The organism is Roseobacter sp. CCS2 (assembly GCF_000169435.1).
In the GTDB taxonomy this organism is placed as follows: Bacteria; Pseudomonadota; Alphaproteobacteria; order Rhodobacterales; family Rhodobacteraceae; genus Yoonia.
Map to the genome: position 1 here is coordinate 55421 of NZ_AAYB01000004.1, position 55827 is coordinate 111247.

General features: G+C 55.8%; 61 protein-coding genes, 1 tRNA gene and 1 pseudogene (1 of these 63 running past the window's edge). 27 read left to right on the forward strand and 36 right to left on the reverse strand.

Annotation, left to right across the window (positions count from 1 at the left end; genetic code table 11):
- Together RCCS2_RS13510 and RCCS2_RS13515 are read left to right on the forward strand one after the other, a co-directional pair.
- Nucleotides 1–282, forward strand: partial view of a phosphoglycerate kinase gene (locus tag RCCS2_RS13510; RefSeq protein WP_008235156.1) — the end only. It extends 897 nt beyond the left edge of the window; only the last 282 of its 1179 coding nucleotides appear in the window; its start codon lies off the left edge, out of view; its stop codon occupies nt 280–282.
- Nucleotides 283–468: 186 nt separating this feature from the next.
- Nucleotides 469–1398 (forward strand): class I fructose-bisphosphate aldolase, encoded by a 930-nt coding sequence (locus RCCS2_RS13515; RefSeq protein ID WP_008235157.1) that lies wholly within the window; start codon nt 469–471, stop codon nt 1396–1398.
- A 26-nt stretch (nt 1399–1424) separates the two neighbouring features.
- Here the strand turns inward: RCCS2_RS13515 and RCCS2_RS13520 are convergent, their stop codons facing one another.
- Nucleotides 1425–1718, reverse strand: a complete 294-nt coding sequence (locus RCCS2_RS13520) for a hypothetical protein (RefSeq protein WP_008235158.1) — start codon at nt 1716–1718, stop codon at nt 1425–1427.
- Between the two features lie 167 nt (nt 1719–1885).
- On the opposite strand from RCCS2_RS13520, the gene RCCS2_RS13525 reads away from it, so the two are divergent.
- From RCCS2_RS13525 to RCCS2_RS13540, 4 genes are all read left to right on the forward strand, one after another.
- Entirely contained in the window at nt 1886–2185 is a 300-nt protein-coding gene (locus RCCS2_RS13525) for an FtsB family cell division protein (protein WP_008235159.1), read from the forward strand.
- Between the two features lie 144 nt (nt 2186–2329).
- A complete protein-coding gene (gene pdhA, locus RCCS2_RS13530; protein WP_008235160.1) occupies nt 2330–3340 on the forward strand; it encodes a pyruvate dehydrogenase (acetyl-transferring) E1 component subunit alpha in 1011 nt (336 codons plus the stop codon).
- A gap of 3 nt (nt 3341–3343) precedes the next feature.
- Nucleotides 3344–4726 (forward strand): pyruvate dehydrogenase complex E1 component subunit beta, encoded by a 1383-nt coding sequence (locus RCCS2_RS13535; RefSeq protein ID WP_008235161.1) that lies wholly within the window; start codon nt 3344–3346, stop codon nt 4724–4726.
- Nucleotides 4727–4738: 12 nt separating this feature from the next.
- Nucleotides 4739–6064 carry a pyruvate dehydrogenase complex dihydrolipoamide acetyltransferase gene (locus tag RCCS2_RS13540; RefSeq protein ID WP_008235162.1) on the forward strand — a complete coding sequence of 442 codons (1326 nt, stop codon included), beginning with the start codon at nt 4739–4741 and terminating at the stop codon, nt 6062–6064.
- 52 nt (nt 6065–6116) lie between these two features.
- On the opposite strand, the gene cysE is transcribed toward RCCS2_RS13540, so the two are convergent.
- From cysE to fabF, 21 genes are all read right to left on the reverse strand, one after another.
- Nucleotides 6117–6926, reverse strand: a complete 810-nt coding sequence (cysE, locus tag RCCS2_RS13545; protein WP_008235164.1) for a serine O-acetyltransferase — start codon at nt 6924–6926, stop codon at nt 6117–6119.
- Between the two features lie 82 nt (nt 6927–7008).
- Nucleotides 7009–7302, reverse strand: a complete 294-nt coding sequence (locus tag RCCS2_RS17980; RefSeq protein WP_008235166.1) for a DUF7742 family protein — start codon at nt 7300–7302, stop codon at nt 7009–7011.
- Complete coding sequence (locus RCCS2_RS13555) at nt 7299–11186, reverse strand: baseplate multidomain protein megatron (protein ID WP_008235168.1); 3888 nt, start codon at nt 11184–11186, stop codon at nt 7299–7301. Before RCCS2_RS13555 ends, RCCS2_RS17980 begins: the two co-directional genes overlap by 4 nt.
- A 5-nt stretch (nt 11187–11191) precedes the next feature.
- Nucleotides 11192–11623, reverse strand: coding sequence for a peptidase (locus tag RCCS2_RS13560; protein ID WP_008235170.1), 432 nt, complete (start codon nt 11621–11623; stop codon nt 11192–11194).
- The gene (locus RCCS2_RS13565) at nt 11620–12501 is read right to left on the reverse strand and encodes a DUF2163 domain-containing protein (protein WP_008235172.1); all 882 of its coding nucleotides are present in this window, start codon (nt 12499–12501) and stop codon (nt 11620–11622) included. The genes RCCS2_RS13560 and RCCS2_RS13565 overlap by 4 nt, the downstream gene beginning before the upstream one ends.
- On the reverse strand, nt 12498–13130 hold the full coding sequence (locus tag RCCS2_RS13570; RefSeq protein ID WP_008235174.1) for a DUF2460 domain-containing protein: 633 nt from the start codon (nt 13128–13130) through the stop codon (nt 12498–12500). Before RCCS2_RS13570 ends, RCCS2_RS13565 begins: the two co-directional genes overlap by 4 nt.
- A gap of 8 nt (nt 13131–13138) precedes the next feature.
- On the reverse strand, nt 13139–13798 hold the full coding sequence (locus RCCS2_RS13575; protein ID WP_037294218.1) for a phage tail tape measure protein: 660 nt from the start codon (nt 13796–13798) through the stop codon (nt 13139–13141).
- On the reverse strand, nt 13791–13985 hold the full coding sequence (locus RCCS2_RS13580; RefSeq protein ID WP_008235176.1) for a rcc01693 family protein: 195 nt from the start codon (nt 13983–13985) through the stop codon (nt 13791–13793). Before RCCS2_RS13580 ends, RCCS2_RS13575 begins: the two co-directional genes overlap by 8 nt.
- Nucleotides 13986–13988: 3 nt before the next feature.
- Nucleotides 13989–14303 (reverse strand): gene transfer agent family protein, encoded by a 315-nt coding sequence (locus tag RCCS2_RS13585; RefSeq protein ID WP_008235177.1) that lies wholly within the window; start codon nt 14301–14303, stop codon nt 13989–13991.
- Nucleotides 14303–14719 (reverse strand): phage major tail protein, TP901-1 family, encoded by a 417-nt coding sequence (locus RCCS2_RS13590; protein ID WP_008235178.1) that lies wholly within the window; start codon nt 14717–14719, stop codon nt 14303–14305. Before RCCS2_RS13590 ends, RCCS2_RS13585 begins: the two co-directional genes overlap by 1 nt.
- A 28-nt stretch (nt 14720–14747) precedes the next feature.
- Nucleotides 14748–15161 (reverse strand): DUF3168 domain-containing protein, encoded by a 414-nt coding sequence (locus tag RCCS2_RS13595; RefSeq protein WP_008235179.1) that lies wholly within the window; start codon nt 15159–15161, stop codon nt 14748–14750.
- Nucleotides 15158–15496 (reverse strand): head-tail adaptor protein, encoded by a 339-nt coding sequence (locus tag RCCS2_RS13600; RefSeq protein WP_008235187.1) that lies wholly within the window; start codon nt 15494–15496, stop codon nt 15158–15160. The genes RCCS2_RS13595 and RCCS2_RS13600 overlap by 4 nt, the downstream gene beginning before the upstream one ends.
- Complete coding sequence (locus tag RCCS2_RS13605; RefSeq protein ID WP_008235188.1) at nt 15493–16092, reverse strand: head-tail connector protein; 600 nt, start codon at nt 16090–16092, stop codon at nt 15493–15495. Before RCCS2_RS13605 ends, RCCS2_RS13600 begins: the two co-directional genes overlap by 4 nt.
- Nucleotides 16093–16263: 171 nt before the next feature.
- Nucleotides 16264–17445 (reverse strand): phage major capsid protein, encoded by a 1182-nt coding sequence (locus tag RCCS2_RS13610; RefSeq protein ID WP_037294220.1) that lies wholly within the window; start codon nt 17443–17445, stop codon nt 16264–16266.
- A 32-nt stretch (nt 17446–17477) separates the two neighbouring features.
- Nucleotides 17478–18008: an HK97 family phage prohead protease gene (locus RCCS2_RS13615; protein ID WP_037294245.1), complete on the reverse strand. Its 531-nt coding sequence runs from the start codon at nt 18006–18008 to the stop codon at nt 17478–17480.
- A 2-nt stretch (nt 18009–18010) separates the two neighbouring features.
- A complete protein-coding gene (locus RCCS2_RS13620) occupies nt 18011–18217 on the reverse strand; it encodes a hypothetical protein (protein ID WP_008235193.1) in 207 nt (68 codons plus the stop codon).
- Entirely contained in the window at nt 18207–19388 is a 1182-nt protein-coding gene (locus tag RCCS2_RS13625) for a phage portal protein (RefSeq protein WP_008235194.1), read from the reverse strand. The genes RCCS2_RS13620 and RCCS2_RS13625 overlap by 11 nt, the downstream gene beginning before the upstream one ends.
- Nucleotides 19389–19500: 112 nt before the next feature.
- Nucleotides 19501–20781 carry a DNA-packaging protein gene (locus tag RCCS2_RS13630; protein ID WP_037294221.1) on the reverse strand — a complete coding sequence of 427 codons (1281 nt, stop codon included), beginning with the start codon at nt 20779–20781 and terminating at the stop codon, nt 19501–19503.
- Nucleotides 20699–21118, reverse strand: coding sequence for a hypothetical protein (locus tag RCCS2_RS18705; RefSeq protein ID WP_008235196.1), 420 nt, complete (start codon nt 21116–21118; stop codon nt 20699–20701). Before RCCS2_RS18705 ends, RCCS2_RS13630 begins: the two co-directional genes overlap by 83 nt.
- 173 nt (nt 21119–21291) lie before the next feature.
- A complete protein-coding gene (gene mltG, locus RCCS2_RS13640) occupies nt 21292–22449 on the reverse strand; it encodes an endolytic transglycosylase MltG (protein ID WP_008235197.1) in 1158 nt (385 codons plus the stop codon).
- Nucleotides 22449–23708 carry a beta-ketoacyl-ACP synthase II gene (gene fabF, locus RCCS2_RS13645; protein WP_008235198.1) on the reverse strand — a complete coding sequence of 420 codons (1260 nt, stop codon included), beginning with the start codon at nt 23706–23708 and terminating at the stop codon, nt 22449–22451. The genes mltG and fabF overlap by 1 nt, the downstream gene beginning before the upstream one ends.
- A gap of 163 nt (nt 23709–23871) precedes the next feature.
- Between fabF and RCCS2_RS13650 the strand changes: the two genes are divergently transcribed.
- The gene (locus RCCS2_RS13650) at nt 23872–24804 is read left to right on the forward strand and encodes a hypothetical protein (RefSeq protein WP_008235199.1); all 933 of its coding nucleotides are present in this window, start codon (nt 23872–23874) and stop codon (nt 24802–24804) included.
- Between the two features lie 17 nt (nt 24805–24821).
- Here RCCS2_RS13650 and RCCS2_RS13655 read toward each other — a convergent pair whose 3' ends face one another.
- The 3 genes from RCCS2_RS13655 to fabD all read right to left on the reverse strand — a co-directional run bounded on the left by RCCS2_RS13655 (nt 24822) and on the right by fabD (nt 26955).
- Nucleotides 24822–25055, reverse strand: coding sequence for an acyl carrier protein (locus RCCS2_RS13655; protein WP_008235200.1), 234 nt, complete (start codon nt 25053–25055; stop codon nt 24822–24824).
- 204 nt (nt 25056–25259) lie between these two features.
- On the reverse strand, nt 25260–25997 hold the full coding sequence (gene fabG / locus RCCS2_RS13660) for a 3-oxoacyl-[acyl-carrier-protein] reductase (protein WP_008235202.1): 738 nt from the start codon (nt 25995–25997) through the stop codon (nt 25260–25262).
- A 19-nt stretch (nt 25998–26016) separates the two neighbouring features.
- Nucleotides 26017–26955: an ACP S-malonyltransferase gene (gene fabD, locus RCCS2_RS13665; RefSeq protein ID WP_008235204.1), complete on the reverse strand. Its 939-nt coding sequence runs from the start codon at nt 26953–26955 to the stop codon at nt 26017–26019.
- Nucleotides 26956–27104: 149 nt separating this feature from the next.
- Between fabD and RCCS2_RS13670 the strand changes: the two genes are divergently transcribed.
- Entirely contained in the window at nt 27105–28292 is a 1188-nt protein-coding gene (locus RCCS2_RS13670; protein WP_037294247.1) for a cytochrome b/b6 domain-containing protein, read from the forward strand.
- A gap of 63 nt (nt 28293–28355) precedes the next feature.
- On the opposite strand, the gene RCCS2_RS13675 is transcribed toward RCCS2_RS13670, so the two are convergent.
- Together RCCS2_RS13675 and RCCS2_RS13680 are read right to left on the reverse strand one after the other, a co-directional pair.
- Nucleotides 28356–28934, reverse strand: coding sequence for a YceI family protein (locus RCCS2_RS13675; RefSeq protein ID WP_008235208.1), 579 nt, complete (start codon nt 28932–28934; stop codon nt 28356–28358).
- A 126-nt stretch (nt 28935–29060) separates the two neighbouring features.
- Nucleotides 29061–29651, reverse strand: coding sequence for a hypothetical protein (locus tag RCCS2_RS13680; RefSeq protein WP_008235210.1), 591 nt, complete (start codon nt 29649–29651; stop codon nt 29061–29063).
- 268 nt (nt 29652–29919) lie between these two features.
- Here RCCS2_RS13680 and rpsF point away from each other — a divergent pair, with 268 nt between their 5' ends.
- The 5 genes from rpsF to RCCS2_RS13705 all read left to right on the forward strand — a co-directional run bounded on the left by rpsF (nt 29920) and on the right by RCCS2_RS13705 (nt 34021).
- Entirely contained in the window at nt 29920–30273 is a 354-nt protein-coding gene (gene rpsF / locus RCCS2_RS13685; RefSeq protein WP_008235214.1) for a 30S ribosomal protein S6, read from the forward strand.
- Between the two features lie 23 nt (nt 30274–30296).
- Nucleotides 30297–30524, forward strand: a complete 228-nt coding sequence (gene rpsR / locus RCCS2_RS13690) for a 30S ribosomal protein S18 (protein ID WP_008235217.1) — start codon at nt 30297–30299, stop codon at nt 30522–30524.
- A 12-nt stretch (nt 30525–30536) separates the two neighbouring features.
- Nucleotides 30537–31175: a 50S ribosomal protein L9 gene (rplI, locus tag RCCS2_RS13695; protein ID WP_008235219.1), complete on the forward strand. Its 639-nt coding sequence runs from the start codon at nt 30537–30539 to the stop codon at nt 31173–31175.
- A gap of 135 nt (nt 31176–31310) precedes the next feature.
- On the forward strand, nt 31311–31946 hold the full coding sequence (locus RCCS2_RS13700) for a pyridoxamine 5'-phosphate oxidase family protein (protein WP_008235220.1): 636 nt from the start codon (nt 31311–31313) through the stop codon (nt 31944–31946).
- 116 nt (nt 31947–32062) lie between these two features.
- Complete coding sequence (locus RCCS2_RS13705; RefSeq protein WP_037294223.1) at nt 32063–34021, forward strand: bifunctional 2',3'-cyclic-nucleotide 2'-phosphodiesterase/3'-nucleotidase; 1959 nt, start codon at nt 32063–32065, stop codon at nt 34019–34021.
- Between the two features lie 72 nt (nt 34022–34093).
- Here RCCS2_RS13705 and tig read toward each other — a convergent pair whose 3' ends face one another.
- The 3 genes from tig to RCCS2_RS13720 all read right to left on the reverse strand — a co-directional run bounded on the left by tig (nt 34094) and on the right by RCCS2_RS13720 (nt 37240).
- Entirely contained in the window at nt 34094–35425 is a 1332-nt protein-coding gene (gene tig, locus RCCS2_RS13710) for a trigger factor (RefSeq protein WP_008235223.1), read from the reverse strand.
- Nucleotides 35426–35449: 24 nt separating this feature from the next.
- Nucleotides 35450–35534, reverse strand: a tRNA-Leu gene (locus RCCS2_RS13715).
- Nucleotides 35535–35620: 86 nt separating this feature from the next.
- Entirely contained in the window at nt 35621–37240 is a 1620-nt protein-coding gene (locus RCCS2_RS13720; RefSeq protein WP_037294249.1) for a bifunctional ADP-dependent NAD(P)H-hydrate dehydratase/NAD(P)H-hydrate epimerase, read from the reverse strand.
- A gap of 172 nt (nt 37241–37412) precedes the next feature.
- Here RCCS2_RS13720 and RCCS2_RS13725 point away from each other — a divergent pair, with 172 nt between their 5' ends.
- The 6 genes and pseudogenes from RCCS2_RS13725 (at nt 37413) to RCCS2_RS13755 (ending at nt 44705) form a co-directional block, all read left to right on the forward strand.
- On the forward strand, nt 37413–37751 hold the full coding sequence (locus RCCS2_RS13725; protein WP_008235227.1) for a P-II family nitrogen regulator: 339 nt from the start codon (nt 37413–37415) through the stop codon (nt 37749–37751).
- Between the two features lie 30 nt (nt 37752–37781).
- Nucleotides 37782–39188: a type I glutamate--ammonia ligase gene (glnA, locus tag RCCS2_RS13730; protein WP_008235228.1), complete on the forward strand. Its 1407-nt coding sequence runs from the start codon at nt 37782–37784 to the stop codon at nt 39186–39188.
- Between the two features lie 125 nt (nt 39189–39313).
- Nucleotides 39314–40627, forward strand: a complete 1314-nt coding sequence (locus RCCS2_RS17985; RefSeq protein WP_008235231.1) for a YadA-like family protein — start codon at nt 39314–39316, stop codon at nt 40625–40627.
- Nucleotides 40628–40789: 162 nt separating this feature from the next.
- Complete coding sequence (locus RCCS2_RS13745; protein WP_008235233.1) at nt 40790–42640, forward strand: extracellular solute-binding protein; 1851 nt, start codon at nt 40790–40792, stop codon at nt 42638–42640.
- Between the two features lie 91 nt (nt 42641–42731).
- A pseudogene (gene dddP / locus RCCS2_RS13750) lies at nt 42732–44071 on the forward strand (dimethylsulfonioproprionate lyase DddP).
- A 52-nt stretch (nt 44072–44123) separates the two neighbouring features.
- A complete protein-coding gene (locus tag RCCS2_RS13755; protein WP_156788558.1) occupies nt 44124–44705 on the forward strand; it encodes a hypothetical protein in 582 nt (193 codons plus the stop codon).
- 92 nt (nt 44706–44797) lie between these two features.
- Here RCCS2_RS13755 and RCCS2_RS13760 read toward each other — a convergent pair whose 3' ends face one another.
- Nucleotides 44798–45661, reverse strand: coding sequence for an endonuclease/exonuclease/phosphatase family protein (locus RCCS2_RS13760; RefSeq protein WP_008235239.1), 864 nt, complete (start codon nt 45659–45661; stop codon nt 44798–44800).
- A gap of 114 nt (nt 45662–45775) precedes the next feature.
- On the opposite strand from RCCS2_RS13760, the gene RCCS2_RS13765 reads away from it, so the two are divergent.
- Complete coding sequence (locus RCCS2_RS13765; RefSeq protein ID WP_008235240.1) at nt 45776–46981, forward strand: bifunctional alpha/beta hydrolase/OsmC family protein; 1206 nt, start codon at nt 45776–45778, stop codon at nt 46979–46981.
- 51 nt (nt 46982–47032) lie between these two features.
- On the opposite strand, the gene RCCS2_RS13770 is transcribed toward RCCS2_RS13765, so the two are convergent.
- Both RCCS2_RS13770 and RCCS2_RS13775 read right to left on the reverse strand, forming a co-directional pair.
- Nucleotides 47033–47644 carry a biotin transporter BioY gene (locus tag RCCS2_RS13770; RefSeq protein WP_008235241.1) on the reverse strand — a complete coding sequence of 204 codons (612 nt, stop codon included), beginning with the start codon at nt 47642–47644 and terminating at the stop codon, nt 47033–47035.
- A gap of 75 nt (nt 47645–47719) precedes the next feature.
- Nucleotides 47720–48136, reverse strand: a complete 417-nt coding sequence (locus RCCS2_RS13775) for a DUF6314 family protein (RefSeq protein WP_008235242.1) — start codon at nt 48134–48136, stop codon at nt 47720–47722.
- A gap of 112 nt (nt 48137–48248) precedes the next feature.
- Here RCCS2_RS13775 and purB point away from each other — a divergent pair, with 112 nt between their 5' ends.
- A complete protein-coding gene (gene purB, locus RCCS2_RS13780) occupies nt 48249–49556 on the forward strand; it encodes an adenylosuccinate lyase (protein ID WP_008235247.1) in 1308 nt (435 codons plus the stop codon).
- A gap of 56 nt (nt 49557–49612) precedes the next feature.
- Here purB and RCCS2_RS13785 read toward each other — a convergent pair whose 3' ends face one another.
- Nucleotides 49613–50287, reverse strand: coding sequence for an acyl-homoserine-lactone synthase (locus RCCS2_RS13785; RefSeq protein WP_008235248.1), 675 nt, complete (start codon nt 50285–50287; stop codon nt 49613–49615).
- Between the two features lie 124 nt (nt 50288–50411).
- A complete protein-coding gene (locus RCCS2_RS13790) occupies nt 50412–51020 on the reverse strand; it encodes an autoinducer binding domain-containing protein (RefSeq protein ID WP_008235250.1) in 609 nt (202 codons plus the stop codon).
- A gap of 141 nt (nt 51021–51161) precedes the next feature.
- Here RCCS2_RS13790 and RCCS2_RS13795 point away from each other — a divergent pair, with 141 nt between their 5' ends.
- From RCCS2_RS13795 to RCCS2_RS13820, 6 genes are read left to right on the forward strand one after another with little or no spacing between them, the layout of a single operon-like run.
- Nucleotides 51162–51650, forward strand: a complete 489-nt coding sequence (locus RCCS2_RS13795; RefSeq protein WP_008235255.1) for an autoinducer binding domain-containing protein — start codon at nt 51162–51164, stop codon at nt 51648–51650.
- 49 nt (nt 51651–51699) lie between these two features.
- Nucleotides 51700–52761 (forward strand): FliG C-terminal domain-containing protein, encoded by a 1062-nt coding sequence (locus RCCS2_RS13800; RefSeq protein ID WP_008235256.1) that lies wholly within the window; start codon nt 51700–51702, stop codon nt 52759–52761.
- A gap of 39 nt (nt 52762–52800) precedes the next feature.
- Nucleotides 52801–53148, forward strand: coding sequence for an SH3-like domain-containing protein (locus tag RCCS2_RS18790; RefSeq protein WP_008235257.1), 348 nt, complete (start codon nt 52801–52803; stop codon nt 53146–53148).
- 10 nt (nt 53149–53158) lie between these two features.
- Complete coding sequence (locus RCCS2_RS18795) at nt 53159–53428, forward strand: SH3-like domain-containing protein (RefSeq protein ID WP_008235266.1); 270 nt, start codon at nt 53159–53161, stop codon at nt 53426–53428.
- Complete coding sequence (nthA, locus tag RCCS2_RS13815) at nt 53418–54062, forward strand: nitrile hydratase subunit alpha (protein ID WP_008235268.1); 645 nt, start codon at nt 53418–53420, stop codon at nt 54060–54062. The genes RCCS2_RS18795 and nthA overlap by 11 nt, the downstream gene beginning before the upstream one ends.
- Nucleotides 54059–54931 carry a lysophospholipid acyltransferase family protein gene (locus RCCS2_RS13820; protein ID WP_008235270.1) on the forward strand — a complete coding sequence of 291 codons (873 nt, stop codon included), beginning with the start codon at nt 54059–54061 and terminating at the stop codon, nt 54929–54931. The genes nthA and RCCS2_RS13820 overlap by 4 nt, the downstream gene beginning before the upstream one ends.
- Nucleotide 54932: 1 nt before the next feature.
- Here RCCS2_RS13820 and RCCS2_RS13825 read toward each other — a convergent pair whose 3' ends face one another.
- Entirely contained in the window at nt 54933–55625 is a 693-nt protein-coding gene (locus RCCS2_RS13825; RefSeq protein ID WP_008235272.1) for a DUF1223 domain-containing protein, read from the reverse strand.
- Between the last annotated feature and the right edge of the window lie 202 nt (nt 55626–55827).

Genomic DNA, 55827 nt, shown 5'->3' on the forward strand with positions numbered 1-55827 from the left:
AGCGGTGTTCTGGACAACGCGGAAACGCTGGTATGGAACGGCCCATTGGGTGCATTTGAAATTGCGCCTTTTGATGCCGCGACAAATGCTGCCGCCGCGAAGGCCGCTGCGCTGTCAACGGCAGGCAAGCTTATCTCGGTCGCCGGTGGCGGTGATACGGTTGCGGCCCTAAATCAGGCGGGCGCGGCGGATGACTTTACCTATATCTCGACCGCCGGTGGCGCGTTTCTGGAGTGGATGGAAGGCAAGGAATTGCCAGGCGTTGCGGCCCTGTCCCGGTAACACCGCTTGTTGGGGCGCTGCCCCCGTCCCTGCGGTCCTCCCCCGAGGTATTTTTGAACATGAGAAGTGTATTGGCGGCATGCAAAACACGGTGTTTGCGATAACATCCCGTCCGATTGCGCTAACACATTTGCAACCCTGCGCAGGCCCGCCTATCGCTGCTGTAACAACATAAAGGGGCCTGCCATGAAAACGACCAGAATTGTTCAGAAAATCCTTGCCAACTATGAGGGTGAGACCCCCGGAGTAAAGGCCAAACTGGCCGGTATCCTGATGAACGGGAAACTGGGTGGCACCGGCAAGATGATCATCCTGCCGGTCGATCAGGGGTTTGAACATGGACCGGCCCGGTCCTTTGCGCCCAACGCCCCCGGCTATGACCCGCACTACCATTATCAGTTGGCGATTGACGCCGGGTTGAACGCCTATGCGGCCCCATTGGGTATGCTTGAGGCCGGCGCAGACACATTCGCAGGGCAGATCCCCACGATCCTGAAAGTAAACTCGGCCAATTCTTTGATCCCGAATGAAGCACCCAAAACGCAGGCGATCACGGCCTCTGTTGATGATGCGCTGCGCCTTGGTTGTTCTGCAATCGGCTTTACGGTTTATCCCGGGTCATCGGCTGCGCTGAACATGTTCGGCGACATTGCCGAGATGCGCAAAGAAGCCGCCGCCAAAGGCATCGCGACGGTGATCTGGTCCTACCCCCGCGGTGAAGCGCTGGACAAAGACGGCGAGACAGCAATTGATATTGGCGCTTATGCGGCACAGATTGCGGCCCTGCTGGGCGCGCATATCATCAAGATCAAACTAAGCACCGATCATCTGAGCTTGCCCGAGGCAAAGAAGGTTTACGAGGCCGAAGGGATCGATATCGCCACCCAAGCGGCCCGCGTGCGCCACTGCGTGCAAAGCGCCTTTGACGGACGCCGGTTGATGGTCTTCTCAGGCGGTGCGGCCAAGGGAACTGACGCCGTTTACGACGACGCGCGCGCCATCCGTGACGGCGGCGGCAATGGGTCGATCATCGGGCGGAATTCATTCCAGCGTGACCGCGATGATGCGCTGGCGATGCTGGGGAAACTGGTCGAGATTTATCGCGGAAAAGCGTAATTCCGGGGTGTCGTGAAGTTTGAGGGTTAAGGGTTACATGGAATTTGCCAGTATATGCGATACCCATCCTTGCGTTCAATAATCATACACATCTGCTTATCACGATTGGCGGCGTCCATTTCTTCGCATGTGACCTGCACATGTTCTATCACGTCATCAACACCCATGTTGAGAAAGCACTTTCGCGGCATTTCTTTTTCAAAATCGGGATAGGTATCATCGTCGGGCAACCACTGACCGTCATCATGCGCAGATAAACTGCCGGGGATGATAAGCCCGCCCAACAGAGCGCAGAATAGCGGCGCGACAAAAACACACATACATCGCTGTCTGACCTGATCGCGCAAATCACTTATTCCCCTGCGTTTCAGCGCAACTTACCTCGCATGTTTATTGGCGGTCCACACATTTAGGGATTCCCTTTTCCAGCGTGATATGCGAATCGTTGTTTCAGTCACCCATCAGAGGTGACGTTAGAGGCAGACCTATGACACGACGCAGCCGTCCACAACTTGGCGCTTTGTTCTATTTCCTTGGCATGATCATGCTGGGGCTTTATTTCACGTTCGCTGCAGTGCAAGGCGATTATGGGCTGTTTAAACGGATTGAAGTGAAAGCCGAAGGTGATGCGTTGGCTGTTGAGCTTGCTGCGTTGCAGACCGAGGTCGCGCGGATGGAAAACCTGACCACCCGTCTGTCTGATAACTTCCTTGATCTGGACCTTCTTGATCAACAGGCGCGCGATGTGCTTGGCATGATCCGCGCGGATGAGATCGTTATCCGCTGATCCAATACAGTTAGTCACTTTGTGCAACGCGGCTATTCCAGCGGCACTTGACGATAGGTCACTTTGACTCTCGCATTTTTTCCACGCATGGTTTAGAAGATAGTTTAATACTAAACTATATACGAACACGCTGGAGGATAGCCCATGCCGCCCAAAAAGGCCGCCGCGAAACCCAACGTCTCAGCCGAGGAACTGCTGGGACATTACCGTGAAATGCTGTTGATCCGGCGATTTGAGGAAAAAGCGGGTCAGTTATACGGCATGGGCCTGATTGGTGGGTTTTGCCATCTTTACATCGGACAAGAAGCCGTTGTTGTGGGGCTTGAGGCCGCAGCGGATGAAGGCGACAAGCGCGTCACATCCTACCGTGACCACGGCCATATGTTGGCCTGCGGCATGGACCCCAAAGGCATCATGGCAGAGCTGACAGGCCGCGAAGGTGGCTTTTCCAAAGGTAAAGGCGGTTCCATGCATATGTTCTCGAAAGAGAAGCATTTCTATGGGGGGCACGGTATTGTTGCCGCTCAGGTGCCGCTGGGTGCAGGGCTGGCGTTTTCTGATAAATACAAAGGCAATGACCGTGTGACTTTCACCTATTTCGGTGATGGTGCCGCGAACCAAGGTCAGGTTTACGAAACCTATAACATGGCCGAACTTTGGGACCTGCCCGTCGTTTTTGTGATTGAGAACAACCAATATGCGATGGGGACATCGGTACAACGTTCGACCAAATCACCATCCCTTTGGGAACGCGGGGCCGCTTATGGTATTCCCGGCGAAGAAGTGGACGGCATGTCCGTTCTGGCTGTGAAAGAGGCTGGCGAACGCGCCGTCGCCCACTGCCGCGCAGGCAAGGGCCCCTATATTCTGGAAGTGAAAACATACCGTTATCGTGGTCACTCCATGTCCGACCCGGCCAAATATCGCACCCGCGAAGAAGTGCAGAAAATGCGCGATGAGCGTGACCCAATTGAACAGATCCGCGACATGCTGCTAACCGGCAAACACGCCAGCGATGATGACCTCAAAGCCATCGACAAGGAAATCAAAGCCATTGTGAATGAGGCCGCAGAGTTTTCAAAAGAAAGCCCGGAGCCTGCTTTGGAAGAGCTTTGGACAGATATCTACGCAACCGAAATTCCGCAGGAGGCTTAAGGAATGGCAACTGAAATTTTGATGCCCGCCCTCTCGCCCACTATGGAAGAAGGCACATTGGCCAAATGGCATGTCAAAGAGGGTGACACCGTTTCATCCGGCGACATCATGGCCGAGATTGAAACCGACAAGGCCACGATGGAATTTGAAGCCGTTGATGAAGGCATTATCGGCAAGATCGTCATCGCGGAAGGCACCGAAAGCGTGAAAGTGAACGACGTCATCGCGATCCTTGTGGAAGAAGGCGAAGACGTGGACAGCGCAGAGGTTGATACATCACAATCACAGCAACCTGTTGCAGCGGATAAAGAGCAAAGCTCTGAAACCGCCCCAGCTGCGGCAATGTCGCATCCTGATCCGGCCCCAACCCCTGACGCGACCCCCGATTGGGACGAAGATGTTGAGGTCAAGCAGACCACAGTGCGTGAAGCGTTGCGCGATGCGATGGCCGAAGAAATGCGCCGCGATGAGGATGTGTTCCTTATGGGCGAGGAGGTCGCCGAATACCAAGGCGCCTACAAAATCTCTCAAGGTTTGCTGGATGAATTTGGCGCAAAACGCGTGATTGATACGCCAATAACCGAGCATGGGTTTGCCGGGATCGGTGTGGGTGCCGCCTTTGGTGGCCTCAAGCCTATCGTCGAATTCATGACGTTCAACTTCGCCATGCAAGCCATTGATCACATTATCAACTCAGCAGCCAAGACGCTTTATATGTCTGGCGGTCAGATGGGTGCGCCCATGGTGTTCCGTGGCCCCAATGGTGCGGCGGCGCGCGTCGGTGCGCAGCACAGCCAGGATTATGCCGCGTGGTATATGCAGATCCCCGGCCTGAAGGTCGTGATGCCGTACTCTGCGGCGGATGCGAAGGGTCTGATGAAGACCGCGATCCGCGATCCCAATCCGGTGATCTTTCTTGAGAATGAAATCCTTTATGGCAAGTCGTTCGATGTGCCCGTGATGGATGACTTCACCATTCCATTTGGCAAGGCCAAGATCGAACGCGCAGGCGATGATGTCACAATCGTCAGCTTTGGCATCGGCATGACATACGCCTTGGCCGCGGCTGAAAAGCTGGCCGAAGATGGGATCAACGCCGAGGTGATCAATCTGCGATCCTTGCGTCCGATGGATACGGAGACCATTCTGGCCTCTGTCCGCAAGACAAACCGCTGCGTAACCGTCGAAGAAGGCTGGCCGCAAGGCAGCGTCGGTGGCTATATTAGCGGTGTGATCATGCAAGAGGCGTTTGATTATCTGGACGCCCCGGTCATTACCTGCACAGGCAAGGACGTGCCAATGCCCTACGCCGCGAACCTTGAAAAACACGCTTTGCTGACCGCCGACGAAGTCGTCGAGGCCTGCAAAAAAGTAACCTACCGGTAAGGAGACAGCGCAATGCCAACAGAAATCCTGATGCCCGCCCTGTCACCGACGATGGAGGAAGGCACGCTTGCCAAATGGCACGTTAAAGAGGGCGATACTGTATCGTCCGGTGACATTATGGCCGAGATTGAAACCGACAAAGCCACAATGGAATTTGAAGCCGTCGACGAAGGTGTGATGGGCAAAATCGTCGTGGCCGAGGGTACCGAAGGCGTGAAGGTCAACGATGTCATCGCCGTGTTGCTGGAAGATGGCGAGAGCGCGGATGATATCGGCGATGTCTCTGCAAAATCAGACGATGCGTCGTCCAATGCCGCACCGGCAAAGGCCAGCGATAAAACTGCGCCAGAGCAAGGCTATGGACGCGGTGAAACAGACGCCACACCTGCACCCGCATCAAGCAAAGGGGCTGATGGCAAACGTATCTTCGCGACACCATTGGCGCGCCGGATTGCGGCGGATAAGGGGCTTGATTTGGCCGATATCGAAGGGTCCGGTCCTCATGGCCGGATCATCAAGGCCGATGTCGAAAACGCGAAACCGGGCGAAAAACCCGCAACTGCAAGTGCGAAACCTGAGGCCGCCGCAACGCCAGCGATGGCGGCTGGGCCGTCGACAGACGCTGTCATGAAAACCTACGCAGACCGCCCCTTTGAAGAGGTGCAGCTTGACGGGATGCGCAAGACCATTGCCGCGCGCCTGACCGAAGCCAAACAATCGGTGCCGCACTTTTATCTGCGCCGCGATATTCAACTTGATGCGCTGCTGAAGTTCCGCAGCCAGTTGAACAAGCAGTTAGAGACGCGCGGCGTGAAACTGTCGGTCAATGACTTTATCATCAAAGCTTGTGCGCTGGCGTTGCAGCAAGAGCCCGAAGCCAACGCTGTTTGGGCGGGTGACCGGACGCTGAAGTTTGAGAAATCAGACGTTGCTGTTGCGGTGGCCATCGAAGGCGGTCTTTTCACGCCGGTTCTGAAAGATGCCGAGATGAAGTCTCTGTCTGCGCTTTCAGCCGAGATGAAAGACCTTGCCACGCGCGCCCGTGACCGCAAGCTGGCACCACATGAATATGTGGGCGGCAGCTTTGCGATTTCAAATCTGGGCATGTTCGGCATCGACAACTTTGATGCGATCATCAACCCACCACATGCTGCGATCCTTGCGGTCGGCGCAGGCACCAAAAAGCCAATCGTTGGCGCGGATGGTGAGCTGACAGTGGGCACGGTGATGTCGACAACGCTGTCTGTCGATCACCGTGTGATTGACGGGGCGCTGGGTGCGAACCTGCTGAACGCGATCAAGGACAACCTTGAGAACCCGATGACAATGCTCGCTTAAGCGACTGTTCGAAAAATGAAAAACGGCGGCTCAATCCTGAGCCGCCGTTTTGCTATTTGGATGTTTTCAGGATCTGATCCATTGAAATTGACGGCTGCGAACACCCCGCCTCGCCGACGATTTTGGCAGGCACCCCCGCGACGGTCTTCATCGGTGGCACCTCTTCCAGTACCACAGACCCGGCTGCGATCCGGCTGCAATGACCCACTTTGATATTACCAAGCACCTTCGCGCCCGCGCCGATCAACACGCCATTGCCAATTTTGGGGTGGCGATCATCATCCTCTTTGCCCGTCCCACCCAGCGTCACCGAGTGCAGCATGGAGACGTTATCGCCCACCACAGCCGTTTCGCCCACCACGATAGAATGTGCATGGTCAATCATAATGCCCTGCCCGATACGCGCAGCCGGGTGGATATCAACGCCAAACATCTCGCTTGTGCGCATTTGGATGAAATAGGCCAGATCGCGACGGTCATTATTCAGCAGCCAATGCGCAAGGCGATAGGCCTGCACAGCTTGGAAGCCCTTAAAAAAGATCAGCGGTTGCATAAAACGGTGGCACGCCGGATCACGGTCATAAATCGCCACAAGATCGGCACGGGCGGCCGCCACCAATTCTGGTGCCGCAACATAAGCCTGATCTGCAATCTCGCGCAAAATCTGTTCTGACATTTCAGGCGAGGCCAGTTTCATCGAAATCCGGTAAGCTAGCGCGCCCTCAAACGACTTATGGTGCAAGACACCTGCGTGGATGAGGCCACCCATTAGCGGCTCATCGGCAATGGCCGCCTCAGCCTCTTCGCATATACGATGCCAGACGGGATCAACTTCGGTCACTGTGGGTTGTGGTTGCGCCATAGCACTCACCTCGCGTTTATCAGACCTCTTTCATAGATCAGATACTGCCGCCAAGCCAAGAACAAAGCTGTGATGGATCATTTCACAATGTTTGATGTGTTTGATGCGCCAAAAGCGCATTTACGACAGCACAGTAAGCATCCAGCGCATCAAATTCTAATGCGGCCGGGCGCGGCGCCGCTTGCATGCGTACTGCGCGTGACAACAGTGACCCCACACCAAACTGCGGGTGTGGGGCGCCATGCAAAAGCCTATAGGCCTCTGCACACTCAGTCTCACCGATCAGCGTTTGCATAAGGCGCACACGCCGTTCTACCGGCACCTGCATCAATACACGCGCAGTCATTTCAATATCGGCAAGCTGCACCGGCCTCATAGATACTTGAGGATTTCGGTTGTCAGCCCAGCGCCAAAACGCTCTGATATTTGGGCGATTTCGATGGTGTAGAAACCGTATCCGATATCCGCTGCCACATCCGAACCTGCATAGGTCCAGGCAGGCGTGGTCACCACTTCTTCGCGCATGACGTTGCCCGCTTTTAGAACGCGGATGCGATAGGCTTCGGTTTCTTCACCCAGTGGAACCTCGCCATCAGCCCAGATATCACCGTCAATCCGGCTGCATCTGATCCACGACACCTCTACATCTGTGCCGTTCATCAGTACACGCGGATGCGCCACCGGATAAGGCCGCAACCCATTGCCGACAAATGCATGGGTCTCATACCGGAAACTCGCATCGCTCATCGCTTGCTTGGCTGGGCCAAAGCGATAGTGCCGCTCCGTGCCACGCGCCGCAGTGGGGATCGTGATCTGCTTAGGCACGGCATTGAGCAGGACAACCTGCGACCCTGCGGGCCATGTATCAGGCATCAACCCCCGGCTGCCCGCCTGCCCCCGCAGTAGGCCTGACAAACGAAATTTGCGTTCAGCCAGTGGTATAGCAGTTTGGAACTGAAGAATTTCCCAGTTGCCCCCCGACCCGTCACCAATGGCCAACGTGTTGGCCCCCGCAAGCACCGCTTCATACAAAGCCGAGCTGAGCGTGCCATTGATCAACGCCACCTCGACGCCATTTTGACGGTCCCATATGCCGACCGGTCCTGCGGCAAGCGGCGTTTGTGTCAAACCGACCGTGGACGGTTCATTCAAGACGTCCTGCAATGCATAATCGCTGTCTTGTGGCGCGCCATAAAGTGCGATGCTACCGGGCCACGGTCGCCCCGCTGCGGCGACATAAGGTGCATGAGGCAGTTCATCACCGGTCAGCAATGGCAGATCAAGGAACAGCAGTTCTGCCGGAATAGGCCCGACGTAAGGCCGTAACTCCACACCTTCCTCAGCCACGGCATGTTTGCGGTAAACCTCGGGCTCTACCCGTGTCGCCTCAACCAGGCGTAGGCCCGCCTCTTCAATGCGGTCAATGCGATAGGTGCCCCGGTGGTTTTGTATATCCAGCGCGACGGTGTCACCCGCCCCCACACCAGATTGTGCAGGCGGCAAGGCAAAGCGCACGGTTTCTCGCCCGATCCGTGCCTCTTGCAGCCAACGCGCAACAACCTCTTTGCCTTCCGCACGGGTCAGCACAACTGCGGCTTCGCTCCGCGTCACAGTGTGGGTCTGATCATCAGGCAGGACAATTTCTGCCGCAACTGCATCATAGTCTGCATCGGCCGCGATATGAGCAAACTGCACACGCCCGGCGATCTCTGCCGCTGCGGCACGGGCCAACGAAAGGCTTCGATCCGTTTCGGGATCAAGGGCGATGTCAGCATCTGTCAAATAATGATGAACCCGTCCGTCACGATTGCGAAACACCAGCATGCCATCACGTTCCAACGCGTCAAAGCCATAGGCCAGCATCAACGGCTGAAGTGCAGCGCGCCCTGTGCCGGTTTCGCCAACGGTGTAACCGCGAACCACCCCAAAAAGTTCGCTGACATCGTAATTGGTTAAACCTGAGCGCGCGCAAATCTCTGCCACAACGGACGCCAGCGATCGGTGCGTCACACGGCCATTCAGCCAAGGCCCCGTTGCATAGGCCCCACCATCCGGCCAAGCGGCAGTATTACCAGGCCAATACGGATAAGGACGCGGATCCCAGCCCCAGACATGCATGCGGGTCGTGTCGATCATGGCCCCGCCATAAACCGTTGATGCCGGGTTATTTTCCGGTTCGGCGTAATAGCTGCCAAAGGCCCGCAAATACTGCATCTGCATCAGCTCATCACGGCTACCGTTTGAACCGAAAGGTAATTTCGGTTTGCCGCACAAGACATGACACGGCCCATTCGCCCCCTTCTCAACAGCCGGGCATCCGACCGAGGTTAGCCAAATTGGCTTACTCTGCGGCACCCAATCCGTGGCCGGGCTTTGCCGAATACCACCGATCCGGTCATGGTGCTGATGCGACCACCAGCCTTGAAAATCCTTGGCGCGCCACATCCACGGCTCACCTTCAGGGTCTGTGATCGGTACGCGGCGCTGTGCATCTCTGGCCTCGGGCGTTGGGTAGGACCAGTCATAATGTTCTCCGCCTACGACGTTGGATCGCAGATAAGACAAGTTATGGATCGCACCTGCCGCTGCATCGCGGTGATCCGTCCCGTCGCGCCAATCCGCCAAAGGAAATGCGGCTGACACACCAACGAAATCAATATTCTCGTCTGCCCACAGGGGATCAAGGTGAAAGATCTTGTCAGCCGTCCCAGCGGGCTGCATCCCGTGATACTCTGTCCAGTCAGCGCTATAGCTGATTTTGCATCCTGCACCCAAAATCTGGCGCACATCTGCGGCAAGCGCGCGCAACGCATCGACCATCGGAAACCCATTTGCACCGCGTATGCGGGTCAGACCTGCCAGCTCTGTGCCGACACAAAAGGCGGACACACCACCTGCGGCAGCGCAAAGATGCGCATAGTGCAAAACAAACCGGCGATAGCTGTTTTCGGCAGCGCCCGTATACGTTACGCTGGTCCCCGATACGGCAAAATCAGCTACACCCGCCTGCCCTACAAAAGCAGCAACCTCGGCATCCGCCGCGGCTGTTCCGTCAGTGGATTCCGCAACGCCAGGTGCAAGCGCAATGGTCATATCACCCACCCAAGGCAAAGCAGCCTGTTCGGTGCCACCGGTGATCGGATCAGGTAAGCTGTTACCTTCAAGCTGATCCATCATCAGGACCGGACTAACCACAGCATCAAGCCCGCGCGCTTTCAAATCGACAAGTGCCTCGACAACGGCTCTATCTGCGGGGGTACCACCTGCAATCGGCACGCCCTCGACTTCGGCAACCTTGCCCGCTGTGGCCCGTGTCTGACCATTCACGACCCAAGGCATCGCCCCTGCATCAATCTGCCCCTGCACGACCTTGGGGGCGACCTGACAAACACCACAGCGCAAGTCATCCGCAAACCACATCAGCGGCAACATCACAGATCCACACTCTGGCAGCTCGGCCTCAAGCGCGTTCATTGAGACGGTAAAGTCGCTTCCCCCAAGCGGCGAATTTGTGTTCACTGCCGTCCGCGCACCAAACTCACTTGATGCATAAACCTGCGATGTCGCCAGCGCGTACTCGCCTGCACCCGGCATCAACGCCACACCCTGCACGGCGTTCGACAAATCAACTCCTTCGCTTTGCCCCGGACGCATTACTTCAAACGTCAGTTGCGGGATGCGATTGCCAAACTGGCCCAGCGCCAAATCCTCAAACACAACATAAGCCGTCCCACGATAGGCCGGTGTGTTATCCGCGCCTTCAACCGCGGCAATCTTGGGGTCAGGCAATTGGTCATGCGTGCCCACGTAAACACGCATATTCAATGTGTCCGGCGAAACCTCGGTTCCATCTGCCCAGATCCGGCCAATCCGGCTGATCTGCCCTTCACACAAAGCGACCGCCAAACTCACGCTGTAAGAATAGGTCGTCGTGCTTGGTTTCGGGGCACTGCCTTTCCCGCCCCCACTGGTGGATGACGTTTCAAGAAACTGTGACGCCCAGATCACCTGACCGGCCACACGCATGCGGCCATAGATTTGCTGAATGTCAGCGCCCTCCGCGGCCCCCGTAACCCGAAAACGGTCAATGCGCCCCGTCTCGACCGATCCACTGCCAGCACCCAGCAGTTGTTGGTCAATCCGACGACCAATCGCAGCTCCTGCCGCGCGCCCGATCGTGGCCATCGACAAGCCCAGAACAGACCCACCAATAGAGCCGCCCAGCGCCATTCCGGCGGCGGAAAGTGCAATCGTTGCCATCTGTCTTACCTCTCGATGAATTCAAATCGCGCCGCGATACGCTTGCGCCAAGGGGCCGAAAGCCAGCTTTCAACCACACCATGCCCTTGGTAGGCATGAATAAACTGCGGAAGTTCGCCTGCATCAGAAACAACACCCAAATGCTTGGCGACCGCCCCCTGCCGCATCCGAAACAGGATCACTTGACCAGGTGCCAATGGCGTCGACGTCGCCTCGCGAAGATGCCGGTCCGCGGCCGCCATCAACCGCTCTGCGCCCTGCGGCTCTGACCAATCTTGGGTGTACGCCGGTATCGCCTCTGGCTCGCAACCATACACCACGCGCCAGATACCGCGCAAAAGGCCAAGGCAATCGCAGCCAACGCCCTGAACCGAAACTTGATGTAAATAGGGCGTACCAACCCAACCCCGCGCAATATCAACCACCTGCGTATTCATCGGGTCAAACTCCCACCGGTATGAGATTGATCAGAACGCGGCACACTCACCAACCAGTCATCACCCGGCATATCGGGAAAGCCCTGATAGTTCAGAAAATTGCTGAACTTTTCGCGACAGGTCACAGGGCGCTTGTCGCATCCAGCTGTCAAACGCAAAACATCACCCGGCGATACCGGCGCATTCAGCGGTGACCACAGTGTGATCACACGCTCAGTCAGACCGACATCCGACTTGATCAACCCCTGCAACCCGATCGCCGCACCGCTAAGCACCTCAAGCACACCATGCTCAAACCAACCGATATTGAAATTCTTGATACCCGTCAGCGTAAACACCTGCCCTTCGCTGGGCGCATCCAGTGAATGCTCTAGCCGGTAAGACGGATGATCGGTGCCAAACCGGCAGCGCGCATCCCCGAACACAGCACTACATGTCTTGAGATATGATCGCCCCTGGGTTTGGTTCAGCGCCTCGGTCAACCCCTGCAATTCAGCCTCAAAACCGCCGGCACCCCGGGTGATCTCACCCAAAGATCCGCGAAACAGCGTTTTGCGCGCATTGGCATCATCCCAGCACACCAACCACACCTGCACAGTGGCACCATCATAGCGGCCCGCCAGAATATCAGCTTCGGCAATGGCATCATCTGACAGCACACCAAAAGCCTCGGTGTTATTCACGGACAGCCCTGTGGTATTGGCGATCGCGCGTGCACTTAGCCCGTTCTGCGGGTTAAATGTGATCCCGTCAAAATGCAAGTCCGCGTCATGGTCAGTAAACCCCAACTGCACACCGTCGCGCCTGCGGATCAACCAGCAATGGCAAGTATGGCTCACACCAGAGCGCAAGTGAGCATAAAGCGCATCTTCACTCATAGCCGCACCTCGACCACGGGTACATTGGGTACTTCGCCCGCCTGAAAGCTGGACACAGAGGTCATGATCACATCAGTGTCAAATCGCACGGGCACGTCAAACTCAAACCCGGCCCGCACTTCAGCCCCTGTATCGGGGGCGCTGGCAAAAGTCAGCAAGCCGCTGTCATAGTCCACCTCATAGTCCACACCCTGTTGCGCATAATCACCGCCAACCTGAGCGCGCACAGACCCATGTACAGGCTTCTTGACGGGGCGCTGATAGATGGCATCGCCCGATCGGTATGATTTGGCTAGTTGAAAACTGCGCGTCACCTCGTCGCCAACAGCCAGTAACTGATCAGATGCCGCAACCGCACAAGACGGTTTACACGACAAATAGTCGCTCCAGTCCTTCCAGCGAAAGCCGACAAGCTGGCCCTGACGCGCCTCAAAGAACGCAATCAAAGTTTCCACATCATCCAAAGACCGCAACCCACAGCCCGCATCATACCGCCTACGCGCATGTGCCCAAGGCGTATTGCGTTCTTCAAAGCCATTGGCCAGCGTCACAATCTCTGTCCGGCGCTCAGGGCCACCCAATGCGCCAAAGCTCAACGACGCAGGAAATCTTACATCATGAAAAGTCATATCGGCTCCTACCTATGGCGTTCGCTACGGCCCAAAACACGGCTCATCTGCGCGGCAATCTGACTGCTGCTGCGCTGAAAACCTTGCACATCCGGGGTGGAAATATTCATATTGACGGTCACGGCCCCGCCGCCCGCACCGCGCACGCCCAATCGACCATCTGCACCACGGGCCAGCGGCATAATCGCCTCAGGCCCCGCTTCGCCCATCAGGCCGGTGCCGCCGCGCATGGGAAAGGTCGTCGGACTGCTGACAACGCCACCTTTGGCAAAAGGCATCACACGGCCTTGGCTAAACGATCCGCCATCCGCAAAGGGCATCAGGCCAGACACAACACCATTCAGACCACCCGCCAGCAATCCACCAATGTGATCGGTGACAGGGTTTACAGCGGCTGAATAGGTCGTATTCACCATCTTCTCAGCCAAACCACCCAGCACATCGGTCAGGCTGCGCCCGTCCAGCACCAGCCCATCAAACGCAGACCGCAACCCTTGGCTAAAGCCACGTTCCAGATTGCCCAAATCACGGGTCGTATCACTCAAAGATCCCTGCACAGAACGCAACCGATCCTCAAACGCCGCCGTCATGGCTGAGGCATCACCTAGCGCCGTTTCCAGGCCCCCTACATCCGCCTCAAGCGCATCAATCTTGTCGATGTCATCCATCATCTTCATCCTTCACGTCATCAGGAAAATCGCGCAGCAAGGCATCAAACTGCACACGACCCATCGGGGCCTGCGCGCCCGTCGCACCCAGCATGATCTGCAACTCTGCCGGGGTCAGCGCCCAGAAATCACACGGTTTCAACCGCAACTGGTGCAGTCCCCTCTGCATGAGCCCGACCCAATCCATCGGCTACTCCGGCACCGCAAAAGCGCGCGCCAACATGAGTGCTGCAACCTTCGCGGCCCCCACAGGACCGCCTGCAATCTCAGCCGTGATCAGATCCGCCGCAGTGCCGGTCCAGCCGCCACCGCGCAGACCCGCAACAACCACCGCCATCACATCAGCCCCCGAAAAAGCAGCCCCTTCAAACCGGCGAATAAGATCAACCAATGACCCTTCGCCAAGGGCTGCTTCCAATTCAGCAAGCGCGCCCAGCGTCAGCTTGCAATCATGGGACACCCCATCAATCACAATCGCCACTTCACCAGTCCAAGGGTTCGCCATCAGATCAACGCCACAAAGGTCAGCGCACCGGCAGAGGCCAGCGACAACTCATAGGTCGCTTCCCCATTATGCGATCCGGCATATTCCACAGACGTAATCTGAAACGGCCCTTGCAGCGTGCCAAACCCCGGCACAATCACCTGAAAATCAGGCGTCTCACCATCAAAGAAAATCTGGCGCGCACGCTCATCGGTGGCTTCATCCTTGAACACACCCGATCCGGAGATCGCGGCCGTTTTTACACCCGCCCCGCCCAGCAATTCGCGCCAGCCGCCCGTACTTTCCAGACTGGTCACATCCACCGTTTCAGCATTCAAACTGATCCGTGTGGCGCGCAGGCCAGCGGCGGTTTCAAACATGCCACCGCCTGTCATATCTATTTTGACCAACAGGTCCTTACCATTTTGTGCAGCCATCAGGCGTACTCCTCAAATATCAGTTGGGTTACGTGTCATCCGCCACGCGGGCACGAAAAATCAGGTTGATCTGGCGGACAGCACCGCTGCCTACACGGGCGGCCTTGGCCTTCAGAAAATGTAGCGATACCAGCGATCCCCGGTCCAGCGGCAAAGGCGCATCCACCAACGCATCACTCACCGCGGCAGCAGCAGCCTTGGCGGTGGCAAACCCCGCACTTTGGGTCACAACAGTCACTGTAAACTGATGCCAGGCCCCCGCCCCGGTCTTATCCGACGCATCGCGCACATCCTCTGCCCCCAGCACCACATAAAGCGGCGGCAAAGCCCCCGTCGGCAAAGCATCATAGATATGGACACCGACCAAAGCATCTAACGCACTATCCGCACGCAACCGCTGAAACACCGCCCGTTGCAGGGCCGCAGCCACTCCATAACTCATGGGGCCACCTCCTCTTGCGCATGACAGGTCAGGTAGGCGGCATCGACACCCTTCTCGGCCACAGCGTAAATCTCAAACACCCGCGCCCCATCACGAAAACGCTGACCTGCCACCGGTCGCGACGGCGCACCATAAGGGGCGGCACGGACGGTAATGCGGTAAGGCACACGCGAAAACGTCGTCGCCGTCTCTGCCTTCTCACGGCCCGACCCGGCTTTCACCTCGGCCCATAACACGCCCAAAGGCTCCCAATCGCGGGTATAGCCACCGGCCCCATCAGCCACCTTCAAAGGGGCCTCCAGCACCAACGACCGGTTTAATTGCGGCGCACTCATGCCCGACCACCCATAAACAGACGGACCGTGCGATAGCTTTCAATCAACGCCAGCACACCAACAGGCATCGCAGGGGTACTGCGCGACACATCATGGCGATATTCATAGAAATGGGCCGCCAGCAACATCACTGCCTGGGCCAGGTCGCTTGGCAGATCAGACCACTCAGGACCAAAGCCCGCGAGCATCCCAATGCGCACCGATCCACCCGCAGACAACGCAGGCAAACACGTGCCAGCCGCCTGCAAACTCGGGCGCTGCATATCAGGCTCCAGATACCAGCTATCCGCATCCACAGCCGTCTCCGCCCCCTGCATATTCAACAGCGTCACTTCACTAATCGCATTCACCGGGGCCACAGGCAGCGGCTGACGGCGGGCATCACGCCATGCGGTCAAGGTCCAGCTAAACTCGCGCTCAATCAAGATCTTACCAGTGCGGGCCTCAATCGCGGCCATCGCCGCGCGCAGATAGCTTTCCAGCACTGCATCTTGAACTCCATCGTCGGAAAACCCCGACCCCAGGCGCAAATGGTCTTGAAATGCAGCGACCGGAAGCGCCGACATGGGCACGGTGGTCTCTTCGACTAACATCATGGAATTACTCCGAAAACTCTTATACCACTTCAGGCGATAGATCCCGGGCGCACCCGCCCCCCGCATTGCTCGGACGGAAGGGAACTGCTAGACAATGCGAGGATTGTCTTGATGTGCGCCCGGGCTGGGTACCGCGCGAAACACGCAGCACCCCATTCACGACCTCAGCGTTTAGCTGGCCGCGAATTTCAGCAGCTTGATCGCTGCAAAATCGCTCACTGCACCGCCAACACGCTTGGTCGCATAGAACAGAACATGCGGCTTGGCAGAGAACGGATCGCGCAACACGCGCAGATCAGGACGCTCAGCCACAGTGTAGCCAGCAGAGAAATCACCAAAGGCGACAGACATGGAATTGTCATCAATATCGGGCATATCTTCGGCAATCAGCACGCGGTAGCCCAGCAAACGCGCAGGCTCACCCACCGCAATGCCGTCGACCCAAACAAAACGACCGTCATTGTCCTTCAACTTACGGATATGACCAGCCGTCTTGGAGTTCATGACAAAGGTCGCGTTGGCGCGGTACTCAGCACCCAGCGCATAAACCAGATCAATGATCGGATCAGCGCGGGTGATCCCACCAGCGGTTTCAGACGCCACATAGCCAAGGTTGCCCCAGGTCCAGTTGTCATTGGCCACGGTGCCATAGGTCAGCATACCCGTCGGCTTATCAACGCCGTCACCTTCGATAAACGCCATCGCCTCGGCACGGGCAAACTTGTCGGCAATCCGGCCAGCCAGCCAACCTTCAATGTCAAACGCGCTGTCATCCAGCAAACGCTGCGATGCTTTCGGCAGGGCAGACAATTCATGCAACGGAATAGAAATGCGCTCAATACGCGGTGTATCGGTCTCGGCAACCGCACTCGCCTCAGTCGCCCAACCGGCACCCATTTCGGAATGATCAACCAGCACATCATAAGACGTCGCATCCACATTCACGACACTCGCAATCGAACGAATGGAAGCAGTCGAAGACAGCGTGTTCTGAATAGTATCCGCTGTTTGCGGATCCACCAGATAGCCACCATCAGCAGCCACAGCCGTGCCCATCGCTTTGCCTTCCATCTCAAGGCCGCGCAGCGCGTCATCATCGCCAGAGCGCAGGTAAGCGGCAAAGGCTTTCTGGTGTGGCGCATCCTCAGATGCCGCATGGGCCAGTGCCGTGCGTGAGGTCATCATTGTCTTTCGATCCAGCTTGTTCATCCGGTCATCCTGTTTTTGAAGTTTGGCATTCACGCCGTGGGAAAAGTCTTTGAAATCGCTCATAAACCCGGCAATCGCCGTGTTCAGAGACTGGGCAGGAGACACATCTTCCCCAGCCCGAGAATTGCTCTCAGTCTTACTCATCAATCAATCCTTTGATCGTTGCTCGGGCGGGCTCAGTCCCGCGCCATCATTTGGCGCGCACCCTCAAATGCCGCAGCCATCTCGCGCATTGCAGTGGCTGCCGGGTCATCGCCCTTGGCCCCCACACGCGCATCAGGAAGCATCGGAAAAGTGACCAAAGACACCTCCCAAAGTTCCAACTCCGACAAAAGGCGTCCGCCCTTGTCATCCTTGCGGGCCTTCACGGTGCGATAGCCAATAGACAGACCATCAATCGCCTTGGCCGCAATCAGCGACGCGGCTTCACGACCCTTGGCCACATCGGTCAGCAACCGGCCTTTGACCCACAGACCCGTGGCATCCTCGCGCACCTCGTCCCACACACCAATCGGCTGGGCCGGGTCATGCTGCCACAACATCTTCACACCGCGCCCTTTGGCCAGCGACGCACCATAAGCGCCCGTCTCAACGGTATCGCCACCTTGGTCAGACTTACCAAACAGCGACGCATACCCGCTGATCACGGTGCCATCCGTGACGGTCACCTCAGTGCCAAGCGCACAAAACTTATGTTCCAAATTCATCATCAGGCTCCACTCAGCGCTTTCACAATTTCAAAAACCAACAATCCGGCGCAGCCGCAGACAATCAGCCAGACCTGCCATTCCAAACGGGTCACCATGAACTCAATCCGGCCCAAGCGGACATCAACCTGCGCAAACCAGAAATCCGACACCGGCGGCGGGCCATCACGGCGCGGCTTGCCGTCCATCCCAACAACATTACGCGCCATCACCGACCTCCAGCGCAGGCAGTCCCAGCAACGACCGCTTCTCAGCATCCGTCAAAAAAGCGGCCTCACTCACCCGGCGCCACTGCGCATCCCGCTCGGCAGACAAGGCCGGGATCTGATCCAAATCAGGGCGCAACATCACGTCTTCGCCTGCGTAATCCGACAACCAAACAGCAATCGCAGACATTACGCGGGTCGCCAGCGGCAACACCGTCAAACGATAAAACGCACGGTTCGCCTCTTGATAATTCGCATAGGTCGCATCCCCCGGAATACCCAGCAGCATCGGCGGCACACCGTAAGCAATCGCAATCTCGCGCGCGGCAGCCTCTTTCGTCTTCTGGAACTCCATGTCAGAGGGCGAGAACCCCATCGGCTTCCAATCAAGCCCGCCTTCCAACAACATCGGACGGCCTGCATTCTTGGCCCCCTGATGCTGCGTCTCCATCTCGCACAACAACCGATCATATTGATCATTGCTCAGCGAAGACTGACCATCCGCCCCACGATACACAATCGCACCAGACGGACGGGCCGCATTATCCAACAAAGCCTTCGACCAGCGCGACGCCGCATTATGCACATCAATCGCTGACGCCGCGGCTTGCAACGCAGAAAACCCATAATGATCATCTTGGGGATGAAAGCTCTTAATATGGCAAATCGGGCTCAGCCCCTCAGCCACATTGAACCGATGCTTGCGACCATTGACCATATACTCATAACCAACAGGCCAGCCATCGGCCCCCGGAACCACAGACATGCGATCAGACCGCAAAACATGCATCTCAACAGGCAAGGCCTCATCAGCCACAGCCTCCAGATACCCATTGCCGGTCAACAACACCTGTCCGAACAAAGCCTCCAACAACTCCGCACGGCCCTGCCCCGCATTCGGACGGGCCAACAGCGCCTGCACCGGATGCGTCTCATAACGACGGTCGGCATCCTGCAATACTACTGGCAAAGCCGCCGCCGCTTCTGCAATCAATTTCACCGCACGAAACCCAATCGGATTACCCGAAAATCCAGCCTTCGTCAGCGACACCACATCGCGCGGCGACCAGGCAACACGACCGGCACTCGACATCGCCATCACACGCCCCGTGGCCGAGGCTTTCACCTCAACTCCAGACGTGTCTGGCTTGGTACGGTTTAAAAATTCAAACATTCAAAACTCCTAGTGCCGGTCGGTGGTGACCATCTGCAGTTCACGAAAAACAATTTGCCTCGGCGGGATTAGGAAATTGACACAGCACCGCGCGACAGCGCGCGCAACACCCTCAAAGCCCGCGAATACTGGGCTTTCGCCACTTCGCGGCAGGCTCAATCATCAAATCGTACAAAGCCCAGACCAACGCATCGACACGATCCGGCGATCCTTTGCCCTCAAAACCACGGCTGGTCATCTGCGCCATCTGATCTTCCAGATCAGATAACCCCCGCACATGGGACACGCGCCCCTGCTCATAAAGCGCCGCAATCGGTTCCGCCCGCGCAACCTTACCCTTGCTGGCATGCACTGACCGATAGGGCACCATGCCATCCACCCCGCGCAGCACAGCCTCAACCATATCGCCGCCCTGATTGACCTCAGCCACCAACCGATCCGCCCCATGCCTGCGCATCGCCGCAATCGCGGCTTCCGCCCAAGCGGTCGGGCGTGCGGCAGACATACTGGCATCTTCCAACACAACCGCACGCCAGTCGTGCGGCGATCCGGTCATGACAACACCCGCCACCACAATCCCACATTGATCAGACCCCGCATGCGACGTCCCCGGCGGGTCAATCGCCACAACAATCCGGTCCAACGCGGACACCTCACCCACCTGACACCCCGCCAAATCGGCCGAGGACCACAACGCCCCCTCAACTTCGGTCAGCATGACGCCTTCCATCTCCTGACGACCCAGCGATGTGCCGCCATAGCGACCCTCAATCTCTTTGAGAAAACTATCCGCCAAATTCGCGCGGTTCGCCTGCGTCGCCGCATGGGTCACCACGGTCGTGTCGCGCTCTAGCAAATCACTCAGCATCTGCGACTTGCGCGGGGTAGTGGTAACACAAGCACGCGGGCTATCGCCCAAGCGCAACGCAAACTGCAACATATCCCAGGCCTCATCGCCACGACGCCACTTGGCCAGTTCATCCGCCCAGACCGCATCAAACTGCGGGCCACGCAAACTGTCTGGATCATGGGCCGAAAATACCTGCGCCTCAGCCCCGTTGGGCCATACCAACAAACGACGGCCCGCAATCCACTCAGGACGTCGGTCAGGGGGGCAAACAGACAAAATACCACTATCGCCAAACACCATCACCTCACGGGCCTGATCCATGGTCTCACCCACCAAAGCCACACGGCGGGCAGCGCCTGGCGCATGGGGTAAAGCCCCTTCCACCATGCGCCGGACCCACTCAGCGCCAGCGCGGGTTTTACCCGCACCTCGTCCGCCAAGGATCACCCAAGTACGCCAATCACCGCTTGGTGCGATCTGATGGGGCATCGCCCAAAAGTCGAAGAGATAGGGCAATGTCGCCAACTGTTCCGGTGTTAACATCTCCAGAAATTGCTTCTGCCAAGAGGCTTTCGCGGAGGCGATCAAGCCTGCACCCGACGTCATGCCGGACGGCGTCATAGTCGATGGCATCTTCATCTGGGTCGGTTCCGAGTTTGGCATGAAAGCGCTCCTCAGCGGTCACCACTTGAAGGTGTGCCGCGTGTAATTGATTAAGTTTGCTTAGAACGTCTTTGAGGGCCACATCCTCACCCGCTTTAAATGCAGCAGTCATTTGCTCCAGCAGTTTGCGAATATCGCGCGACAGAACATCAACCTCGGCTAACCTTTCGGCAGCCAAGAATTCGGGGCTCAGCCCGTCATCGTTTTCTTCATTCATTGTAAATTCAGACCTGTAAGGAAACTTCCGTTACGGTCGAGCGGCAAGGATCGCGTTCACTGATCCCGGTCTTCTAGCAATGGGCAATTTACAATATTGACAGGTCAATTGTCAACCGAACTGGACATCTCCAACGCACGCACGGTTAACAATTTGTTATTAAAAGCAGCGCGTTAGCCGTCGTTCGCGCGCTCCGCTTCAATCTGACGCCACACCGCCACATTGCGGTTGTGATCATCCAGATTGGTCGCAAACGCATGGCCGCCGGTGCCGTCAGCCACAAAGAAAATATACTCTGTTGTGTCTGGATCAAGCGCCGCTTCGATCGCCGCCTGTCCAGGGTTGGCAATCGGTGTGGGCGGCAGGCCTTCGATGACATAAGTGTTCCACGGCGTCGCACCGCGCAGCTCACTCTGGCGCAATCCACGGCCCAAAACACCCTCGCCCCGCGTAATTCCATAGATAACCGTCGGGTCCGTCTGCAAACGCATGCCACGGTTCAAACGGTTCACAAACACGCTCGACACCTGACGACGCTCATCCGGCACGCTGGTCTCTTTCTCGATGATGCTGGCAAGGATCAACGCCTCCTCAGGCGTCTCCAGCGGCAAACCATCCACGCGGTTCTGCCAAGCCTCAGCCAAGATCGCTTCTTGCGTCTCACGCATCCTGCGCAGCACGGATGATACCGTATCACCGTCAGAAATGTCATAGTCGCGCGGGGCCAAAGACCCCTCGGCGGGTGCGTCGGTCACGTCGTCGCGCAGGATATCAATTTCGCCAAGGGCATTCATGATCTGCCAGCTGGTTGCACCTTCGGCAATAACCAACCGGAAGGTCGCGCTTCCATCGGCTTTGACCTCAGTATAGGCCGCTGGCGGTTCTTCGTCAGACACCACAAACCCAGCAAGTTCAACGAACTGATTGGTTGCGGGGTCCAATTCACGCACGTCAACAATCGTGCGATTAATGCCAACACGGTAAATCACCTCAGCGCCGCACGTATTGCGGCCACCACGGGTCACAATATCCACGATCTCTTCCATCGACGCGGCCTCAGGCACACGAAACCGACCTTGCTTTAACTGGCCAGATTTTTCGGTATAATCCGCACCCAACTCAAAAATAAAAGGTGAGGAGATAGCACTCTTCTCAACCAAATCCGCACTCACACGGCTAAAAGTGCCGCCACCGGGCACCTCAAGGCAGATCGCGGCCTCCAACGGGCCCGCAGCGCGGTACTCTCGCGCGCCCCAAGCCACAACACCGGCAATCAGGAACAAGCCAACGATCAGAAACGTAAAAGCATTCGACGCGATATGCCGCCACATCAGTCCACTTTCCCAAAGACAACGCTGGCGTTGGTGCCGCCAAAACCAAAGGAATTGGACAGCGCCACGTCAATCTTTGCAGGGCGCTTTTCATTGGCACACAGATCGACGACCGTCTCGCAATCAACCGTATCAAGGTTGATCGTCGGCGGGGCAACCTGATCACGGATCGCAAGGATCGAAAAAATAGCCTCAATCGCACCAGCAGCACCCAACAGGTGACCTGTCATGGATTTCGTCGACGACATCTTCAGCGATGACGCAGCATCGCCCACCAACCGCTCCACAGCGCCCAATTCAATTGTATCGGCCATGGTGGATGTTCCGTGCGCATTGACGTAATCAATCTGGCTCGGCTCAATCCCCGCATTGCGGCACGCCGCACGCATCGCACGCTCAGCACCCTCATGATCGGGCGGCGGGGCCGTGATGTGGTGGGCATCGCCACTCAAACCATATCCCAGCACTTCGGCGTAAATCTTGGCACCGCGGGCCTTCGCGTGCTCATATTCTTCAAGCACGACAATCCCCGCACCTTCGCCCATGACAAATCCATCCCGGTCCGCATCCCAAGGGCGGCTTGCCTTTGTGGGATCATCATTATGCTTTGTGCTCAGCGCCTTACAAGCGTTGAACCCGGCCATACCAAGCTCACAAATCGCGGCTTCTGCACCACCGGCGATCATCACATCCGCATCGCCGTGCTGGATCAAACGAGACGCATCACCAATCGCATGTGCACCTGTCGAACAGGCCGTCACGACCGCATGGTTCGGACCGCGAAAGCCATATTTGATCGAAACCTGACCCGAAATCAGGTTAATCAAAGCGCCCGGCACAAAGAAAGGTGAAATGCGACGGGGTCCCTTTTCGGCCATCATCACGGCGGTATTGGCAATGGAATTCAGACCACCGATACCCGAACCGATCATCACGCCAGTCCGCTCAAGATCCTCGCGGTCTTCTGGCGTCCAACCGGAATCTTCAATGGCTTGCTGTGCTGCAGCCATGCCAAAAATAATGAAAGTATCGATCTTACGCTGCTCTTTCGGATCAAGGTACTGATCGGCATTAAACGTACCATCTGATCCATCGCCCAGCGGGACTTCACACGCGTATTGCGTGGTTAAACGGCTCGGATCAAAGCCGGTAATCTTGCCAGCACCAGACTGACCATCCAAAATCCGTTCCCAGGATTTTTCCACACCGTCCGCAAGGGGTGTGACCAACCCCAGACCTGTCACAACAACACGACGCATATTCTGCCCTCACCTCTTGGCGTATTTGGCCCACTGATAGCCTAGCCGGTGGTCTAGGGGCAAGGGCAGCAGTCAAGATCGGCAAGGATAGGACACATGCGTTTCATCAGGTCTTAAGGCATTGGCGGTAGATGTGATGCAGAGACGAAGAAGGAATAGCAGCATGCGACGTCTGGGATTGATCATCAGTCTTGCAATCGGCACGTTTGGCGCAAGCGGGCCCGCCCACGCCGATTGCGCCCTAATCGACAGGATCGACAAACTATATACGATCCAGTCGCGGCTTGCCCGCGATCCTGCAACCGCCCTCTTTGCAAATGACATCCGGCAAATTCGCATCGCAAGCGCAGATATCAGCAATGATGAAGTTCTCAACGCTGTGAATGGAAACCGGTTCACCGGACATGGGGCAGATGTTTTGCAATTCCTGCAAAACACCCGGCTCTTGCTGCAACAAGCCAGCCTTGATGATCCACAGTCCGTGCGCCCACATTTCAACATCGTCAGGCGTGGCAATCTGGACAAGATTGGACAACATCTGCTTGATCTGCGCTGCAACGCTGCGCAAATCGCATACGATACAGATTTCAACAGTAACCGCGATATAAGTGGAACAAGCGATGCAGAGGATTTGGCAGAAGTCGCCGAAAATCTGTCAGCACTTGCAGCTGAGGTTTTTCAATGGCGCACGCTGTTTCTCACACTGACGCTCATTGCTGTGGTGACGGTCGTTACACCAATTATACGACGCTGGCTTATTCTGCGACGTCGACGGGCGAAACGGCATAAAACGACCTATAATACACGGTATTGTCGGCAAAACCTCAAAGTTCCCGGCGTGCTGATCGACATCAATTGCTTCGGTACCAAGTTAAGGCACAGCGACGGCACAGAAATCCCCAAAGGCGAAAAAATCGGGGTCAATATCAGCGATCAATGGATTGATGGCGAAGTGGTCTGGGGCAATACGCACTACAGCGGCGTCAAATTCGACAACAGAATCTCGCTCAAGGATGTCGAAACAGTCCGCCGCGAAACGGGCGTAGCAAATTTGCAAGACAAAACGAAAAACGGCGCCCCAAAGGACGCCGTCTGATAAATCTTTCAAAACGCTTACTGTGCGCCGTCGATGAACTTTACCGCGTCACCAAATGTCTGGATGGTCTCGGCAGCATCGTCAGGGATTTCGATCCCGAACTCTTCTTCGAAAGCCATAACCAGCTCAACAGTGTCCAGACTGTCAGCGCCCAGATCATCAATAAAGGACGCAGATTCCGTCACTTTGTCTTCTTCAACACCAAGATGCTCTACAACAATCTTGCGTACGCGGTCTGCAACGTCGCTCATATCAAATCCTTACGTTTCTATGGGCTTTCGCCCGTTGTTCCCAAGGCTTGCGCCCATTCTTATGCGGCAATAAAAACCGCGGCCTTATCTGCGTCGCGCAACATTTGACCTAGCGTCACATGCGCGTTCCAGCAAATCTGCGTGGCCTATAACAGAGAATTCCGCAATGGCAAACGCTTTGTCGTCATCGAAAGTGGCGACTCGCTAGAACATGGCCATGCCACCGTTCACATGCAAGGTGGTGCCCGTAACATAAGCAGCTTCGGGACTGGAAAGGTACAATACGGCGGCTGCGATTTCCTCTGCATCGCCCATTCGGCCTGCAGGAACTTGTGTCAAAATACCAGACTTTTGCTCATCCGTCAGTTTGTCTGTCATCGCAGTGGTAATAAATCCTGGCGCGACACAGTTCACCGTAATGCCACGGCTCGCAACCTCATAGGCAATCGATTTCGACATGCCCACCATACCAGCCTTCGAAGCCGCATAATTCGCCTGCCCGGGATTGCCGGTTGCCCCCACCACAGACGATATATTCACGATACGGCCCCAGCGTGCCTTCATCATCCCACGGATCACGCCCTTACACAGACGCATCGTCGACGTCAGGTTCACCTCCAGCACTGATGCCCATTCTTCATCCGACATGCGCATAAAGATGTTGTCGCGGGTAATGCCAGCGTTGTTCACCAGCACATCAACCGATCCCATCGCATCAGCAGCCTGCTTTGGCAGTGCAGTTACTTCCTCCGCATCACTCAGATTACATGGCAGCACATGCGCACGGTCCCCCAGGGATGCCGCCAATTCCTCCAACGGGGCGACCCGCGTGCCGGACAGCGCAACCGTTGCACCAGCGTCATAAAGGGACTTTGCGATCGCACCACCGATACCCCCAGATGCACCTGTAACTAGCGCATTCTTTCCGTTTAAATCAAACATTTAAAATCCCTTCTTCAAGTCATTTACTCACCGTAGCAGCAACAGCCACCACGTTTTCAGGTGTGCCCACAGCGGCAGATGTCAGACCACGGTCAATGCGCTTGACCATGCCAGACAGCGCCTTGCCCGCGCCGATTTCATAAACCTCGGTCACGCCTTGCCCAGCCATATACATCACGCTTTCGCGCCAACGCACCGCACCAGTGATCTGTTGCGCCAACAAGTCTTTGATTTGCGCACCGTCCGTCACGGCCTCAGCCAAGACATTGGCGACAACCGGCACTTTGGGGTCCGCAATCGCGACGTTGGCCAAAGCTTGCGCCATCGCATCAGCGGCGGGTTGCATCAAACTGCAATGGAAAGGTGCGCTTACAGGCAGCAACAACGCGCGTTTCGCACCCTTTTCTTTGGCGATATCCACCGCACGTTCAACAGCCGCCTTATGCCCGGACACAACAACTTGGGCGGGGTCATTATCATTAGCCGCCTCACACACCTCACCTTGGGCCGCTTGCGCCGCGACTTCTTTTACAGCCCCCAAATCAAGGCCCAGCACGGCCGCCATCGCACCCACACCCACTGGCACCGCATCTTGCATCGCCTTGCCACGGGCGCGCAGCAAGCGGGCCGTATCGGCCAGTGAAATAGCTTCTGCTGCGGCCAGCGCCGAATACTCCCCCAACGAATGACCGGCCACAAATGATGCAGCACCCACTGACACGCCCTCTGCTTCCAAAGCCCGCATCGCGGCAATCGAGGTTGCCATCAACGCAGGCTGTGCATTGGCTGTGAGGGTCAATTCTTCAATATCACCACCCCAGATCAAACCGGACAGGTCTTCTCCCAGCGCCTCGTCCACCTCATCGAAAACCGCCCTGGCCGCAGGATAAGCCTCGGCCAGCGCCTGACCCATCCCAATGGTTTGTGCACCCTGTCCCGGAAATACAAATGCGCGCATCAAATGCCCCCTTGTCGTTGTTTTTTGTTGTTTGACGCTTACCGCGCCACGTGCCCGCACACAAGCACCGCACCGATGCACAGACAATGGCCTGTGCCGGGACGCCAGACGTGCTAACTATGGCAGCAGACACAGCATCGGAGTTCGCAATGTCGGGCACACAAACCGCCGCCACCTACGGCATCGTCACAAAAACCTTTCACTGGCTCACAGCGCTACTGATCCTGACGATCATTCCGCTGGGTGCCGTTGCCAACAGACTGCCATATGAAACCAGCGAACAACTGGCTTTCAAGGCGCAGCTTTTTTCCTTTCATAAAACGCTCGGTGTGATTGTATTTGTCGTTGCCTTGGCCCGGATCATATGGGCTTTGACACAAACAAAACCGGCCACATTACATCCCGAACGCAAGGTCGAAACACTGCTGGCGGACTTGGTGCATTGGCTGCTCTACATCTCACTTGTGGCTGTTCCATTGACCGGTTGGATCCATCACGCTGCCACCGAAGGTTTTGCGCCACTCCTTTTGCCGATCAGCCAGGAACTGCCTTTTGTGCCCAATGATGAAGGCATCGCAAAGCTCTTCGCAGGGCTGCACTGGGTCTGGAGCAAGATCCTGGTTGGATCCATTCTGCTGCATATCGCAGGTGCTCTTAAACACCACTTCATTGACAAAGACGCCACGCTACGGCGCATGTGGTTCGGGCCGTCAATTGCAACAGCGGGGGCCCATCAAAGCAGCCTCACAGCGCCAATCGCAGCAGTAGTGATCTATATCGCAGCGACCGCGGCAGGCGCAGCGGGCGGGCTTTATACCACAAAATCAGACATCGTGACGGCCGCCCTTGACGAAGTATCATCCGAGTGGACGGTAACAGAGGGTGAAATCGGCCTGACGGTCACCCAACTGGGCAGCCCGGTAGAGGGCGCTTTCAACGACTGGACCGCAGCGATCACCTTTGATGAAACCGCCACAGGTGTTCTTGGCCGTGTTGAGACGACAATCGCCATCGGCTCTTTGCAGCTGGGGTCTGTGACCAACAACGCGCTTGGCACTGACTTTTTCAACGTTGGCACCTTCCCGACGGCGGTCTTTGCCGCCGACATCGTCTCTGACGGGGCGGACGGGTATCTGGCCGAAGGCACACTGACCATCAAAGACATCAGCGCCGACCTCACCCTGCCTTTCACTTTGGTGATTGAAGGGGAGACGGCCCAGATGGAAGGCGCTGTCGTGATTGATCGCCGAACCTTTAACATCGGGCAAAGCATGAATGACGAAAGCAATCTGGCCTTTGCGGTCAACGTCGCTATCGCGCTGACGGCAACGCGCTAGACAACAAAAAAGGCCGCTTCCATTCGCGGAAGCGGCCCGAATATTTCTTCGTTCTAAAAATGCTTACTCAGCTTGCATCGCTTCAATTGAAATCATGATTTCAACTTCGTCGCTGACGAAAGGCGCGAAATTGCCAACCTCAAAATCGGAACGCAGCACGGTTGTTGTCGCATCAAAACCGGCCCATGGCTTTTCTGCCATCGGGTGCATGCCGACTTGGTTCAGCTTGGCATCCAGCACAACAGGGTTTGTGATGCCGTTCAGGGTCAGGTCACCTGTGATCAATGCGGTATCTTCGCCGGTCACTTCGATAGCGGTCGATGTGAATGTCACCATCTCATCTTCGGCTGCATCAAAGAAATCACCACTCATGAAGTGATCAAAACGTGCTTCCCAGCCGGTGAACATGGTGCGCACAGGAAAAGAAACATTCACGGATGAAGCAGCAGGATCTTCCTGATCGAACGCAATCTCACCTTCAAAGCCTGAAAACATGCCATACGTCGTCGAAAAACCAAGGTGGTCATAAGTGAAAACGATCTGGCTGTGGCTGGCGTCCAGCACATAGTTTTCAGATGCTGCGAAAGCAGGCGTCGTCAGTGTAGCAGCGGCAATGGCAGCCGTGGCGATAAAAGATTTCATGATGCGTCTCCAAGCGTTGATATGTACATCACACACACTTAGGGCATCTTCACACACTGTATAGCTTCAAAAATGAACACAACTTGTTCATCTACGCAGTTTGGTCAGCGCTGCATCGCGCGTTGGTCAGGCCGCCTCAACACCCGCCAAGGCATCAACACCCAACAAATCCCGCGCAAGCCGGTCCCGCAATGGTAACAGTTGCGCCTCCGTGCCAGCGGCCACAGCAATCGTCTGTGCCGTATCACGATAACCCAAAAGAAGCTGACTTTGACCTGTTTCAGCATCTGGTTCCAGAAAAATGCCGCCGATCTCATCAAAAGTGTAAGCCGCGACCATTGTGGGCCTGCCAGAGCGGTTGCAAACAACCTCTCGTACCTCGTTTTGGCGCGTATCCACATGGATTTCAGGCAGCGTACCACGGCTCGCGAACCACAACAGATAAAAACCCGCAGCGCCCATCAGTGTCGCCGCACCAATGCGCATAATACCCAATCCGCCATCGAAAAACAGCGTTGGAAGCACCAGAACGCCCAGGGTCGCTGTGACCAGGCAAACGCCAAAGAAAAAGCAAATCGCCTGACCAAACATCACCGAAAAAGGTGCACCCTTGCCGGATTTCACCTTATAGCCCCAAAACACGTCATCAATCTCAAACGGGGATGTCCGCGCAATATCGTTCGAAAAATCAGCGACGGTCGCATTCATATCTGCCATCTGCCCACTCCATCTTTTCATCTACACTAGAATCCTCGCTAAACGCGGCAATAAAGGGGCAAGCTTAGGGCGGGGTTAAGAAATCTGCGATTGTTGCCAAAAACAAAGCTTTTGTAGGTGTTTCATAGCTTGCATCAGAACAATCCGGCAGTATAAGGCCCCATCCTTGCTGCAACATGTATGAACTGCGCAGCCTCTCGTGGATGGGACGCATGCAAGGAAAACCGCCCATCCTATGAAATGCGCTGATATATGAACTGGAGTACGCATGCCGCTATACGAGCATGTCATGATTGCGCGTCAGGATCTGTCCAACACGCAAGCTGAAAGCCTTATCGAACATTTCGGAACCGTTCTTGCCGACAACGGCGGCAAGTTGCTGGAAAACGAATACTGGGGCGTCAAAACGATGGCCTATAAGATCAACAAGAACCGCAAAGGGCATTATGCCTTTATGCGCACAGATGCCCCTGCCCCTGCTATTCAGGAAATGGAACGCCTGATGCGCCTGCACGAAGACGTCATGCGCGTGCTGACCATCAAGGTCGATGCACATCAGGAAGGCCCTTCTGTGCAAATGCAAAAACGCGAAGAACGTGGCGATCGCCGCGAACGCCGCTGATCTGTAGATAAGGACAAACAATCATGGCTACTAAACCATTTTTCCGCCGTCGTAAGTCCGATCCGTTTGAGGGCGATAACGCCCCCAAGATCGACTACAAAGACACCCGCCTTTTGCAGCGCTACATCTCTGAGCGCGGCAAAATCGTTCCCGCCCGTATTACTGCTGTTGGTGCAAAGAACCAGCGCGCCCTCGCCCGTGCGATCAAGCGTGCCCGTTTCCTTGCCCTGCTGCCATACGCCGTCAAGTAAGGAGCAAAGCACATGGACGTTATTCTACTTGAGCGCGTGGCAAAGCTTGGCCAAATGGGCGAAGTTGTGTCCGTCAAGCAAGGTTACGCACGTAATTTCCTTCTGCCACAGGGCAAGGCCCTGCGGGTGAACGATGCCAACATGGCGCGTTTCGAGGCTGAAAAGGCCCAGATGGAAGCACGCAACCTGGAAACCAAAAAGGAAGCAGACGCGCTGGCTGAAAAGCTGGACGGTGAAACATTCATCATCATCCGCTCTGCATCTGACGCAGGTTCGCTTTATGGGTCTGTCACCACACGTGACGCCGCCGAAGCCGCCACAGAGGCTGGTTTCTCAGTCGACAAAAAGCAGGTTGTCCTGCTGGGCGCGATCAAAGAACTGGGCCTGCATGACGTATCCGTCGAACTGCACCCAGAGGTCGCTGCAACAATCACACTGAACGTTGCACGCTCTACCGAAGAAGCCGAACTGCAAGCCGCTGGTAAATCAATCGCTGAACTGGCTGCCGAAGAAGAAGCAGCCGCTGAGTTCGAAATTCAGGAACTGTTTGACGATATCGGCGCTGCTGCATCTGACGACGAAGAACTGGCTGAATCAGCTGGTGTCGAAGTTGCAGAAGACGCATCCGAAGATGAGACCAAAGAAGATTAATCTTCTCGCATCTTTGCACAACATCAGGCCGCTCCTATCCGGGGCGGCCTTTTTCGTTGGCTTGGGGAAACACTGGATAAATGGACGCTTAAACGCTTATGATTTGCCTGAACTGCTGCAACGCATAGGACGGCCATGCCTTACCAACCGACCGACATCATCACGTCAGAGGCGCAGATCCGCGCGGTGATCAGCGGCATTCACGCGGCCCAAAAGCACAAGGTTCTCGATCATATCGACGATCACTGCCGTATCTGGATCGAACGCAGTCCCTTCATCATCGTCTCCACCGTCGATGCACAAGGCAACCTTGATACCTCTCCCAAAGGCGACCCTGCGGGCTTTGTAAAGGTTGTGGACGACAAGACACTCGCGATCCCCGACAGGCCCGGCAACCACCGCTTCGACAGTTTTCAGAACATCCTGCAAACCGGGCGCATCGGCATCGTTTTTATGGTGCCCAATCGCAATGAGGTTGTCCGCGTAAATGGCAGTGCCCAGATCGTGCGTGACCTGCCCTTGCGCGAAAGCATGGCAATAAACGGGCGTGTGCCTGACTTCGCAACCATCGTCGGGGTTGAAGAGGCCTTTTACCACTGCGGTAAAGCCATCATCCGGTCAAAGCTGTGGCAACCGGATCAAGCCGCCCCGACAGATGGCCTTCCCACTTACGGCGAAGCGCTTTTCGCGCAAAGCCAAAGCGGGCTGACGCAGGAAGACATCGACGCGCGCCTGCGGCACAACGAAAAAAACCGGCTCTACGACGAATAAGGCGCAGAACTGAACAAGAGAGGGTTCGCCGATACTATCCGCGATTGTCGACACACCCTTGTCAGGATGCACAGGCAGGCGTTTACTATCCTCATCATTCAAAATTGGGGGTTCACATGTCACTACGTCTTAATCGTCGTCACTTTATCGCGGGTTCAGCAGGCCTGATCGCAATGCACCCGTTTTCCGTCAATGCTGCATCCGGTCAGGCGCATTTACGTCTTATGGAAACCACGGACCTGCACGTACATGTCTTCCCATATGACTATTATGCGGACCGGCCCGTCGACACAGTCGGCCTGTCCCGTACCGCCAGTATTATCGAAGGGGTCCGCGCCGAATCCACCAACTCACTGTTGCTCGACAACGGGGATTTCTTGCAAGGCAACCCGATGGGCGACTACATCGCCTATGAGCGGGGCATGAATGAAGGCGATATGCACCCGGTGATCACAGCGATGAATACGCTGGGCTTTGATGCCTCGACGCTGGGCAATCACGAATTTAACTACGGCATCTCGTTCCTGATGAAATCGGTCGCTGGTGCTGCCTTCCCCGTCGTATCAGCGAACGTGGTCAAGGAAATGGGCGCATCGCCAACCGCCGACACGACCCTCCTGCCCCCTTACACGATCCTTGAACGCGAGATTATCGACGGCGATGGCAACGCCGCCCCAATCAAAATTGGTCTTATTGGGTTCGTTCCACCACAAATCATGAACTGGGACCGCAAACATTTGGAAGGCAACGTACAGGCCCGCGACATCGTCGAAACTGCGCGCGCCTATGTGCCGCAAATGATAGAAGAAGGCGCAGACATTATCGTTGCCCTGTCACACTCTGGCATCGGCGGCGCCGAGGCCGAATATGGTATGGAAAATGCATCCATCCCCCTCGCCGCGGTCGATGGGATCGACGCGATCCTGACCGGCCACAGCCACCTTGTCTTCCCATCCTCAAACTATGACGATTGGGCCGGCGTCGATGTCGCTGCAGGCACTATTGGCGGCAAACCGGGCGTCATGGCAGGGTTTTGGGGCAGTCACATGGGCCTTGTTGATCTGCTGATCGAACGTGATGGCAGCAGCTGGCGCGTCCTGTCGCACACGGCCGAGGCACGCCCCATCTCGCGCCGCGAAGAAGACCGCAGCATCACACCACTGGTCGAGGATTTCGAACCGGTTCTGGCATCAATCCAAGACGTTCACGACGAAACCCTCGCCTATGTGCGCACCGCCGTCGGGAAAACGGCAGCCCCACTCCACAGCTATTTCGCATTGGTGGCGGATGATCCTTCGGTCCAGATCGTGTCCAATGCGCAACTCTGGTACATCGCAGATCAGCTGACCGGCACGGAATATGCGGGGTTGCCCATTTTATCGGCCACCGCCCCCTTCAAAGCAGGCGGGCGCGGCGGGCCTGAATACTTCACGGACGTTCCTGTTGGTGATGTGGCAATCAAAAACGTGGCCGACCTCTATCTTTACCCCAACACCGTGCGCGCGGTGAAAGTGACTGGCGCACAAGTGAAAGACTGGCTGGAACGATCCGCGGGTATGTTCAACCAAGTGGACGCAGGCGCGACAGATGCGATCCTGCTGAACCCTGACTTCCCCAGTTACAACTTCGATGTGATGGACGGTGTGACATATCAAATCGACCTGACCCAGCCCTCAAAATTCGACCGCGAGGGCGCAGTGATCAACCCAGATGCCAATCGCATCGTGAACCTGCAATTCGATGGGCAACCCGTTGATCCAGAACAAGAGTTCATTATCGCCACCAATAACTACCGCGCTTCTGGCGGTGGCAGTTTCCCCGGTGCGCTGGGTGATACGATCATCTTTGAAGGGCCCGACACCAACCGCGATGTCATCGTGCGCTATATCGTGGAACAGGGCACGATCGACCCCAAGGCAGACGCCAACTGGTCCTTTGCACCGCTACCCGACACGTCCCTTATGTTTGAAACCGGCCCCGCAGGTGCGGCCTATGCCGACAGTGTCGAAGGGATGACAATTACACCCGCAGGCACCAGCGACAGCGGCTTCGCGCTATTCCGTATTGAGATGTAGGCACTGCACCCCGCACAAAATAAAAAAGGCGCCCTGTTCGGGGCGCCTTTCCTTTAGCTACCTGTCGAAGACTTACTCTTCTTCAAGCTTCTCAACAGCTTTCTGCAGGTCATCTTTGCTGACCTCTTTGTCCTTTACAACAGCCTGCTCAAAGATATGATCAACGACCTTGTCTTCAAACATCGGTGCCTGCAACTGCTGACGGAACTGCGCATTTTGCTGCACAAACTCAAAGAACTGACGCTCTTGACCCGGGTACTGGCGGGCTTGGTTCATGATCGCTTGTGTCATTTCCTGATCGGTCACTTTGACCTCAGCCTTCTGGCCAATGTCAGCCAACAACAGGCCCAGCTTTACACGGCGCTCGGCCAGCTTGGTGTGTTCTTTGGTCGGCTTGATCTCGGGGTGATCATGGCCTTCGACGTCAGGGTTTTCTTCGTGCCATAGCTGATGGGCAATCTGGTTAGACTCAGCTTCAACCAATGACGCTGGCAAATCAAACTTGACCTTCTTGTCCAACGTATCCAGCAGACCACGCTTGGCAACGGCACGGGACGCGCCTGTATATTCCGCTTCCAAACGTTCGGTGATCTGTGCTTTCAAAGCGTCCAGATCTTCGGCACCGAATTTCTTGGCTAATTCATCATCCATCTTCGGCGCCTTGGGCGCTTTGACTTCCTTGATGGTGCAAGAAAAAACCGCCTTTTTACCGGCAAGCGCTTCAGCCTGATAATCCTCGGGGAAGGTCACTTCGACGTCTTTTTCGTCGCCCGCTTTGACCTTCAACAGGCCATCTTCAAAACCGGGAATGAACGAATTGGAGCCCAGCACCAGCGGATAATCCTCAGCAGCGCCACCTTCAAACGGTTCGCCATCAACTTTACCAACAAAATCCAGAATAACCTGATCACCATCTTTGGCTTGGGTCTTCTTGGGTTGGTAATCAACAGCCTGCGGGCTTTCGGCAAGGTTATCGAGGGCTTCTTTGACCGAATCCTTATCAGCCTTCACAACCATGCGCTCCAGCTTGATCTTGCTGAAATCAACGTCCTCGATCTCCGGCAGCTTCTCGTAGGTTACGTCGACCTGCACGTCGTCGCCTTCTTTCCAATCTTCATTGGTCATCTTCATCTCTGGCTGGGCCGCCGGACGATCACCTGTTTCTTCCAGATGCGAAGACAGCGCGCCGTCAATGGCTTCCTGCATGCTTTCGCCCATCAGACGCTGACCAAACTGCTTGCGCAGCAACGCCATCGGCACTTTGCCCTTACGAAAGCCCTTCATTTCAACCGTGGGCTGCGCTTCTTTCAGCTTTTCTTCAACCTTGGCATCCAGTTCAGCCGCCGTGACGGTGATCGCATAACCGCGCTTGAGGCCTTCGTTCAGGGTCTCAGTGACCTTCATGTGCTGTCCTTCTTTTTTCAAACTTGGTGCGGGTGAAGGGACTCGAACCCCCACGCCTCGCGGCGCCAGAACCTAAATCTGGTGCGTCTACCAATTCCGCCACACCCGCATGATCAAAAGGGGCAGGTTTTGGGCCTGCCCCCGGTTGCGCGCTGTCTAGCAAAGGAATGACAGGGATGCGAGAGGAAAAATCGCTTAAATTCCAAGGGCGCGAAAGACTTTCGGCAATTCCTCGGGCAAGTCTTCGGCAATCAGCCCCGGACCAAAGGACAGCGCGCATTCGGTATGTAGCCAAGCGCCGGTTTCAGCGGCCTGCATCGGGGCAAAACCACGGGCCAAAAGGCCAGTGATAAAGCCCGCCAGAACATCGCCCGAACCGGCGGTGGCCAACCAGGGCGCGCTGCGTTCATAGACGGATGCATTAATACTGCACCGCCCCGAAGGATCAGCGATCACCGTATCGGGACCCTTGAACAAAACCACACAGCTTGCCCGCTTTGCCGCTTCACGTGTCGCATCAACCTTGGAATAAGCCGGGCCTTTGGTAGCAGGTGCCACAAGCTTCTCCGCGATATCAGGAAATAGCCGCGCAAATTCACCGGCATGCGGCGTCAAAACACACGTGTCATGCAGCAAAGCGAAAAGAGGCGCATCGCGCCCGATGAGCGTCAAAGCATCCGCATCCAGCACCATGGCCCGCCCGCTCTTCAAGCCTGCCTCGATGAGGCCACGGCTCTCATCGCTCACCCCCATCCCCGGTCCCATACAAAGCGCATTCATGCGGTCGTCGGACAAAACATCGTCCAACCCATCCACACCTTTCACAGAACGAAGCATAATCGCATTCAACTGCGCCGCATTCTCGATCAAAGCCGCAGGTGGACAGCCTACTGTCACCGCCCCTGCCCCAACACGCAAAGCGCCACGGGCGGCAAGACGCGCAGCGCCGCCTTTGCCAACAGAGCCGGAGATTATGAGAGAGTGACCATTGCTATACTTGTGGGGTTGATCCTTGCTGAATTTGCCCAACCAGCTCCAATTACAATCAGGTTCGTACCACCAGCGCGGGATCAAGCGTGGCGCAATCGTCAAATCTACACGTCTTTTCTTGCTATTCTTATTTGGTCGAACACCCAATTCCATCAATGCTGAATTCCGATCCAAACCGATATCCGAAATGGCAATCTTTTCGCAAATATCAGCCCCTTCGCCTAGATAATGACCCGATTTAGCAAACTGGAATGTAACCGTCAGACTTGGTCTTATTTGCGGAAGATAGGCCTCATTTGCGCCATGCAGCAGCGTTCTGCCGCTGTCTGAACAACATCCTGATGGCATATCAACAGATACTACGCGGTCAATTGCGCATGCATCATTAACGATTTTTGCAACGTCACAATCAACGGCTCTGGTTAATCCAGTTCCAAACAATGCATCAACGGCGAGTTCATAGTGACATTTCCAAGCATTAAATTCACTAATTGGAGAAGTTCCACCAAGCTCCCCCCACCGCTCATAATTCACCCGCGCATCTGGCGGTAGCTTCCCCGCATCCCCATACAAAAACACCTCAACATCCCACCCGGCCTCTTTCAGCAACCGGGCCACAACAAACCCATCCCCGCCATTATTGCCCGGCCCGCACAGCACAACGGCGCGATGGCCATTGCCGCGCAAATCAGGCCATTCTTCAAAAATCGCCTCTACAACGCCGCGCCCAGCGCGCTCCATCAACTCCAGCCCAGTTACCTCGCCAGAGGCAATCGCCGCCTGTTCGATGGCGCGCATTTGGGCAGCGGTCAGTAGTTCGGTCATGGTTTCAACACCTAAAGTTTTCAATTCGCCAACCAAACGACCAACTTGCACAAAAATTAAGCAACACATAGTCTTTCGCTGGGCCAGCTTGCCATCAGGTTCCGCTACGAATTGTCCCTATGCAAGAGAAATGGTCTCACCACTGACGAAACACCAAAGGGGGAATCGCGCCGTGAAAAAGATCGAAGCGATCATCAAGCCGTTCAAGCTCGACGAAGTGAAGGAAGCTTTGCAAGAGGTTGGCGTGCAAGGCCTGTCTGTCGTCGAAGTCAAAGGGTTCGGCCGTCAAAAGGGCCACACCGAATTGTACCGCGGCGCTGAGTATGTGGTTGATTTCCTGCCCAAGGTGAAAATCGAAGTGGTTTTGGCCGAAGATCAGGTTGATGGTGCCATCGAGGCAATTATCGGTGCCGCCAAGACTGACAAGATCGGCGACGGCAAGATCTTTGTCTCACCTGTCGAACAAGCCATCCGCATTCGTACCGGTGAAACCGGCGACGACGCACTTTAATCCAAACGACACGAAAAGGGACCTGTATAGATGGACAACAAAGCTGTTCTGAAACTGATCAAAGACGAGGAAGCCGACTATGTCGACATCCGCTTCACTGATCCACGCGGCAAACTGCAACACGTGACTGTTGTGGCTGATCTGGTTGACGAAGACTTCTTGGAAGAAGGCTTCATGTTTGACGGGTCTTCTATTGCCGGTTGGAAATCCATTGATCAATCCGACATGAAACTGATGCCGCAGGCCGAAAGCGCCTATGTTGATCCGTTCTATGCAGAAAAAACCGTCTGCATTAACTGCAACATCGTTGAACCTGACACGATGGAGGCCTACAGCCGCGACCCACGTGGTACAGCGGTGAAAGCAGAAGAGTACCTGAAATCTTCCGGTATCGGTGATGTGTCCTACTGGGGCCCTGAGGCCGAATTCTTTGTCTTTGATGATGTGCGCTTTAGCGTCTCCATGAACAAAGTGTCCTACGAAGTTGACGCCATGGACGGCGCATGGAACACAGACACCGAATACGAGATGGGCAACACAGGCCACCGTCCCGGCGTCAAAGGCGGCTACTTTCCCGTCAACCCAATCGACGACGCACAGGAAATGCGGTCCGAGATGCTATCCACAATGAAGCGCATGGGCATGAAGGTCGACAAGCACCACCACGAAGTGGCGTCTTGCCAGCACGAGCTGGGCCTGATCTTTGGCTCGCTCACGCATCAGGCGGACGAGCTGCAGAAATATAAATACGTCATCCACAACGTCGCCCAAGCTTACGGCAAGTCGGCAACATTCATGCCAAAGCCGATTGCGGGCGATAACGGCACAGGCATGCACGTGAACATGTCGATCTGGAAAGACGGCAAGCCGCTATTCGCAGGCGATAAGTATGCTGACCTGTCGCAAGAGGCGCTGTATTTCATCGGTGGTATCCTCAAGCACGCCAAAGCGTTGAACGCGATCACCAACCCATCAACCAACAGCTACAAGCGCCTGATCCCGGGCTTTGAAGCGCCCGTTCTGCGCGCCTATTCGGCCCGTAACCGGTCCGGTTGTGTGCGGATCCCATGGGCCGAAAGCCCCAAGGCCAAGCGCGTCGAGGCGCGTTTCCCTGATCCGGCAGCCAACCCATACCTGTGCTTTGCGGCGCTGTTGATGGCTGGTCTGGACGGCATCAAGAACAAGATCGATCCCGGTCCATCATCTGACAAAGACCTCTATGATCTGCCGCCGGAAGAACTGGCAGCGATCCCAACGGTCTGCGGCAGCTTGCGCGAAGCGCTGGAAGCGCTCGAAGCCGATCACGACTTCCTGCTGGCCGGTGACGTCTTCACCAAAGACCAGCTTGAAGGCTACATGGAACTGAAGTGGGAAGAGGTTTACGCCTACGAACACACACCACACCCCATGGAATACAAGCTGTATTACAGCTGCTGATATTTACACATCATCGACAAAAAGAGGCGTCCATGCGGGCGCCTCTTTTTTTTGAGAATGATTTCCGGACCTGACGCGTAAGTGTCGTGAACATTAAAGTTCATTAACCAATTTGGAGTCCGGAAATGACAAGTAAGACCAAGGTTTCGACATTCACGGTGGCTGCCGTTGCAGCACTTTGTATCGTGGCACCGATTAGTGCCCATGCGCAGTCCCTCGCTGTGACCTGTGAAGGTGGTGCCGGTGGCGATGTCTGCGATCAGTCCGATATTAACGAGATTGTCGCCGACGTGAACCAGAACGCAACTGATATTGACGCAAACACCATAGCTGCCAGCAACGCGCAAACCGCCGCTGACAATGCACAAACAACAGCCAATGGTGCCGCAACAACCGCAGGCAACGCGCAAACTGCGGCAGATAATGCCCAGACTACCGCGAATGGAGCAGTCACCGCTGCGGGCAATGCCCAGACAGCCGCCGACAATGCGCAAACAACGGCCAATGGCGCCACAACAGCAGCTAGCAATGCGCAGACTGCGGCGGACAACGCACAAACCACAGCCAACGGTGCTGTAACTGCGGCAGACAACGCGCAAACGGCCGCCGACAACGCGCAGACCGCAGCGGATACAGCACAGTCCACTGCTGACGGTGCTGTCGCTGTAAACGCAACACAGCAGACAGAAATTGACGCCAACGAAGCCGCTGCCGCAAACGCACAATCCACCGCAGATGGCGCTGTCGCGGTCAACACAACACAGCAGACAGAGATCGATGCCAACGAAACCACCGCTGCAAATGCGCAGGCGACCGCTGATGATGCTGTCGCCGTAAACGCAACGCAACAGACAGAAATTGACGCCAACGAAACCACGGCTGCAAACGCGCAGACGACCGCTGATGGCGCTGTCGCGGTCAACACAACACAGCAGACAGAAATCGACGCCAATGAAACCGCCGCTGCAAACGCCCAATCCACCGCTGATGGCGCTGTCGCTGTCAACGTCACGCAACAACAAGAGATCGAAACAAACGAGGATAACATTGCGACGAACGTCACAAATATTCAGACAAACGCGAACAATATCGCAACCAATGTCACCAATATCCAAACCAACGCTGACAACATCGCTACAAACAGCGCCGATATCGCAACGAATGCCGCAGATATTGTCGACCTTAAGGATGGTCTTTCCGAATTGCGCGGCGACCTGAACAAAGGTTTGGCCATGTCGAACGCCATGGAGGTTTTTGCACCTGACCCAGGCTCAAACTTCCGCCTGAACGTTGGTACTGGTTTTCATGACGGGGAATCCGCGTTTGCTGTTACAGCATCAGGCCGCGTTGGCGAAGCCGGGAGCACAATCGTCTACCTTGGTGTTGCGGCAGCAGACGGTACAGCAGGCGGTAAAGCTGGTGTTTCTTTCCAGTGGTAAGCCACGTTGATAACTTGAAACTGGCGGGCTCTTGCCCGCCATTTTCGTTTCTAAATGGTACATATGGGCGCCTATGATCGTCCGCAGAGCAATATTGAAGCCCGCCGCATAAGCGCTAAACTTCTTTATAGGTTACCTGCCTTATCCAAGAGAAAGCACGCCATGCATCTTCGCCTTGCTATCGCCCTGCCCTTCATGGCGCTCACCGCCCCTGCCTTTGCCGATGTCACCATCAGCCATGGCTTTTCCACCTTCGGCGATCTCAAATATGGCCCGGATTTCACGCATTTCGACTATGCTAATCCTGACGCCCCACAAGGCGGCACAATGAGCCAGCGTCAGGTTTTCGGAAATCGTACTTTTGACAGTCTGAATGCGTTCATCATCAAAGGTGACAGCGCCCCCGAGGTTAGCATGCATGTTTATGACAGCCTCATGGTGCGGGCCAATGATGAACCTGATGCACTCTACGGGCTGATTGCCGAAACGATCGAATACCCCGATGATCTGTCTTATGTGACTTTCAACATGCGGCCTGAAGCACGGTTTCATGACGGCGAACCGGTCACAGCACAAGACGTCGTCTTCACGATCAACGCGCTGAAAGCGGAAGGGCACCCCTTTTATCGCAATCTGCTTTCGGATGTGATCGAGGTTACTGCCGAGACCGAAAACCGCGTGCGCATTGATCTGCCTTCAGGTGCTGGCAGCGGACTTCTGGGGCGCATCGCAGAACTGCCAGTGTTGCCGGAACACTTCTACGATGATGCGCCCTTTGACGAAAGCTGGATGGATACCCCCCTCGGCTCTGGTCCTTACGAATTGACTGCGGTCGATGCCACACGTTCGCTCACCTTTTGCAAAGATGATGATTACTGGGCTGCGGACCTGCCAGTCAACGCAGGCCGCAACAACTTTGAATGCTTCAATTACGAATACTTCGTCGACGACACAATCGGGCTAGAGGCTTTTGCGGCTGGCGAGTATCACATGCGCGCTGAATACCGGTCATCCTCATGGGCGACAGGCTATGACTTTCCCGCAGCCCAGGCCGGTTATGTCAAGCAAATGCTGATCCCTGATGGCCGCCCGGGCAGTGCGCAGGGCATCTGGCTGAACATGCGTAACCCTGTGATGCAAGACATCCGCGTGCGCCAGGCCCTGGATTACGCATTCAATTTCGAATGGACGAATGAGGCGATCTTTTACGATACCTACGAACGCACAGACAGCTTCTTTGAAAATACCGACATGCAGGCCAGCGGCCTGCCCGAAGGTGCAGAGCTAGCCTTGCTGGAGGAGTTTCGCGATCAGTTGCCACCCGAGGTTTTCACTGACCCTGCCTATGTCCCCAACGTCAGCAGCAACCGCCCACGTGACCGGGCCGCGTTGCGCAAGGCAGGCGAATTGCTGGATGCGGCCGGTTGGGTCGTGGGTGACGACGGTATTCGCCGCAATGCGGCCGGAGAGCCGATGCAACTGGAATTCCCCGACAGCAGCCGCAGTCTCGAACGCGTTATGATCCCCTACACCGAAAACCTTAAAGCTTTGGGAATTGATGTAGAATTTAACGTGATCGACCCAAGCTCGTGGACGCAACGCCGTCAGGCTTTCGACTTTGATATGTCTTCAACAGCTTGGTCGGTATTGACGACACCCAGTGCTGAACTGCGGGCTTTCTACGGATCAAGAGCGGCAAATGCTGAAGGCAGCAACAACCTGACCGGCATTGCTGACCCGGTTGTCGATGCACTGTTAGAACGTGTTGTGGTTGCCAAAACGCGCGATGAGCTAAACATCGCCGCCCGTGCATTGGACCGGGTTCTGCGCTCAAAACACATCTGGGTGCCGGGCTGGACGATCAACAGTCACCGTATTGCCGTCTGGGATATCTTCGGCATCCCCGAAGAACCCGCCCCCTACGATTTTTTCCGCAACGTGGATTTTTGGTGGTTTGAACGCGACAAATACGATGCCCTCGTTGCCGAAGGCGCATTGGACCCCGGCCTTTGAACCCATCCGAAAACCGGGAAATGTCGAAAACGGACATGATCTAGGGCGCGGCACGCGCATACTTGGCCCCGCAAGGCCAAGGGATACTGCGATGAACACCCACTACCGCGACACCCGCAAGATCGACCCGACACGCGGTGCCACATTGGGGGATGGCACCCCCAATGACCAAGACCGGGTTGAGATTGGACCCACCCAACTGGCTTTTGGCGAATGGGCTGCCGCTGGATTACAATTGCCTAATCTGCCTAGCCTGCGCACATGGCGGCACAAGCGCTTGGTCGATGCGGTCAATGCCCGCAACTATGGCGGTATACTGATGTTTGATCCGCTCAACATCCGCTACGCAACCGACAGCACCAACATGCAACTATGGAACAGCCACAACCCGTTCCGGGCGTGCATCGTTTGTGCCGACGGTTATATGGTGATGTGGGACTATAAGAATGGCATGTTCCTTAGCAAATTCAATCCGTTGGTGAACGAACAACGCACTGGTGCCGACCTGTTCTATTTTGACCGCGGCGATAAGTTGGAACCGGCCGCCGACAATTTCGCCAACCAAGTCCGCGATCTGATCATCGAACACGGCGGCGGCAACATGGCACTTGGCGTGATAAACCCATGCTGCACGGCCTGCGCGCGCTGGAGGCTGTTGGTTTCACCGTTCACCCCGGCGAGGAACTGACCGAAAAGGCGCGCAGCATCAAAGGCCCCGATGAAATCTTGGCCATGCGCTGCGCCAGCCACGCTTGCGAAACAGCTTGCTATGCGATGGAGGACGCGGCCCGCGCAGGCGTACCCCACGGCGATATGTCCGAAGACGATATCTGGGCGGTCCTGCACGCTGAAAACATCATACGGGGTGGCGAATGGATCGAAACGCGTCTGCTGTCGTCCGGTCCGCGCACAAACCCATGGTTTCAGGAATGCGGCGGGCGGATCGTGCAGAACAACGAAATCGTGGCCTTTGATACCGACCTTGTGGGCGCTTACGGCATCTGTGTGGATATCAGCCGGACATGGTGGATCGGCGATCAGAAACCACGCGCAGATATGATCGAAGCGATGCAGATCGGGGTTGAACATATCCGCACCAATATGGATATGCTTAAACCGGGCGTGAATATCGAAGAGTTGTCGCGCAAAACCCACGTGTTGCCTGATAAATATCAAAAGCTGAAATACGGCTGCCTGATGCATGGCGTGGGCCTGTGCGATGAATGGCCCTTGGTTGCCTACCCCGACAAGATGGTGCCGGGTGCGTTCGATTATGAACTGCAACCCGGTATGACACTTTGTGTTGAGGCGCTGATCAGTCCCGAAAATGGGGATTTTTCAATCAAGCTGGAAGATCAGGTGCTGATCACCGAAGATGGCTATGAAAACCTGACAAAATACCCGCATGATCCAGCCTTGATGGGGCATTAAAAAGTCAAAAAGCATCGGCCTACACCGATGATCCGCTTCCAAGACCTTGGCAATGAGCACACCTGCGGTTAGGCATTTGTTATATCGGAAAAATGATTGGAAATCCCTGATGTTATTCAACTCTGCTAGAAAATTATCTGCCATCATCATGGCGCTATCCTTATCTGCGTGTCTTCCCGCCCAAACGGGTACATCAGGCAGCACTTCCGCTGATGGTAACTCAGGCGCGCAAACCGCAACCAGAGCCGTAGCATCAGCCAGCAACCCAATTGTAACGCCCAGTTTTGGCGGCGAGCGGGTGAGTTGGAATAATGATGGCGGCGGACTGACATATCGGTTTACAGCCATCGAACGTGATGGCGAGGTTTTTGTCTGTGGTGCCTATGGCGGGGCTGGCAGATCTTATGTCTCAGAGGCCAACCGTGAGCTGATGCGGCGGTCAAGCGTGACAGTGAATGATGAAACAGTGTTCCGAAATCTGACCTTTTTCTACCAAGCATCCAACAAAATGCTCGACACACAGCTTGTCGGAAGCGAAACGAGATGCAAATCAACGGGTCTGGCCGCTGGCAGCGTCGCGCTAGAGGATGTGAAGGTCGAGCTTCGCGAAGGACGCATCCGCATCCGTGTTTAAACCGCAGCGTCATGCCCCCATGTAGCCCTTTGAACAGGTCCCGCTTTTGGGACAGTGTTGCGGTTAGCTGGGGGTAAAACTGCGCTTTGCCCCTAACGCGTCAGCGAAACATCAGCCAAAACGCCAAGGTGATCCGACCCCAACAAGCCGCGGTACTGTGCGGTGCCGCCACCCGGCGCATGCACATGATCCAGCAACAGCGGCACACCGCGTAAATCAAATGTCGGGCGCACCGGCTGCGCAACCCGCAACGCCGCCGCGTGCTGCATGCTTTGTACACTTTGCGCCCATGGGAAAATGTTGAAATCCCCCGCCATCACAACCGGACTTTCCAGCGTTTCCAACACATCAGACGCCACCTCTGCTGATCGCGCATTGCCGTATGGGAACGGCCAGCTGAGGTGGACCGAGGCCACCCAAACGGGCCCCTGCCCCATGTTAATCTGTGCCGCAGCCACAGCCCGCCGATGCGAGCATTTGGTCTGCACAATCGGTTCGCGTGACAAAACCGCAATGCCGTTCCACCCTGAAAAAGAACACAGATGCTGATGCGGATAGATGTCCCGCAAATCTGCCAGCATTGGACGATTGGTGGGTGACACTTCTTGCAAGGTCACAACATCCGCGCCGCTATCACGAATATCAGCAGCCAGGGCATCCAGTTCGCGGTTCCCGAACCACATATTCTTGGAATAAATCCGCAAATCATCCGCATCTGCTGTACCAACAAGCATCGGCACCGTTGTGCCCGCCCCCAACAGCACAGCCGCTGCCAACATCAGGCGCAAGCGCACACCCATGGGAAAAACCAGTACAAGCAAACACAGCACTGCCAGCGGCAACCGCAGCAATGACAAGCTGTCAAACGCAGGATGCAGCGCCCCGGCAAAGCCGAACAAAACAGCAAGCAGCAGACAAAACGCCCCTGCTTTCAGACCCAAAATCATCAATTTCATCTCAGTAACATCTCTCACCTTGCCGCGATTGTCGCCAATAAGCATTGCCGCATGCGTATTTGACGCCCATGTCTTGCGCAGTTTTTATGCAGACGGCCAAAGAAAGGTCCCGATATGCCAACCGAAAAGCTCACCTTCACCGGGCACGCCGGCGACACGCTCGCCGCGCGTCTTGATATGCCCAACGGCCCGCATCTGGCGACCGCCCTGTTTGCGCATTGCTTCACCTGCTCAAAGGATATCACTGCCGCCCGCCGGATCGCGGCACGGTTGTCATCCATGGGTATCGCCGTGCTGCGCTTTGATTTCACCGGATTGGGCCACTCCGAGGGTGAGTTTGAAAATACCAGCTTCACATCAAACGTTGATGACCTGATCGCGGCGTGCAAAGCACTTGATGCGCGTGGTATGTCGCCTGCGCTGATTATCGGCCATTCACTGGGCGGTGCCGCAGTGCTGAAAGCGGCCCCCATGATGGATAGCATCAAGGCTGTTGTCACCATTGGCGCGCCCTATGACCCGGGCCATGTCACGCATAGCTTCTCAGATTCCATTCCCGAAATTGTGGATCAAGGCGTCGCCAAAGTCTCGCTTGGCGGACGCCCCTTCCGCATTGGCAAAGACTTTGTCGATGACGTCAGCAAGGCATCGCTGAAATCCTCTGTCGCTAAGCTTGGTGCGGCCCTGCTTGTGCTGCACGCCCCGCGTGATGCGACAGTGGGGGTTGAAAATGCATCTGATATCTTCCTTGCCGCCAAACATCCCAAAAGCTTTGTGACACTTGATGATGCAGACCACCTGATCACACGGCCTGCAGATGCCGAATATGCGGCAGACGTCATCGCAGCATGGTCGAAACGCTATCTGAAGCTTGAAGAACCCAAAGCCCTCGCCGCAGTCCCGGAAGGCATCATGCGGGTCACCGAAGCTGATGCGAACGGGTTCCTGCAAGATATCCAATCCGGCCCGCACCACATGCTCGCTGATGAACCTGCCAAGTTTGGCGGCACCAACAAAGGCCTCACACCCTATGGTCTGATGTCAGCGGGTTTGGGGGCGTGTACCTCAATGACTATCCGCATGTATGCCCGGCGCAAAGGCTGGTCTTTAACAAGCGTCAGCGTCGATATCACACACGCCAAGGAACATGCAGCCGATGCTGCTGATCCCGGTGCAAAAGTCGATCACTTTGATCGATCCATCAGGCTGGACGGTGATCTGACCGACGAACAACGCGAACGGCTGTTAGAAATCGCAGACAAATGTCCGGTGCACCGCACGCTTGAACGGGCTTCGACAGTATCCACCCATCTGGCATGAAAAAAGGCGCAGCAATCACGCTGCGCCTTTCAAAACCTTTATTGTTCTTTCTTAGGTCCGGGCGCGACCAATCAGCTTCCATAGGCCGGGCACCAGAAGGGCCGCAAGACCCAGCTTAAGGGCATCACCGATGACAAATGGCGTCAAACCAACCTCAATCGCCCAAGACAGTGTTTTGTCTTCATAAAGAACCGCCAGCCAAGCAACACCCGGCAGATAGATCAGCGCATTGGCGACAAGCAAAGCGACAGCCATCAATACAACCGATCGGTCCCAGCCCGCGCGCGCGGCAAATCCAAGCGCCAGCGTAGCAAGGACATACCCCACCAGATAGCCGCCCGTACTACCCTGCATGTAAGCAAGGCCGTTCAATTCGGCGGTTGAGCTTTGGAAGATATCAAAGCCCAGCATGCCGATGATCATATACCCCATGATCGTCGCAAGACCCAGACGTGGGCCATAGGCTGCACCGATGGTCAGCACAGCAAAGGTTCCCATGCTGATGTAGACGGGGCTACCCGGCACGGCGACTTTGACCTTGGCCAAGATGGCCAAAGCCATGATCCCAAGAACCACCATAACAGCTTGCTTGATGCGCAATGCGGTGCCTTCGGACGGCCCAAAGGCCTCTGCAAGAGCTTTATCGTTCAGTGCGAGGGCCATGTGCCGCTCTCCCCTATTGTTTATTGCGTTACCGATTTATTGCCCATGCCGCGGCGCGGCGCAAGCGCGATGGCGCTAACACGGGCGATAAGTCGATGTGGACACATAATCCTTTCGCGGACCCTGAACGGTCCAGATGGCTGTCCATTGCGGCCATTCGGTAAAGTCGTAGCGAACGGTGTAGACATCATCGCCGCACGGGTGGTCGGTTCCGGCGGCATGGCCGGATGGCACGAATTGATGAAACGGGCGGCCATCATCAAAGGTCACAACAACCGTGTTCGGTGTGAACTGCCATAGATACTGGCGCGTGGCCTCAAGCTGCGCGCCGTTTGCAAGCGTGAGCCGCCCGGTCTCTTCATAAGTCAGGTGCGCTGCATCAATGGCCGTGAACACAGCTTGCCCCTCCAACGTGCCATGCTGACCGTTCAAATGATCACGGATCGTGCGGTGCAAGCGCCACTGCCCCAGAAACTCTGCTGCTGTCACCATCAAGATGTCACCAATCCCCGCAACATGCGCATCTCTCCCTTGAGGGTTCTGTCCCTGCACCTTATGACGCGTCAGGAATCCTCTGCCCACCCCCGACATAAGGTGCCTGCCCATGATCCCTCGTTATTCTCGCCCGGAAATGACTGCCATTTGGGAGCCAGCAACAAAATTCCGCATCTGGTACGAGATCGAGGCGCATGCCTGCGACGCCCAAGCCGCCATCGGCGTGATCCCCAAGGAAAACGCCGAAGCCGTTTGGAAAGCCAAGGACGTTGAATTCGATGTGGCGCGGATTGACGAAATCGAAGCGGTCACCAAACACGATGTCATCGCCTTTCTCACGCACTTGGCCGAACACATCGGTTCAGACGACGCGCGTTTCGTGCACCAAGGGATGACGTCTTCGGACGTTCTGGACACCACGCTGAATGTTCAACTTGTCCGCGCCGCTGATCTGCTGATCGCTGATATGGACCGCGTGCTTACAGCCCTCAAAACCCGCGCTTATGAGCATAAGGACACTGTGCGCATTGGGCGCAGCCACGGCATTCACGCAGAGCCTACAACAATGGGCCTTACTTTCGCGCGTTTTTATGCGGAAATGGACCGTGGCCGCGCCCGCCTTGTAAACGCCCGCGAAGAAATCGCCACAGGTGCGATTTCCGGCGCTGTCGGCACCTTCGCCAATATCGACCCATCGGTAGAAGAGCACGTCTGTACGCAACTGGGCCTGTCGCCCGAACCCATCAGCACCCAAGTGATCCCGCGCGACCGCCACGCGATGTTTTTTGCCACCCTTGGCGTTATCGCCTCAAGCATCGAAAACATCGCGACTGAAATTCGCCATATGCAACGGACCGAAGTGCTGGAAGCCGAAGAATTCTTCTCAAAGGGTCAAAAGGGTTCGTCCGCGATGCCGCACAAGCGTAACCCTGTGCTGACCGAAAACCTGACCGGCCTTGCCCGCCTTGTACGTATGTCGGTTGTACCCGCGATGGAAAACGTCGCGCTGTGGCATGAGCGTGACATCAGCCATTCTTCGGTTGAGCGCGCCATTGGGCCGGACACGACAGTCACACTGGATTTTGCCCTCAACCGTCTTGCAGGGGTTATCGAAAAATTAGTGATTTATCCTGATAACATGCTGGCAAATATGAACAAATTTCGCGGCTTGATCATGTCCCAGCGGGTTCTTCTTGCACTGACCCAAGCGGGCGTCAGCCGCGAAGATGCCTACAAGCTGGTGCAACGCAACGCGATGAAAGTCTGGGAACAAGGAGCCGATTTTAAAACCGAACTCCTTGCTGATGCCGATGTACTGGACGCACTTTCCCCCGAGGAGATCGAGGAGAAATTCGATCTCGGGTATCACATGAAAAACGTTGATACGATTTTTGCGCGTGTCTTTGGGACACGCTAGAGGGTTATGGATCTGACAGCCCAACCAGAGGCGTTCAGATCTTTATCGCGACAACGCTAAATCTTGGACGGCGCATGCACCGCTTGTTGTTGCGCGATATGCGTCGATCGTGTTATCGCTGCGGCCTGCTTTGCCTTTTCGATGGATCGGCGCACGGCAGGCATCGCCATGGCGACATAGCGGCGGTCATCGTGCAGGTTGGTATAAGGTTCACCGATGATTTTCGCAGGATAGCCAAGCTGACGCAACGTTCTTGCAAAAACAGGCGGGCAAAGCGCGATAATTTCAGTGGCACCCTGTGCCGTTGCCTGTTCCACGACACCGTCTAGAACCAGACCAAGGCATTCTGAACGCTCGGCATGTGTGCCAAGTGTATCAGAAATCACCACACGGGTGGCTTCCCAGACATTCGGCGTGACTTCTGCATGTGGAATGATGTCGGCAGGGATGCCGATCAGTTTACCATCCACAGCGTCGCGCAACATATAGGTATGTGACCCCCATTGGGCGGTCGTCGCCATCGCGCGCATGCCGCCCACGACTTTGCCATCTTTCAGCACAAGCGAATAATACGCCTTGGGGTTGTCGTACTGATCCATCTCCACATCATCGTCATGTGGAATGTCCCAGCCAAGCTGATCCACAAAGAACTGTTTGCGTAGCGCAAGAAACTCAAAGAACGCAGTTCCGTGCTTGTGGAGCTCTGTCAGGTTAAAAGTAATTTTCTCCATAGTCTTCCCTCTGGTTGTAAACATTTTAGCGACGGTCCCCACCCCCGCGATTGCTGATGTTAACATCGCATCAACAATTTAGCTCTAATTGTTCACAATAAAGAAAAAAAGGCTTAAGTTATTCTCAGATTAAGCCATATTGGTTGGCCAATGCGGCCGCTTGGGTGCCTGTTTTGGCACCAAGTTTAAGCTTCGCGTTCTTTAAACGCTGCTTCACCGCGCCTTCACTCACACTCAACTCAAACGCGATCTCTTTAAGGCGCTTGCCGTCTTTGACCATGCCCAAAGCTTCCAGTTCAGCCTTCGTCAAATTTGTCGGCGGTGCTGTTTCGTTGTGGCGGCGCGTCAGATAGGCAAGCAAAAGTTTCACTTCCAGATCGGTATAATCCCGGTCAGATCGCGTAAAAGATGCAAAGGAACGCTGCGCGTCCGCGCTGCTGTCAAACACAGAAACAGTCACGCCAAACCGCATGCCAAAGGTCTGTGCCTGTGCAATGATACGTTTGGGATCATCTTCGGCAAGCTTGAACCAGCGGATCGTGCCGACATTGCCGTATGCCCACTTAACGACCGGATCAAAAAGCATAAATCGCTGCTTGGTATAGTGGGCGATCCATCCTTGCGGAAAGGCATTCACTTCTTCCATGGGAAAGGCAAATCCAATGCGCAACGCGATGTAATAGCCCGATGGGGCAAGTTGCCCAATCTCATCTGGACCAAGAAGTGTCGACATTCACCTACCTCAACGAGCCGTTGTTTTCACAAAGCTCTTGTTGCAACGACAAAGTTCACCTTAGTATGATCAAACCCATCGTGTGATCGGACTTTATGGTCATATTGTTCGAGTTGGCAACCGGAAAGCGAGTACAAGTCAATGGCCTCTACACAGTTTGAGATTAGCGAGGCGCTGGGGCAGCTTAATAAACTTGCTCCAACCGGCTACGCACTGGGCATTCATATTGAGTATACGACGCCAAAATTCATGTTTCAGACCTATCCGAAGGCATGGTTGGATTACTATTCCAGCAACGGGCTGATTATGTCGGATCCCATGGTCGCATGGGCCTTTCAAGAAGTCGGGGCGCGGCGTTGGTCTGACCTTGATGATCCGGCAGGCGTCATGATCAAGGCCGCCGAACACGGTATGACGCATGGTGTTGTGGTTTCTGTTGCATCAGAAGACAGTCGTACAATTTGTGGCTTTGCAAACGCTGAACGCGAATTTACCGATGAAGAGATCGCACAGATCGAAGATCATGTCGCCCGTATTCACGAAAACACGGCCGACACAGCACAGCTTGATCCCGCAACGATAGAACAACTGAAAAAAATGTCGATTATGGTGACGCACCCCGGCTCTTAACGCCCCGCAACTAACCAGATTTTTACGAAACGTCGATAATACGGCTGGTATGGAATTGCATGCTGCCCCGTTATCTGATCCACCCCTGTCGCGTCGCCGCAAGGCCGCGATGATTATCCAGATGCTGTTGGAAGACGGCAATACCATATCGCTTGGGCAGTTGCCTGAACAACTCCAACTCAAACTCACCGATGAACTGGGCACCTTGCGCTTGGTCGATAAGGCCACAGTTTCTGCCGTCGCCGAAGAATTCACAACCGAACTTGAAGCGATTGGTCTGACCGCGCCGGGCACCCGTGACGGGGCGATCACAACGCTGGCCGACCACCTTAGCCCTGACATCGCCAAAAACCTGCGCAGCCAGTTGGAAAGCGTGCGAAATGGTGATCATTGGCCCATCGTGACCGAGCTGGGTATTGAGCGAATTCTTGCCATCATGCTGGCCGAGAGTACGGCAATTTGCGCGATTACCCTTTCAAAACTCCCGGTTGTAAAAGCGGCAGAGGTCTTATCGCGGACACCCGGCGAAAGGGCGCGTCGAATCACATATGCCATGTCACAAACGGAAAGCATTCCACCCGATGCTGTACGCCGTATCGGGTCCGCTTTGGCCCAAGAATACGGTCATCCCGCAAATGTTGCCTTTGAAAAAGCACCTGTTCAGCGCCTTGGTGCGATCCTGAACTCGACCGTTACAGACACCCGCGAAGATGTGCTGGCCGGCCTGAACCAGGAAGACGTCGATTTTGCCACCAACGTGCGCAAGGCGATTTTCACCTTCAAAGACATTGCCCCCCGCGTCAAACCAACCGACATTCCGAACACCATCCGAAATGTGGATAACGATACTTTGCTGACAGCCATCGCTGCCGCATTGAAAGGGGACGATGCACTGGTCGCATCAGCGGAATTTATTCTCAGCAGCGTATCGCAACGTATGGCAACCCAGCTGCGCGAAGACGCTGAAGAACGTGGTCATGTCAAAAAAGCTGACGCGGAAAAGGCCATGGCGGCAATCACCACAGCCATCCGCGAAATGGCCGACGCTGGCGTGATCACGCTGATTGACCCAGATGAGGCCGATGAAGAAGACGACACCAACAGCGAATAGTGATTCACGTCCCCGCAGGAATGGTCTACACTTTAGCCTATGACCAAAAACACCACATTCGATGGCCGGCGCTGGCATGACATGGGTGGCACCGCCGCAGGCCCTGTTCCGACGGATCAGCATGATTTTTCACTTTGGGAAAAGCGCGTTGACGCTTTGATGATCATCGCCTCAGGCAAGGGGCACTTCACTGTTGATGGCCTGCGCCGGGTGCTTGAGGACATGAGCGAAGACGCATTTGAAACCATGACCTACTACGAACGCTGGATCGCATCTGTGAACCAAAACCTGATCGAGGCAGGGGTCTATACCACCGCCGAACTTGGGCAACGGATGTCAGATGTGGCGGCACGCGGCACAACATATGGCGAGGCCGCAAGTGAGTGAGCGTCAATATATGCGCGTCAGGGCCGACATGCCGCCGGGCCATGTACGCACACCCGCCTACCTGCGTGGCAAGGTCGGCTGGGTCGAACGGACGCTGGGCCCCTTCCCCAACCCCGAACAATTGGCATACGGCATGCAGGCTATGCCGCTGCCTTTGATGCGTGTGCGCTTTACGATGGCCGATATTTGGGGCGCGGATGCAGACCGCCCCCGCGACACGATAGACGCTGAAATCTATCGCCATTGGCTTGAACCGGCGGAGGCGCCCCATGCCACATGATCACCACGACCACCTGTCACCATCAGGCCATCCTTATCGGCCCGATGACGATCATCCGCTTACCTATTGGCAGCAGATGGAAATCGCGGTGCGTGAACTTTTGATCGAAAAGGGCGTGACCACCGCACAAGAGATTGCCGCCCAGATTGACACGATGGATGCCCGCAACCCCTCACATGGCGCGGCAGTCGTTGCGCGCGCCTGGACGGACCCGGATTTCCGCGATGACTTGTTACAAGACGCAAGCGCGGCCACCCGCGAAATGGGTTTTGACATTGGCCCCATGCGGCTGATCGCGCTGGAAAACACCGATACAGAACACAACGTTGTCGTTTGCACGCTCTGCTCTTGCTATCCGCGTAACCTGCTGGGCCTACCGCCTGATTGGTACAAATCCCGCGCCTATCGCGCACGCACCGTCAAGGAACCCCGCAAGGTACTGGCCGAATTCGGCGTCACCCTGCCCGACACCACGACAGTGCGCGTCCATGACAGCACCGCGGACATGCGCTATGTCGTCATTCCGGCACGGCCCGCCGGGACAGAAGGCTGGCATGCGGATGATCTGGCCACACTGGTCACGCGCGACAGCATGATCGGCACAGGCCTGCCCAAATCACCGGATATTGCGTGACCACCCAAACGGCACTGACAGGCACCAAAGCCGATTGGCTGGCAGATCGCGCATTGCGCGGGCTGATCAGCACCTTGATGCGCCTGCCCTATGATACGCGCGTTACAATGATGGGCAGCGCCTTGCGCCGCGCCATTGGGCCACTGACCGGATATCGTAAAAGGGCCGAAGATAACCTGGCCTTTATTTACCCTGATATGGGCGCGATTGATCTCCGCCAGTTGGCAGAGAATTGCTGCGACAATTTCGGACGCACGATCATCGAAAATTATTCGTGGCAAGAGTTCAGTGAAAGGCTTGCCAACACCCACGCCACCGGTGACGGGCTTGTGCCCCTTTCCGAAGCCGTCAAAGTGCAGCGTCCGGTCATCTTCGTCACCGCTCATTTTGGCAACCACGAGGCACCACGCCATGTTCTGACACGGATGGGGCATACAATTGGCGGCCTCTACCGTCCGATGCAAAACGCCTACTTCAATGATCACTACGCCAAGACGATGACATCCTGGGGCGGTCCTGTCTTTCCGCAGGGGCGCCGCGGCACCATGGGCTTTGTCCGGCATTTGCGCAGCGGCGGGTTGGGTACACTGCTTTATGATGTCTCGGCGCCGGGGGCGCGCTTGCCTTTCTTGGGGCAACCTGCGCGCACATCATTGTCGGCGGCTGAAATTGCATTGAAAATTGACGCCGTTGTCATCCCGTACTTCGGGATCAGACAGCAAGACGGGTTATCATTTCAGGTCGAAGTCGAACGTCCTGTCGTGCCAGCAACGCCCGAAAAGATGATGCTGGAAATGAACGCCCGGCTAGAGGCGCAAGTCACGCGTAACCCCGCCCAATGGTTTTGGGTGCATCGCCGCTGGAAATAGGTCAGCGCAGTTGTGCTGCCCCAACGATGGGACCATTCGCAGCTTGTTGAATGATCACAACAACAGGGCTATCGCCCGCCGCATTCGTCTCAAGTGCCAGTGCGACGCGCCCATCCCAGCGCCCGATCACATCCCACGATGTCACGATATTGGCGTAGCTGAGGTTACGGCCTGCGTTTTCACCACGCCGGATTGCGACAGTTTCTTCGGGCGTGTAACGCACCAATTGCACGATATAGTCGCCACCTCTTCCGGCAGCCGCAGTGATGAACACATTACCGCCACGACGGGTTAAACCGACATCAAAGGCGTTACCTGCACGGCTGTGTGCCTGCAATGTATCCATGACCTGCATAGACCGCGATCCGATGACATGATCAACCCCGCCAATAATCATTTGTGGCGTATAGACGGTGGTCGCACTGGCGGCGCGGGCATAGGCGTGCTGGCGTTCTGTAAACTGCGGGCTGGCAAAGCTGTCTTTCCAGCCAATGTAATCCCAGTAATCCACATGCAGCGCCAAAGCGATGACGTCATCGCGTTTGGCCAGATCATGCAGCATGGCATCTGCCGGCGGGCAGGATGAACACCCCTGAGAGGTATAAAGCTCAACAACCACAGGCCCATTTTGCGCGGCGACTTGCGATGCTTGCAGCAAGCCGACAAACGACAAAAGTGCTAAAAGGGTACGCATGGCAGGCCTCAGTCTTGGTTATTGTCCGTCCGGTTTAGTCAGCTTCGGCTGAAATGACCAATCAACCAATTGCGAGTAGAGCGTCAAGAATGTTTCACTCGCAATCGCCGTTGATCTTTATTGTGTGCAATAGTATACAACGCGCGAAAGCGCCGCATTGCATGACGATTCTGCATGGTGCATCACAATCAACGATAGCCTT

Coding starts and splice junctions, on each gene's coding strand:
- RCCS2_RS13515 (WP_008235157.1), top strand. CDS start 469: ATGAAAACGACCAGAATTGTTCAGAAAATCCTTGCCAACTATGAGGGT.
- RCCS2_RS13520 (WP_008235158.1), bottom strand. CDS start 1,718: ATGTGTGTTTTTGTCGCGCCGCTATTCTGCGCTCTGTTGGGCGGGCTT.
- RCCS2_RS13525 (WP_008235159.1), top strand. CDS start 1,886: ATGACACGACGCAGCCGTCCACAACTTGGCGCTTTGTTCTATTTCCTT.
- pdhA (WP_008235160.1), top strand. CDS start 2,330: ATGCCGCCCAAAAAGGCCGCCGCGAAACCCAACGTCTCAGCCGAGGAA.
- RCCS2_RS13535 (WP_008235161.1), top strand. CDS start 3,344: ATGGCAACTGAAATTTTGATGCCCGCCCTCTCGCCCACTATGGAAGAA.
- RCCS2_RS13540 (WP_008235162.1), top strand. CDS start 4,739: ATGCCAACAGAAATCCTGATGCCCGCCCTGTCACCGACGATGGAGGAA.
- cysE (WP_008235164.1), bottom strand. CDS start 6,926: ATGGCGCAACCACAACCCACAGTGACCGAAGTTGATCCCGTCTGGCAT.
- RCCS2_RS17980 (WP_008235166.1), bottom strand. CDS start 7,302: ATGAGGCCGGTGCAGCTTGCCGATATTGAAATGACTGCGCGTGTATTG.
- RCCS2_RS13555 (WP_008235168.1), bottom strand. CDS start 11,186: ATGGCAACGATTGCACTTTCCGCCGCCGGAATGGCGCTGGGCGGCTCT.
- RCCS2_RS13560 (WP_008235170.1), bottom strand. CDS start 11,623: ATGAATACGCAGGTGGTTGATATTGCGCGGGGTTGGGTTGGTACGCCC.
- RCCS2_RS13565 (WP_008235172.1), bottom strand. CDS start 12,501: ATGAGTGAAGATGCGCTTTATGCTCACTTGCGCTCTGGTGTGAGCCAT.
- RCCS2_RS13570 (WP_008235174.1), bottom strand. CDS start 13,130: ATGACTTTTCATGATGTAAGATTTCCTGCGTCGTTGAGCTTTGGCGCA.
- RCCS2_RS13575 (WP_037294218.1), bottom strand. CDS start 13,798: ATGGATGACATCGACAAGATTGATGCGCTTGAGGCGGATGTAGGGGGC.
- RCCS2_RS13580 (WP_008235176.1), bottom strand. CDS start 13,985: ATGGATTGGGTCGGGCTCATGCAGAGGGGACTGCACCAGTTGCGGTTG.
- RCCS2_RS13585 (WP_008235177.1), bottom strand. CDS start 14,303: ATGGCGAACCCTTGGACTGGTGAAGTGGCGATTGTGATTGATGGGGTG.
- RCCS2_RS13590 (WP_008235178.1), bottom strand. CDS start 14,719: ATGGCTGCACAAAATGGTAAGGACCTGTTGGTCAAAATAGATATGACA.
- RCCS2_RS13595 (WP_008235179.1), bottom strand. CDS start 15,161: ATGAGTTATGGAGTGGCTGCGGCCCTGCAACGGGCGGTGTTTCAGCGG.
- RCCS2_RS13600 (WP_008235187.1), bottom strand. CDS start 15,496: ATGAGTGCGCCGCAATTAAACCGGTCGTTGGTGCTGGAGGCCCCTTTG.
- RCCS2_RS13605 (WP_008235188.1), bottom strand. CDS start 16,092: ATGATGTTAGTCGAAGAGACCACCGTGCCCATGTCGGCGCTTCCGGTC.
- RCCS2_RS13610 (WP_037294220.1), bottom strand. CDS start 17,445: ATGAGTAAGACTGAGAGCAATTCTCGGGCTGGGGAAGATGTGTCTCCT.
- RCCS2_RS13615 (WP_037294245.1), bottom strand. CDS start 18,008: ATGAATTTGGAACATAAGTTTTGTGCGCTTGGCACTGAGGTGACCGTC.
- RCCS2_RS13620 (WP_008235193.1), bottom strand. CDS start 18,217: ATGGCGCGTAATGTTGTTGGGATGGACGGCAAGCCGCGCCGTGATGGC.
- RCCS2_RS13625 (WP_008235194.1), bottom strand. CDS start 19,388: ATGTTTGAATTTTTAAACCGTACCAAGCCAGACACGTCTGGAGTTGAG.
- RCCS2_RS13630 (WP_037294221.1), bottom strand. CDS start 20,781: ATGTTAACACCGGAACAGTTGGCGACATTGCCCTATCTCTTCGACTTT.
- RCCS2_RS18705 (WP_008235196.1), bottom strand. CDS start 21,118: ATGAATGAAGAAAACGATGACGGGCTGAGCCCCGAATTCTTGGCTGCC.
- mltG (WP_008235197.1), bottom strand. CDS start 22,449: ATGTGGCGGCATATCGCGTCGAATGCTTTTACGTTTCTGATCGTTGGC.
- fabF (WP_008235198.1), bottom strand. CDS start 23,708: ATGCGTCGTGTTGTTGTGACAGGTCTGGGGTTGGTCACACCCCTTGCG.
- RCCS2_RS13650 (WP_008235199.1), top strand. CDS start 23,872: ATGCGACGTCTGGGATTGATCATCAGTCTTGCAATCGGCACGTTTGGC.
- RCCS2_RS13655 (WP_008235200.1), bottom strand. CDS start 25,055: ATGAGCGACGTTGCAGACCGCGTACGCAAGATTGTTGTAGAGCATCTT.
- fabG (WP_008235202.1), bottom strand. CDS start 25,997: ATGTTTGATTTAAACGGAAAGAATGCGCTAGTTACAGGTGCATCTGGG.
- fabD (WP_008235204.1), bottom strand. CDS start 26,955: ATGCGCGCATTTGTATTTCCGGGACAGGGTGCACAAACCATTGGGATG.
- RCCS2_RS13670 (WP_037294247.1), top strand. CDS start 27,105: ATGTCGGGCACACAAACCGCCGCCACCTACGGCATCGTCACAAAAACC.
- RCCS2_RS13675 (WP_008235208.1), bottom strand. CDS start 28,934: ATGAAATCTTTTATCGCCACGGCTGCCATTGCCGCTGCTACACTGACG.
- RCCS2_RS13680 (WP_008235210.1), bottom strand. CDS start 29,651: ATGGCAGATATGAATGCGACCGTCGCTGATTTTTCGAACGATATTGCG.
- rpsF (WP_008235214.1), top strand. CDS start 29,920: ATGCCGCTATACGAGCATGTCATGATTGCGCGTCAGGATCTGTCCAAC.
- rpsR (WP_008235217.1), top strand. CDS start 30,297: ATGGCTACTAAACCATTTTTCCGCCGTCGTAAGTCCGATCCGTTTGAG.
- rplI (WP_008235219.1), top strand. CDS start 30,537: ATGGACGTTATTCTACTTGAGCGCGTGGCAAAGCTTGGCCAAATGGGC.
- RCCS2_RS13700 (WP_008235220.1), top strand. CDS start 31,311: ATGCCTTACCAACCGACCGACATCATCACGTCAGAGGCGCAGATCCGC.
- RCCS2_RS13705 (WP_037294223.1), top strand. CDS start 32,063: ATGTCACTACGTCTTAATCGTCGTCACTTTATCGCGGGTTCAGCAGGC.
- tig (WP_008235223.1), bottom strand. CDS start 35,425: ATGAAGGTCACTGAGACCCTGAACGAAGGCCTCAAGCGCGGTTATGCG.
- RCCS2_RS13720 (WP_037294249.1), bottom strand. CDS start 37,240: ATGACCGAACTACTGACCGCTGCCCAAATGCGCGCCATCGAACAGGCG.
- glnA (WP_008235228.1), top strand. CDS start 37,782: ATGGACAACAAAGCTGTTCTGAAACTGATCAAAGACGAGGAAGCCGAC.
- RCCS2_RS17985 (WP_008235231.1), top strand. CDS start 39,314: ATGACAAGTAAGACCAAGGTTTCGACATTCACGGTGGCTGCCGTTGCA.
- RCCS2_RS13745 (WP_008235233.1), top strand. CDS start 40,790: ATGCATCTTCGCCTTGCTATCGCCCTGCCCTTCATGGCGCTCACCGCC.
- RCCS2_RS13755 (WP_156788558.1), top strand. CDS start 44,124: ATGAGCACACCTGCGGTTAGGCATTTGTTATATCGGAAAAATGATTGG.
- RCCS2_RS13760 (WP_008235239.1), bottom strand. CDS start 45,661: ATGAAATTGATGATTTTGGGTCTGAAAGCAGGGGCGTTTTGTCTGCTG.
- RCCS2_RS13765 (WP_008235240.1), top strand. CDS start 45,776: ATGCCAACCGAAAAGCTCACCTTCACCGGGCACGCCGGCGACACGCTC.
- RCCS2_RS13770 (WP_008235241.1), bottom strand. CDS start 47,644: ATGGCCCTCGCACTGAACGATAAAGCTCTTGCAGAGGCCTTTGGGCCG.
- RCCS2_RS13775 (WP_008235242.1), bottom strand. CDS start 48,136: ATGGTGACAGCAGCAGAGTTTCTGGGGCAGTGGCGCTTGCACCGCACG.
- purB (WP_008235247.1), top strand. CDS start 48,249: ATGATCCCTCGTTATTCTCGCCCGGAAATGACTGCCATTTGGGAGCCA.
- RCCS2_RS13785 (WP_008235248.1), bottom strand. CDS start 50,287: ATGGAGAAAATTACTTTTAACCTGACAGAGCTCCACAAGCACGGAACT.
- RCCS2_RS13790 (WP_008235250.1), bottom strand. CDS start 51,020: ATGTCGACACTTCTTGGTCCAGATGAGATTGGGCAACTTGCCCCATCG.
- RCCS2_RS13795 (WP_008235255.1), top strand. CDS start 51,162: ATGGCCTCTACACAGTTTGAGATTAGCGAGGCGCTGGGGCAGCTTAAT.
- RCCS2_RS13800 (WP_008235256.1), top strand. CDS start 51,700: ATGGAATTGCATGCTGCCCCGTTATCTGATCCACCCCTGTCGCGTCGC.
- RCCS2_RS18790 (WP_008235257.1), top strand. CDS start 52,801: ATGACCAAAAACACCACATTCGATGGCCGGCGCTGGCATGACATGGGT.
- RCCS2_RS18795 (WP_008235266.1), top strand. CDS start 53,159: ATGCGCGTCAGGGCCGACATGCCGCCGGGCCATGTACGCACACCCGCC.
- nthA (WP_008235268.1), top strand. CDS start 53,418: ATGCCACATGATCACCACGACCACCTGTCACCATCAGGCCATCCTTAT.
- RCCS2_RS13825 (WP_008235272.1), bottom strand. CDS start 55,625: ATGCGTACCCTTTTAGCACTTTTGTCGTTTGTCGGCTTGCTGCAAGCA.